Source organism: Shewanella colwelliana ATCC 39565 (assembly GCF_000518705.1).
Classification (GTDB): Bacteria; Pseudomonadota; Gammaproteobacteria; order Enterobacterales; family Shewanellaceae; genus Shewanella; species Shewanella colwelliana.
In genome coordinates this window covers 1-57,671 of sequence record NZ_JAEC01000004.1, presented here as the reverse complement: position 1 = coordinate 57,671, position 57,671 = coordinate 1, and the positions used below count along the sequence as shown (strand labels likewise).

Genomic DNA, 57,671 nt, shown 5'->3' with positions numbered 1-57,671 from the left:
AACACCACCGATTGATAGGGTTGCAAGCTCAATGGTAGCGATGGATTAGTAACTTTAAGGTTTAAGGGATTTTGCTTAGCGCTTATATTGAGCAGATCAATTAATTCGTAGCTGCGCTGACGAAGTTGCCACGTTGCGATAAGCGATTTAGGTAGATGGATATCAAGATTTTGGGGTTCTGCGCTGAAGTTAACCGCGATAATGAGTTGCTGCTGACTATCGTATCGTGAGAAAGCGAACAGCTTGTCATTGGTGTTTTGCTGCGGCGGTGCAAATTGTCCTGGGTCATTATTGGGCTGTGCGCTAACTGGCTTTAGTGGTAGCAGCGCATATTTGCCCCTTAACGCAGAGGCATTATGGGATAGGTTGAGCAAGTTGGCGTAGTACTTTCGCAATTTACGTTCTTTCAACGTGGATTGACCACCGTCGAATTTGCCATCATTCATGTAGCGCTGATGAGCCGGCACACCAACATAATCAAAAATGCTGGTCCTTGAGGGCTGACCAAACCCCGCATTTTCGCTGCCATCTTCACCGACCTCTTGGCCAAAGTAGATTAGGGTGGGGGCGTTACTCAAGGTCGTTGATACCACCATTGCTGGCAGTGCTTTAATAGGATCTCCTGCAAATTCAGGGCTGGCTATGCGCTGTTCATCATGGTTCTCTAAAAAGTGCAGCATATGGGAGGCAATATCGACAACATTCAGGCGATCGGTTTCGATTGCACTGGTTGACTGCTGACCTTGGATAATGGCCTTTAGGGTGTCATAGAGGCCAACTTTGTCATACAGATAGTCCATTTTCCCCAAGTGAATATAATCTCGGTACCGCGATGGGGTGTAGACCTCCGCAAGCAGCAGTGCATTAGGGCTAGTGTGTTTTATCTGACTATTAAGATAGCTCCAAAATTCGACGGGTACCATTTCTGCCATGTCATAGCGAAAGCCGTCTACGCCCTTAGCTAACCAGTATTGGACGATTTGATTGAACTTCTTCCATGAGTCTGGGATTTCGCTTGCGGAAATGTTACTCCAGAATATAAAGTGTTCAGCAGCCGTTTTCGTTTCAAAGCCTTTGGGAAGACGCGGGAAATCGAATGTTCCGTCTGGTCTCACGCCATAATTTATTTTTACTGTTTCATACCAGTCATTGGCATCAGGTTTGGCCAAACGTGAGCCGTTGCCAGTCCATTTGGCTGGCGACTCAACAAACTGGCCATCCACTAAGGGATGGGGTTGGCCACCAAGTGGCGGCTGCTGTAATTTGGGGACGCTAAACGGGGTATCGACAACATAATAGAAGTTGTTGTTTTTATCGTATTGAACCGTGCGATTATCTTGCTCCCCAAAATCGCTCACCCCAGATGGTTTAGCAAGCGATTGGTAGTGGCGAGCGACATGATTGGGCACGATATCGATAATGACTTTCATGTCTGCTTGGTGTGTGCGCGCAATTAAGGCCTCAAACTCAGCTAATCGATTAGCTGGGTTGTCAGCCAAGTCTGGATTAACATTGTAGTAATCTTTAACCGCGTAGGGCGATCCCGCTCTGCCTTTTACTACATCGGGGTCGTCTAGACTGATCCCTATGTCTCTGTAGTCATTGACCACAGCATGATGGGGCACACCTGTATACCAGATATGGCTAACGCCTAAGGCGTGGATACTTTCAAGGGCTAGGGGAGTGAAGTCGCTAAACTTACCCACGCCATTATCTGCAATGGTTCCCCATGGCTTATTGGTGGTATTGGTATTGCCAAAAAGGCGGGGGAACACCTGGTAGATAACGGGTTTTTCAGCGGTAATGTCTGCACTAGGTGCCAAGGCCTGCTTTGGATCAGATTTGGATGCCGCATTTAAGCTACATGGCAGCCAAGCGCCCGCGATGGCTGCTAAGGCTATAAGGGGCGTAAAGCGTTGAAGAGTCATTAGCGCTTTCCTGTTAAGTCAATGAGGGTCACGCCTTTGCCCGCTAACACAATAGCTTGATCTAGAGGCTGTGGTGCTTGGGTAATAATGTTATAACCTGTGGCACTGGTATTGATAAGCTCCCCCAAACGTGCCAGATCCACTTCAGTTGACGTCTCATTTTTGTTGTAAATAACCAGTAGACTAGCGCCCTTAGCGCAGGCTTTATCTTCGCATCTGACTTGTAGATAAACGCCATCTTGTGGCACTAAGTGACGCAGTCCGCCATCGATAATCGCTGCTGACGTTCGACGGTAGTTGAGTAACCGTTTTGTGAACTGCTGCATCGCCAATTGTGATTGCATTAGCCCTTTCCTATCAAATGCTGAGATAGCATCATCCTGCCACCCACCGGGCATATCGGCGCGTACCGCGCCATCATTTCTATCCTTTGTTGGACTTTGCATCAAAATTTCTGTTCCATAAAATAGCTGCGGAATGCGATTACTGGTGAGGACATAAGCCATCGCCATCTGCGTGAGGGCGATATCATCACCCAACAGGCTGTATAGGCGGTTAGTATCGTGGTTACCTTCAAATAACACCAGTTGTGTGGGGTCAGCGTAAACCACATCGTTACCAAGAAACTCGTAAAGTTTAATAAAGCCGGTGTCCCATCCTTCGGGCTCATTCAAGGCACTAATCAGGGTTTCGTATAGGGGGAAGTCCATGAGGCTTGGCAGTTCAGATTGATAGCCATCTTGATTGTGTTTACCCTTTTGCCAGTAAGAGACGGTAATGGGGTTCGCGGTCCACTCCTCTCCGACAATGTTAAAGTTAGGGTATTCATCCATGATTGCCTTAGCCCATTTAATTAAAAAGCCTTTATCTGCGTAGGAGTAAGTGTCTTCACGTATACCGCTAAGCCCAGCGTGTTCTATCCACCAGAGACTATTTTGGATGAGGTAAGTCGCGAGCAGCGGATTTCTTTGATTAAGATCTGGCATGGTGTCGACAAACCAGCCGTCGGTAAACGCTTGTGTGTCGCTGCTCACCGCATAGGGGTCTTGGACTGTGGTGCGGCGATGACTGGTAAATCCAATCTGTTTGTTAGCACTATGGTCATTGGGCTGATAGTTAACCCAATCTTTACTGGGCAGATCAGCCATCCACCAATGATTAGAGCCGATATGATTGACGACTACATCGGCAATGATGCCAATGCCTTTATCACGGGCACGCAGTGACAGTTGGCGATAGTCCTCGTTTGTGCCGTACCTGGGATCAATCTGATAATGGTCGGTGACTGAATAGCCATGGTAGGAATATTGCGCCTGATTATTTTCGGTCAGTGGATTGATCCATAACTGGGTTACACCAAGATTTTCAAGGTAATCAAGATTATCAATCATTCCCTTAATATCGCCGCCATGGCGACCGTCTTTATCAGCGCGATTGGCCAGTTCTAACATTTTTGGATGGTTGTCATTGTTTGGATCGCCATTGGCGAAACGGTCGGGGGTAATGAGATAAATAGCATCCTTGTTGGAAAACCCCTGGCGCTGTTTACTGCCGGGCTCGCGAGCCTTTAGCTGGTATGCCAAGGTATGCTTGGAGCCATCTATATTAGTTAACGTAATAGAGAATGCTTGTGCTGGGGCGTTGGTCGTATCGAGATCAATAAACAGGTAGTTTTTGTTATCGCTGTGCTGCACACCCAACACCTTAATCTGTTTTGCTTCAATGCTAACCTTACTGTCAGCAATGCTCTGACCATGTACCATCAGCTGCAACTGAGGATTCTTCATGCCTGCCCACCAGTTAAGGGGCTCGACTCTTAGCTTGAACGAGTCGTTATTCGAAACAGGGGATAACGGCATAGCATTGGCTGTTAATGGCGTGGTTATTAATACGCCTAATAGCAGCTGTTTTAGGATATTTTGGGGAAAAAGTTTAGCTGTTCTCGGATGGCTTAACATTGCAACTCCTGTGATCCATCAGTTTAATCTAAGAATAAATTAACTATCGCTGCTTTGGGATGATTAAGAAATCATCCATTTCTTGTTATAAAAACGCCTGTTTCAGCTAACTGAAGCAGGCGTTTTTTGACTAATACTTAAGGCTAGGTGGCGATTACATGGTATAGCTTAACCCTAAGAAGTACTGACGCCCGAAGCTCTGAATCGTTCCTGTTTGGTGAGGTTCACCAAAGTAAGTCTTATTAGGCTCATCGGTTAGGTTATTGACTTGGAAAAGGAACTTAAGTCCATTATCCATTGCATAAGATGCTTGGTAGTCAAAGATAGTTTCTGCATCGAAGAAGGCAAGTTGAGATTCAACTGCGACTTGTTCTGATACATATTCACTACGATAACGCATGCTTAGGCGAGTATCGAAGCCATCTAAGGTGTAGAACAGCGTTGTGTTGACTACATGCTCAGATAAGCCTGGTAGTGGAATCGATAACGACTGACCGCTTAAGTCGGTTTCAAACTCTACTTCACTGTCTGAGTATGAGTAACTGCCCGTGAAACCTAATCCATTTAGTGCCCCAGGTAAGAAATCAAATACTTGAGTATAAGCAAGTTCAACACCTTGGATATAACCTCCGTTATCGTTATTGATAGCGGTTTGATATTGACCTTCATCTTTAACCACTGGGAACTCTACGCCGTTGTCGATAATGGTATCGGGAACGATGAATCCTGCTGCCTCAAAGTCAAATGGCTGGATGGTAAAGTTGTTAATAAACGATTTAATATCTTTATAGAACAAGGCAAATACGATCGCGCCTTCAGATTCTTCAAAATAATGCTCATAGGACAGGTCATACTGATCGGCATAGAAAGGGTCGAGCAGCGGACTTGTGTTACCCCAAGCGTTATACTTTTTGTAACCAGGTGTCGATGCGTCATCATACCAAGAACCCATACCAGATTTTAGTTTGTCGATCGGAGGGCGTGCCATGACAGATGCTGCGGCAAAACGGATCTGGTCATTTTGAGTAAGATGGAAGTTCAAGTTAACGGATGGCAAATAATCGGTATAAGATTTACCCACTTCGTTGCGGATATAGTCGGTACTAATAACCCCTTTATCATCCGCAATCGCTTCACCTAGGCCAAAACCAACTTGTTGTAGCCCTTTACTCGACTGGTCGGTATTTACGACGCGAACCCCGATGTTACCTGTTACAGGGACATCACCAATTTCGAAATCAAGGTTAGCTTGAACATAACCTGCCAATACGTCTTCATTGACTGAGCCGCTTTGGATCATGGTCCAGTTGTTGTTCCAGTTAGCGGTAGGTGCAAATGGATCTTGCCCAGTTGCCGCAAGCTGTGCGTTAACAAGATCAACAGCTTTATCAAAATCGATGGCGAGGAAACTAGGGTAGCCAGACAGATCACCGCCGAAATTGACGACATTGGTCATGTCAGTCGTTAATCCTAGCACAGGTTGATTATCTGGGTTGTGGCCGAATTCAAAACCGTAGCCTGCTTGTGAGCGCTGGGCATTAAATTCACGCTGGGAATAACGAACGCCGACATCAATCGATGAAATAAAACTGCTATCGAGCTGATAATTTAGGTCAAGTTTGTAGGCAATAAGATCGTTTTGTTGATCGTATGGCCACATACCAACTTCTTTAAGACCTAAAGTTGATGTATCCGTGTAATCGTTCGAAAAACTAATATCTGCGGCGTTTAAGTTATTGAGTTCATAAGTCATCGACTCGGCTGAACGCACTTCATTGCCAATATCATCGTAAACTACGGCGCGAGTACCGCCATTGACAAATTCACCATCCGCTTTCGAATAGCTAACGTCGGCGGAGATAGTGATATTATCGCCGTTATTCCATTCGACATTAAAGGCGCCAGAGGTGAGCTCTGAAAACTTCGAATCATTATCGTTGACCACAAATATTGCAAAGTTATCGGTGCCATCAGTCGAGATTGTCGCCCCAACCATCGAACCATCCTTGATAATTGGGTCTGTAATTTGACCATTTTTCAGCGATTTAACACGGAAACCGCGGGCAAAGTTTTCAGAGTCGAATTTAGAGTGGAAGATGTCACCTTTAATGCTCCAGTTGTCATTTGGCTGCCAGTGGATGGCTCCCATATAACCATCGCGGGTGTCGGTGCCACCTTTTTGTTGCAGTTCAAGCCCTTCGCTCATTGCCTCTAAGGTACCATTCCCGTCGAGATCTTCGCTTCCATCATTAAATCTGAGACCAATGAATTGACTAGCAACATACGGTTGGTACAGGTGGGCGTAACCTACAGCAACCCCAAGAGTTTCCTCTAAGAATTTACCTTGGTAAGAAAAGCTTAAGCGGTTGCCATACTCTTCAGCATCAGAGACTTCGCCGGCTCTGTCATTGAAGCTTCCACGGGCATTGACGGTAAAGTTGTGTTCATTTGGCGCTTGCAACGGGTCGGCCGTTTTAAGCTCAACCGTGCCAGCTACGCCGCCTTCAATTAAGGACGCCTTTGGCGATTTATAAACTTGAGCTTGGTTGATGAGTTCAGAAGGGTATTGATCAAATTCGATAGAACGCTTGCCGCCAGTAGTGACCTGCTCACGGCCATTTAATGTGGCTGAAACGAAGTCGCCATCGAGACCACGAATATTGAGTCCACTTGCTTGTCCACCGGTACGAACCGCGGTTACGCCGGGTAAGCGAGTCAGTGCATCGGCAATAGACTGATCTGGCAGAGCGCCTAAGTCATCGGCTGAGATAGTTTCTGATACTGTGTCCGAAAACCGCTTGTTATTAAGCGATTTAATAACACTAGTGCGGAAACCACGCACTTCAATTACTTCAATTGATTCTTCTTGTGTTGTAGCATTTGTGTCTGTTTTGACATCTTCTGCATCAGCAGCGTAGACATTCACACTGGCGCCGGCCGCAATCATAGCGAGTGTGAGTAGGCTAGGTTTAAATTGAAACATCCATCTTCCCCTTTTTTCACTCTACCGGTCTGTTTGCAATCGCTGTGCGTTAAGGTCGCATTTAATGGCAAAGTTAAGCAATAGAGTGATTGAGTGTTGCTTGTTATTTTACTTGTTTCTAAGTTGTTATGTAGCAGTGACGATACTACTCCCGCTTCGAAGCACCAAACAATATTATGCATACGTATTCAAAAGGAGCTCGGGGTAATTTTATCCATCAATATTGGCCATTTTCACTGCAATTAGTAACCGGCAATTATAATTTATACCAATGTTTTTATTAGCTATTTATTATCGCTGTTGAGGTGTGTTTTAACAAGAATAGTTATGCATACGTATGCAGGGATATTGAACCCGATTTAGTGGATGCGTATGCTCGTTTCATTCTAATAACATAAGTTATCGACAACTTGTGGGTAACATTGGCGTAACGCAACGCGCTTTAACCAACAGCGAAAGCTACGCGATATGCGCATAGGGGCAATAATGAATCAAGTTTCTTGGTGGCGAGGTGCAGTCATCTACCAGATCTATCCTCGTAGCCTTATGGATTCCAATGGCGATGGCGTAGGTGATCTGCAAGGGATCATCGCCAAACTAGACTATATTGCGAGCCTAAATGTTGATGCGATTTGGATATCTCCATTTTTTAAATCGCCAATGAAAGATTTTGGTTACGACATTAGCGATTACAGAGCGATTGACCCCTTATTTGGCACCATGGCGGATTTCGATGAGCTGATCGCCAAAGCACACAGCCTAGATATTAAAGTCGTTATCGACCAAGTGTTGAGTCACACGTCATCGCAGCATCAGTGGTTTGTGGAAAGTCGCCAAGACAAATTAAATCCTAAGCAGGATTGGTATGTCTGGGCCGATCCCAAAGAAGACGGCACACCGCCGAATAACTGGCTAGCGATATTTGGTGGCTGCGCCTGGGAGTGGGAACCGCGTCGTCAGCAATACTATTTGCATAACTTTTTGACTAGCCAGCCGGATCTGAACTTCCATAATGCCGATGTACGCGCGGCCGTGCTCGACAACGTCAAGTTTTGGTTAGACAAAGGGGTAGATGGCTTCCGACTGGATGCAATCACCTTTTGCTATCATGATGAGCAGCTCAGAGATAACCCCGCAAAACCTGCTGACATGCGTCAAGGGCGAGGTTTTAGCGAAGATAACCCGTATGCATACCAATACCACTTCTATAATAATACTCGTCCGCAGACGGTTAGTTTTATTGAAGATTTGCGCCAGTTGATCGATCAGTATCCTGGTGTTGTTACCTTAGGTGAAGTCTCATCTGAGGATTCACTGGCCACCATGGCTGAATATACTCAAGGCAATGGCCGCTTGCATATGGCCTACAGTTTTGAACTCTTGACTGATGATTTCAGCCCACAATATATTCGCCAAACCGTTGAAGCCTTAGAGCAGAGTATTGGCGATGGCTGGCCCTGTTGGGCGATAGGTAATCATGATGTTCAACGTGTAGCCAGTCGTTGGGGTAAAGGGGCTTTTAATGGTGACATGGCAAAAATGTTGAATGCGCTGCTTTGTTCACTGCGCGGCAGTGTTTGCAGTTATCAAGGTGAAGAACTGGGGTTAACCGAAGTTGAAATAGGGTATGAGCAACTTCAAGATCCCTTTGGCATCGCATTCTGGCCGATGTTTAAAGGGCGAGATGGTTGTCGCACACCTATGCCTTGGACCAACCAAGCTCAATTTGCTGGCTTTAGTGATACGAGCCCTTGGTTGCCAGTGTGTGATAAACACTTGCCGTTAGCCGTTGAGCAGCAGGAGCATGATGCCGACTCAATCTTAAATTGTTATCGTCAGTTATTGGCGTGGCGCCAGCAGCATCCAACATTAATTATTGGTGACATCAAATTTATTGAAGCCAATGACAAGGTGTTGTTGTTTGAGCGCCGTACTGCTGACGATCGCATATTGGTTGGGTTTAACTTCTCTGTGCAACCACAAATATTGACGTTGAAAGAGATCAAGGTTAAAGCTCTGTTGAGTGGGCATGGTTTACCTAAAGCTCGATGGGTTAATAGTGAAGTTCAGTTTGATAGTTATGGCTGTTTTTTTGCCAGTTTAGTGTGAATATAATTAAACGCTGATTTTAATATTTTGGCTGCATCGTTATTAAGAGCGATTGATACGAGTAGAAAAGGTAAGCCTTAGGCTTACCTTTTCTGTTTCTGCTATATTTGCCCACAGTTTATCGCTTCGATCACTTGCGTATTGCAGTGGTTACTCCTATGATCCTCACCGATTTTTCTTAAGTAGGCTCTATCATGCTAAACGCTCCGCTTTCAGCCAGTTCAACCGAATTAGTCATTAACGTGCTCACTATGGTGCTCAACGAAGGGAAACCGCTAGATAGAGCCTACTCGCACCATTTTTCAGGACTTAAATTAGCGCCGGCAGAGCAAGCGCGGATCACGGCTGTGGCGGGTGATATTTTACGTCGACTTAATTTGTACTGCTTTTTGGCAGATATGAAGAGTAGTGAGGTTGAGCGTTTAGGCACTCAGCTGCTTAATGCATGGCATATGTTTCACGGTTTGGAACTGCCTAAAATGCAGTATGCGTTGAAGGTTGAGCAAACTGATTTTGACCAACGTCTCATGGAAGCAAAGCAGCAGGGCGCACTATTTGATGGCTGCCCTGAATGGTTAGATGAATTGGGGCAAACTCAAATTGGCGACAAATGGCCTGCCGAACGAGCCGCACTCGCAACACCACCCAAACGGTATTTGCGGACTAACTTGCTCAAAGGTACGCGAGAAGAACTGATCAAAACGTTAGCCAAAGAAGGCGTGCAAACCAAAGTGGTTGAAACGGTAGATACAGCTGTCGAAGTGATGTCTGATTCAGCCCTATTTAGAACTGAAGCATTTAAAAATGGTTTGTTTGAGCAGCAAGATGCTGGTTCGCAATTGGTTGCAACGGCGGTTGATGCTAAACCGGGAATGCGTGTTGTCGATGCGTGTGCAGGTGCTGGTGGTAAAACATTATCGATAGCGGCGCAGATGCAAGGCAAGGGACGCTTGCTAGCTATGGACGTCGAGCAGTGGAAGTTAGATAGCCTCAAGCAGCGTGCTCGCCGCGCTGCAGCGCATAATATTGAAACTCGAATTATTGCTAGCAGTAAGACCATTAAACGCTTGAAACTTACCGCTGATAGAGTATTACTTGATGTGCCGTGCTCTGGCCTGGGGGTACTTAAACGTAACCCTGATGCCAAATGGCGAGATACCCCAGAACGCTTGCCTGTATTAGTGCAGTTGCAAAAAGATATTTTGCAAAGTTACAGCCGTATGGTGAAAGTAGATGGCATCTTAATTTACGCGACTTGTTCAATTATGCCTCAAGAAAACCGTGAACAAGTCGATCTATTTTTAGCCAATAACCCTCATTTTGTCTTTTTGGATGATGAAAATATTAGCGTGGCAGAATCAGGCTTCGACGGTTTCTATCTGGCTCGGATGCAACGCACTGCTGAAGGATAAGCAAATAGCTGTGAAAAACAGTTTTGTGTAGTAGAGTGAAAGGAAGTTTGCACGCTAGGAGGGTATGATGCATCTAGGCTATGAGTCTATAACGCCGTTGGAGCGCGAAGAGGCGGACCGAGAGATCAGCATAAGGCGCTATAATAAAATCCTTACTATGGTGTTGGATGGTGCGCCCTTATCAAACATCCTATCGGCACTGGTGCGACAGATTGAGTACGAAAAACTCGGTACTCGTGCCTCTGTGCTGTTGCTGAGTGATGATGGCCTCAGCCTACTAAATGGCGCGGCCCCCAATCTGCCTGATGCTTACAATCGAGCTATTCACGGCGTTAACATTGGTGAAGGCGTAGGGTCTTGTGGTGAGGCGGCCTTCAGTGGTAACCGTGTTATTGTTGAAGATATTGCCACCCATCCTAACTGGACTGATTTCAAAGGCCTAGCGCTTTCACATGATCTATTGGCCTGTTGGTCAGAACCTATCAAGGGTATTAGTGGTGATGTGCTTGGCACGTTTGCCATGTATTACGACCAAATTAAATCCCCCAGCACTAGCGATCTGATCCTGATACAGGAAGCTGCACGATTAGCCAGCTTGGCCATTGAACGTAGCCGCGCTTTTCAGTTTCAGCGCCAAGCGAGCGCGATTTTCAACCAATTACCTATTGCGTTAGTGACCACCAATGCGGAAGGTCATATTTTAGATGCTAATGAAACATTTTTTAATACAATGTCTTTCAATGGTGAAGATAAACGTCCGAAGGTTTTTTCTCCAACAAAGCATCTGAGTATCACCGGTCACTCTGATGGCGAGTTGATTGCTGCATCATTAACTGAGCGCGGACATTGGCAAGGCGAGGCCAAAGTTTTTAGGTTTGATGGACAAGATTTTGATGCAGAAATTACAGCCATGGCATTTAACGATAGCAGCGATAACACCATTTTTGCCTGGTTGATTTCAGATGTCAGTGAACGAAAGCAGGCACAAGACCTCATCTATTACCAAGCAAACTATGATCCTTTGACAGAGTTACCTAATCGTACACAACTTTTTGAACGGATCACCGAGTTAACGCTTCGTGCTGATAAGGCCGATGGTTTTACCCTGATGTTGATGGATATAGATAATTTTAAGCAGGTCAATGACAGTTTGGGCCACTATTGTGGTGATCAATTGCTTATCGAAGTTGGCTGTCGGCTAAAAAAATTAGCTGGTGGCACCAGCACTGTCGCAAGGCTCGGAGGGGATGAGTTTGCGCTGTTATTGCCAAATGTTTGCGATATTGACGCTATCCGCACCTTTGCTCAGAAAATCATTAATACAATGGAGCAACGTTATGCATTAAGTGACAGTAAGCGGGTATATAGCAGTATGAGTATTGGTATTGCCCGATTTGGCGAAGATGCACACACCTTAGAGAAGCTGCTAAATTGTGCGGATCAAGCTATGTATGTAGCTAAAGAGGCAGGTAAGGGGCGTTACCAATTTTTTAACCAAGGGATGCAACAGCGAGCAGAGCGTACAGCACTCATGCATACTTGGTTAAAAACGGCGTTAGCGACGAAGCAGTTTGAACTGCTGTACCAACCTATTATAGAAGTCAGTACCGGCAAAGTTGTTCATGCTGAAGCCTTGATTCGTTGGTACCGGGAAGGCGAAACTATCTCGCCGCTTGAGTTTATTCCGGTTGCGGAAACCGATGGCTCTATCGTTGAAATTGGTGAATGGGTGCGGGAGCAGGGAATGCACCTGCTGTATCACTATGGTTCAAGCTATGGTTTTTCATTGTCTGTTAATGTTTCGACTCAAGAGATATGGTCGCACCTACTTCAGGACGGTCTGCTTACCTCTATAGATCGTATTGCCGCGCGCCTTGGTGACGACTTTCCGTTTGATCAACTGACACTGGAGATCACTGAGTCATTGTTGATGGAGGGTCATAGCAATCTTATTAAAGCGTTTGAACAGTTACGTGCCAAAGGCTGTAAGATTGCAGTAGATGACTTTGGTACCGGTTACTCATCACTTTCCTACCTCAACTATTTCCCCATTGATCAGCTGAAGATTGATAAGAGCTTCATTAGAAACTGTCAACAATCGCCCAAACAACAAGCCTTGGTTAATGCGATCACTAAGATGAGCCATGCTTTAAACCTGACGGTTGTTGCTGAAGGGGTTGAAGATCAATGGCAATTAGAATTTGTTAAATCTGTGGGAATCGATTTTGTCCAAGGGTATTTTTACGCTAAGCCGCTTAATAAAAAAGATTTTATTGCGTTACTTGAAGCCAGTAAGTCACGCTAACTCGCTTGTCATACACCACGAATGAGACCTTGCTCTCGCCTTGTTGCACATCCCCACATGTAGGTTTGGGGATCGAGCTAAGTGGTGGTATGCTTTCGCCTTTCGCCAAAAAGCATTATGACCAAGTTACTTGGCTACGGAATAACGCATTGCTAGTATTATCTGACAGTTTTTCCCATCAAGAAATTTTCGCTGGACTACAGGCGTTACTTAGCCGACAACTCGTCCACTTTAGTCAAAGCGTAAGCCGTGTAGAGGGGCGCTTTACTCATGGGCGGGGAGAAATTAGCGCTCATCTTTTATTAGGGGCTGCGGCGTACACAGGGGAATGCAGTTGTAAGCAAAAAAAGTGCATCCATTTGGCAGCCTTAGCCATAGAACATTTGGCACAACCTGAGTCTGAATTCTCAGCGCGCAGCAGGCGGAATGACACTGCCATCAGGCTTTTTAGAAGCGAATTTAGCCAGTATTACGATCCGTTTCCGGCAATGGCGCGCCATCGTGTTATCTATCTGCTTAAGGTCATCGATGACGGCATTGAACTCAGTGTCTACAAAGGCTATTTAACCAAAGAAGGTCGATATCAACTGCGAGGTGAGTTGGGTCTTGATGTTGTCCAAAGCCAGCCAACACCTAAATATATTAGCCTCGCCGATAGACAAATTTTTGCCTTGCTCGCCGCAAGTTTAAACAGCTATGACCTAGAAACTCAACGTGGTCAGATATGTACCTTGTTGCCAAAGTCTCTCGGACAAGCGTTTTATCAGCTTATTACTGCCACACAACGTTGCTTCTTTGAAGAGGTCGGTGCAATACCGCTAAAGCTAGAGCGATTTTATGATGAAGACTACTTCGATAGGCAATTAATGGTAGCGGTCAGTCATGATGTGTATATCGACGAGTGCAGTCATAGCCTGCTTTTTGATTGTGCTGATGACGCAAGGATCAATCATCACCTACTTGATGATATTGACAGGGATGGTGAATGGTCACCACGATTGATGATAAAACGGCAGATGATGGATTTTCCTTGGTTATCTGACCCCATTGAGCCGGTTGAATTTGCAAAGTTTTATCTCGTTCACGGTAAACGTGCCTACACCTTAGATGAGTTACTCTATATTAGTGCAGACCATACAGCACTCATGGCACTTGTGGCGAAAAGTCAGCTGCAACTGCATCAATTTCCGCTTGTTTCCCATCGTCATGAATCGCCAATTAGTTTGGCGTTAGATTCCAGCGCTAGGCTGTTACCTGAGGCTATTGATTTACAAGCGGTAGCGCTGCGAAAATTGTCATTAGCGGGCTGGCAGATAGATTTTGAAGCAAAAAATCGGTTTGTTAAGGTGCAGAGCCACACTTGGTTTGCCGACGTAGAGGCCCAACCCGATCAAGATTGGTTTGAGCTAGGTATAGGTGTAGATATTGATGGCAAAAAGGTGAATTTGCTACCATTACTGCTTAATTTAATTCGCCAAGGCAAAATCTCTGCAGAGATTGGTGGCAAGCCAGTGACTGTTGAACTGGATTCCGGTGAACTGCTCACTTTGCCCGCTGATCGCGTTAAACGTATTTTGTCTGTCTTAGGAGAGCTTTACGAGAAGCAGCCTCTCAATGATAGCCAACGACTCAGACTGTCTCGCCATCAGTTGTCGCGGTTATCAGAACTAGATAAGGCAATCCTTGGTTCATCGTCGAGTAAGACCGAGGTATTGCGTTGGCAAGGCGCCTCGTGGCTAAGGGAGCAAGCGCAGGCGCTAAATCGTTTTTTAGAAACCAGCTCTGATGACACAGACTTTGTCGCGCCAAAGGGATTAAATGCAGTATTAAGAAGCTATCAATGCCAAGGCGTAAAATGGTTACAGTTTCTAAAAAAGCACAAATTTGCGGGTATATTAGCCGATGATATGGGCCTGGGGAAAACGATTCAAACCCTTACCAGCATAGCGTTAGATAAAGAGGCGGGAAAACTAAGTCAACCAATACTGGTTATTGCGCCCACTACGTTACTGAGTAACTGGCAGCATGAAGCCAAGACTTTTACACCAGATTTGACGACCTTAGTTTGGAGCGGACGTGCCCGCCACATTAATGCCAACCAGCTTAATCAGGTCGATATCGTGATCATCAGTTATGGCACCTTATTACAAGATGAAGCGCTGTTTATGGCGCAGCAATGGTATCAAGTGATACTAGATGAAGCACAAACTATTAAAAATAGTCGCAGTCGGGTGACTAAATTAGTTAATAAACTCAATACCAAGCATCGTCTCTGCCTAACAGGGACACCGATGGAGAATCACTTAGGTGAACTGTGGTCGCTGTTTCATTTTCTTATGCCCGGCTTTCTTGGCAGTGCAAGTCAATATCAGCGTCAGTTTAAGCTGCCGATAGAGAAAGAAGCCAGTGTGACGGCGCGTCAGCGCTTAGCCAGTCGTATCGCTCCTTTTATGCTAAGGCGGACGAAATCAAAAGTGGCTAAGGAATTGCCAGAAAAAACAGTGATTAACACTGTTATTCCATTGAGTCAGACACAAACAGATCTCTATGAAACAATCCGACTCACTGTGGCTGAGCAGTTACAGCTGGCGCTGTTAGAAACCGGAGCTAAAGCTAATCGCCTAGCCATTAGTAATGCGCTGCTGAAATTGCGTCAGGTATGTTGTCATCCTAGTATGCTTGCTAAATTAGCCGTTACGGAAACTGATACAGAGGCTGAAGCGTTAACCCTTAAGGCGGAAAACACAACAAGTGTTAATGAATCATCAAAATTGACCTGGTTAGCGGACAAGCTGCCTAATATGATTGAGGAGGGCCGTAATATATTGATCTTCTCCTCTTTCACGACCATGTTAGATCTTATCGCTGCGCAACTAGATCACTTAGCGATAGGCTACGAGATGCTGACAGGTAAGAGCCGTCACCGGGATAAGATTATCAGCCGTTTCAGAAGTGGCGAGGTTAATGTATTTCTTATTAGCCTCAAGGCGGGAGGATCGGGTTTAAACCTAACCGAAGCGGATATCGTTATTCACGTCGATCCCTGGTGGAATCCGGCAGCTGAAGAGCAGGCAAGCGATAGGGCTTATCGTATCGGCCAGCAAAAGCCTGTGTTCGTCTACAAACTGATCTGCAAAAACACGGTTGAGGAACGTATTCAACAGCTACAACAGAGCAAACATGCATTGGCGCAGAGCATGTATCAGACCGATGCGCTTTCTGTTGCAGAGATGGACCGAGATGACTGGCTAGCGCTGTTGCAGCCGATCACAGATCAAACAAACGATGCTTAACAATAGCGGTTATTGTTTATTGTCCCTGTATGGTCACAATGAGTGTACGACGACTGGCGTAGTCCCTAGCTTCACACAGGTAGATACCTTGCCAAGTCCCCAAGTTAAATTGACCTTGAGTGATGGGTAGCGACAGTGTTGCACCCAGTAGAGATGACTTTAAATGCGCTGGCATGTCATCGGGTCCTTCATAGGTATGGGTGTAGTAGGGGGCGTTGTCGGGGGCTAGTCGATTAAAAAACTGCTCGAAATCTTGTCTAACGCTGGGGTCGGCATTTTCATTTAGCGTGAGCCCTGCAGAGGTGTGTTGCAATAGCAGGTGCGCGACACCTATCTCTAGCTGCTTCAACTCGGGAATCGCACGGATGATCTCATCGGTGATCAAATGAAACCCCCGTGGTCGTGCATTAAGGGTTATCTGTTTTTGTATCCACATCTGTTTATCCATTTGTTATCTTAATTTGTTTCATCCAGTCCAATCAATACAATAGCTAATAGCATTCCTGTATTGAACCTATAACCGAACTTGTTAACTTAATCATTTCATCCACTAATTTTGCCATAAAGTAATGAGATTAAATAAGATTATATTAGCTGGGTAGGCTATCTTTTTCATTGTTCACTTTATAAGATAACCCCATCTTGGGGGCCTATGTTTGTAGAGGGCTTGTTTGGCAAAGGAGAACGCTGATGTGTACAAAGTTACCTAGGCTTGAGGGTGAAATTAGCAGGAGGTCTGCGTTGTTTACTATGAATGTTAATCATCATTCTCACTCATTTTCCGTCCCCCTTTTCCGCGTGGTGCTTAGGACTGTGGGTTTGGTTTGGTTATTATTGACGTCAATGATAGTAAATAGTGCTCCAAGCCTCGACCATAGCGCCTTAGATGATAACAACCAAAGTGTTAAGCTCAGCGAATTTGCTGGCAAAGTGGTTTATGTGGATTTTTGGGCATCTTGGTGCGCGCCCTGCCTTAAGTCATTTCCTTGGATGCAAAGTATGCAACGCAAGTATGCTGACCAAGGACTTGAGATTATTGCGATTAATTTAGATGAAGACAGTGGTTCGGCAAAACAGTTTCTTAGCCAGTTTGATGTCGACTTTAAAGTACTTTTCAATTCCAGTGGTGATATTGCTGCGCAATTTGGTCTGGTTGGTATGCCAAGCAGCTACCTGTTTAATCGAGACGGGGTTTTGGTGAGCAGCCATGTGGGCTTTTTCAATGAGGAGTTGGCGCAATTAGAACAAGCTATTCTAACGCAATTAGCCATTGAACCCGTTAAGGAACCCAAGAATGATTAAGAGAATGAGTTTGTTGCTGATTGTAATGACAACAGGCTGTGCGCAGTTAGGCGTAGAGCCATGGCAGCGTGCTGAATTTGCCCGAGAAGATATGCAGCTCGACAGTGATGGAATGGACTTGTCTATCGACGATCATATCTATTTCAGCAAAGAGGCCAGTAGTGGGGGCCGAGCGATGTCTGGGGGGGGGCTGTGGCTGCAACTAGTTATCAAGGCAAAGAGGCGTGCAGCAAAGTAACCTCTGTGAGTCAACTGTTAATCGTTGCAGCTGCCAGCCTGCTAAGTCAATCAAGCTTGGCCAATCCAAGTAGCGAAGTTTCGCCTGTTGTTGACACAGGTGCTACCCCTACTGATACTGCGCTCGATGCTGATGCCTATACCAATCAAGTCTCTCCTAAGGTGGATGTGGCTATGGTGTATTATCAAGAGCGTGATCGGGTCACGGTTGCTGAGGGGATTTTTAAACTCAGCCAAAACTTCGGTGACAAAGATAAGCTAGTAACAAAGTTAGCGCTTGATACCATTACTGGTGCATCGGCCAATGGCGCTGTGACGCAGCAACAAGTACAAACCTTCACCCGGCCTTCTGGTACTGGGGTGTATCAGGCTCGTCCCGGCGAAACCCCGCTTGATGACACCTTTAAAGATACTCGGTTACAGTTAAGCTCGACGTGGGTACATACTCCCTCAGCGGGTACGCTCACCACTTTGGGGGGGTATCTTTCAAGGGAATATGACTACACCTCTATTGGCCTTAATGGCGGTGGGCAGTGGTCGTTTAATAAAGGGAATACTCAAGCTAATCTAGTTGGCGGCTATTTTTATGATATTGCCAATCCCGTTGGTGGTCGTCCCGCTCCCATGAGCGAAATGGTGTTTCGGCAAGACTTTGATAGTGAAGCCGCTTTTAAAGCTGAATTTGATAAAACGCGTCAGTCTGGCAGTGAGAGCAAGCAGACTTTAGATATTAGCCTTGGCCTGACTCAGACTGTTAATAAGTATTGGTTAATGCAGATCAATTATGGTGTATCTTACGTCAGCGGTTATATGACCGATCCCTATAAAGTGCTGAGTCGCATTAACAGCGATGGTCATGCAGTAGGATATCATTATGAACATCGCCCCGATAAACGCCTCAAGCAAAGTCTCTATGTGATGGGCAAATGTGCTCTGACTTATGGAGTATTTGATCTCTCATATCGCTATAGCATTGATGATTGGTCAATTGACTCACATACCTTGGAGTCGCGCTATCGTGTCAACTTAACGACAAGGAGTTTTGTCCAGTTGCATCTTCGTGCTTACCAACAAACAGCTGCTAAATTTTATCGGCTGTATTTACGCGATGATCAAGCACTGCCGCAGTATGGCAGCGCAGATTATCGTTTAGGGGCTATCGACAGTTATACCATAGGGCTTAAATATGGTCAGCGATTAAAAGATGGTACCTTGGCGACTTTTCGGCTGGAATATTATCAGCAACGACCACAGAATTCGGGATTTGATTTAGTGGGGCAGTTGCGGCGGTTCGATCAGTTCCCAAATAATGACGCCATCATCGCGCAGTTGGGTTTTTCGTTCTAGAGGTAACTATGCGTGCAGATCCACCCAGTCAGATAACGTCACAATCCTTAGCAACAAAGTTTATTACTCCAAGCGGTCACTGCGGCAAGCTTACGTTTGATAAGCCTTACTACAGGATTACCTTCAGTGCGATGGCCAGCCAATGTGAATGTCTCATTGAAAGCACCAGTGATGGCGATGATTCAGCCGAGATAACGTGTTTGGCAATGGCGGCAATCGACGAAGTCAAACGCATAGAAAGTAAATACAACCGTTTCGATGTTAACAGTCAACTGAGCATTATTAATGCACAGGCGGGGAAGTGGCAACAAATTGATGAGGAAACCATCGCGCTCATGGATTTTGCCGCGCAGTGTTATCAACTAAGCCAAGGGCGTTTTGATGTCACGGCTGGTAGCTTAATGGCATTGTGGAAATTTGAATTAGACGGCACCTCAATACCAAATGCGAGCGATATCGGTAACGCCATTAAACGCGTGGGTTTTGATCGCATTCAAATTTGTGATGGTCGATTATTGCTTCCTCAGGAAATGATGTTAGATTTTGGCGGTCTTGCTAAGGAGTACGCCGCCGATCGTGCCGCACTTGTGCTATTGGCCGCACAGGCTGAACAAACAAGTACTGCGCCATGGCAGAGCAAAGCCTGTTTAATTAACCTTGGCGGCGATCTGGTTGTCACAGGCACACCAACGCAGCCATGGCAGGTTGGCATTGAAGACCCCTCCGCATTAAATCGTACCGCAGACAAAATCACCATCAGCAGTGGCGCCATTGCAACCAGTGGTCATTCGCGGCGTTTTATCGAGGATAAGGGTGAGCGTTTTGGCCATATTATTGATCCAACCACAGGCATGCCAGTGTTACATGCGCCACTGTCGGTGACGGTTTGTGCGCCGCAGTGCATTAGCGCGGGTATGCTAGCGACCATGGCGATGTTGCAAGGGAAAGATGCAGAGCAGTTTCTCAGCGAGCAGGGGCTAGTGTACAAAGTGATTCGTTAGCCAATTAAAAAATGCGAAAAAAAACGCCCCCTATCTGGGAGCGTTTCTAAGTCAACGACTAACGAATTAGAAGTTAGCTGATTTAGGTGCGCGTGGGAACGGAATCACGTCACGAATATTTGAAACTCCCGTTACATAAGAGACCAAACGCTCGAAACCTAAACCAAAGCCAGCGTGTGGCACTGTGCCATAACGACGTAGATCACGGTACCACCAGTAATCTTCTTGGCTCAACTCCATCTCTTCGAGGCGCATATCTAATACGTCTAAACGCTCTTCACGTTGAGCACCACCGATGATCTCACCAATGCCAGGTGCAAGTACGTCCATCGCTGCAACGGTCTTACCGTCGTCGTTTAGGCGCATGTAAAATGCTTTGATATCTTTTGGATAGTTCTTAACGACTACCGGTGCTTTGAAGTGTTCCTCAGCTAGGTAACGCTCATGCTCTGATTGTAGATCGATACCCCATTCAACATCATACTCAAACGTTTTACCGCAGGTTTTCAAGATCTCAACTGCGTCAGTGTAATCAACTTGTGCAAAGTCGCTGGTAACGAAGTTTTCTAGACGTTCAATAACGGTTTTGTCGACACGTTGTGCAAAGAAAGCTAAGTCATCACGGCGCTCTTCTAGTACGGCTTTAAAGCAGAACTTAAGCATACGTTCAGCGAGGCCTGCAACGTCATCTAAGTCAGCAAAGGCAACTTCTGGCTCAACCATCCAGAATTCAGCAAGGTGACGACTGGTGTTTGAATTTTCTGCACGGAACGTCGGTCCAAACGTATACACCTTAGACAGCGCACTGGCGTAGGTTTCAGCATTAAGCTGACCTGATACGGTGAGGAAGGATTCTTTACCGAAGAAATCTTCCTTATAATCGACTTTGCCATCATCGGTGCGAGGGAGATTTTCCATATCAAGGGTTGATACGCGGAACATCTCACCAGCGCCTTCACAATCAGAAGCGGTGATAAGTGGGGTAGATACCCAGATAAATCCCTCTTCATGATAGAAACGATGGATCGCTTGAGATAGACAGTTACGTACGCGAGCAACAGCACCAATGATGTTGGTGCGTGGGCGTAGGTGAGCCAATTCACGAAGGTGTTCAATAGAGTGACGTTTAGCTGCCATTGGGTAGGTATCTGGATCATCAACCCAACCTGTCACTTCTACGCTAACCACTTGTAGCTCAAATGCTTGGCCTTGACCTGGAGATTCAACGACTTCACCTGTCATGATCACAGAACATCCTGCAGTCAACTTTAGAATTTCATCGTTATAATTTTCTAAGCTATTTGGCACAACGCCCTGAATTGGATCAAAACAGGAACCATCATATACGGCAAGAAAAGAGATGCCGGCCTTGGAATCTCGGCGAGTTCTCACCCAACCGCGCACGGTGACTTGCGAACCAACCGCAAACTCACCTTTAAATACAGAAGCGACAGATGCAATGCTCATTGTTGCTTAGTTCTCCACGAATCGTTTTATTAAAAATTTTGGAGGTTTATCTTACCTTGCTGGTGGCTTTTCTCAAGGGGAAAACACCACAATAGCGGCGGATAGGTTAAATAATTCGGATTAATTGGAAGGTTAACGCTATAGATTGGGTCAATATCAATACAATTGGTGGCGCTAACCGTTTTTACACGGCCGCAATGGTGTATCAGTATAAAAGTTGTTATGCTTAAAATACGCTCAAAAGTCAGAGGCTAACGTGAAAAAACTGAAAGTATTTCAATTGCTATTAAGCCTGCTCTCTATCGGTGGTTGGGCGTTGGCTGTTTATGCATTATTGATTTTTGACCAAGCAAGACCGGATAGAGCGGTTGGTTACTATTTAAGCAAGGGCGCGAGCGTACGCTTAAGTTGGGACCCAACCATGACACTGAGACTTGAGTATGTCATTTGGACCTGTGCAGCCATAAGCTTGCTCAGCTTAGCGCTGAACTACTATGCTGCACATCATAGTCGTTTGGGCTATTGGTTTAATATTCCATTGCTACTGCTGTCATCATTGGCTGCTGGGCTCTATATCAGCTTTCTGGTTTAATCCTCTAACCGTTATAGGATATTTGGCGGCAGATCCTATCTATCATGGCTGCTGTTGCGCCCCAGATAAAATACTCTTGGTATTGGATGAAATAGACGGGGTATTGGATACCGCGGCGCATGAAGTGTTTGACGACCCGATTGGCTGGATCCAATAAAAATGACAGTGGCACGGTAAATAATTCGTCGACTTCACCAGGATCCAGTATCGGATTAAAACCTTGCTTAACCACACCGATAATGGGGGCGATGGCAAAGCCCGTAAAGGTGTTAAACATTGGGTATTGGCCTAACACCTCGACATTAGAGATGGCTAGTGCGATCTCTTCATGGGCCTCTCGTAGCGCCGTTGCCTCTAAGTTCTTATCACTTTTTTCTACCTTGCCCCCCGGGAAGCTAATTTGCCCAGGGTGGGCGCGTAAGTGGCTCGCTCGTCGGGTTAAGATTAGATGCAGCTCTTGTTTTTGTTCAATAAAAGCGACCAATACCGCAGCTTGACGAAGTCGGTGACTGATCACTGGGCCTGTATCGTCCGGCAGTATCATTAAATTGTAGCGGTGTTTAAACTCCTCTAGGGTCATCGACACTCCTACCTCTATTTCGACAGAATGGGTAATATTCTGCTTACCTTATCATAGCTTTCTTGGTATTCAGCATCGACGTTTGAATCGGCTACGATACCGCCACCAGCCCAACAGTAGATATGCTGATCCTCAGTGACTAAGGTTCTGATGGTGATATTGGTGTCCATTTTGCCATCTTGGCTGATGTAGCCGATAGTGCCACAGTATATTGAGCGTCTTGAAGGCTCAAGTTCCTCAATAATCTCCATGGCCCGAATTTTTGGGGCACCGGTGATTGAGCCACCAGGAAATGCTGCCCTGAGTAGATCACAGCCGCTGTAGCGGCTATCGAGTTTGGCGGTCACAGTGCTGACTAAATGGTGCACGGCAGGAAAACTTTCAATATCGAAAAGGTGTGGCACGCCGACACTACCGGCTTGAGCGACCTTGCCGATATCATTACGCAGCAGATCGACAATCATGACGTTTTCAGCGCGATCTTTTTCTGATGTTGCTAGGGTTGCAGCAGCCAGTTTATCCAACACTGGATCGCTGGACCTGGGGAGGGTACCTTTTATTGGTTTAGTCTCTATATCACTGCCGTTGAGTTGGATAAAGCGCTCTGGGGATATCGACAATATGGAGTGTTGTGGCAGACGAATAAACGCGGAAAATGGGGCTTTATTACTGGCTCTCAACTTGAGGTAGGCTTGCCATTCGTCACCTTGATATTGTGCGTCGAAACGTTGGGTGAGGTTTATTTGGTAGCAATCACCGCTATGCAAGTATCTCTGCACCGTGTCAAACTTTTCACTGTAATCGTGTTGGCTGATCTGTGGCTGCCAGTCGTGGGTCAGAGAGAAATGAGTATGAGTTGGTGCAACGGACAGCTGAGATTCAATTTCTGCTAAGGTCGATTCTAGAGCAGCACTGCCATGATAGTGCACCAGAGACCATTGTGTTTCGCATCGGTCATAAATCAATGCCCAAGTGTAGAGGCCGACATTCATTTCGGGTAACGCAATATCTTGCTGTGCAATGTGCGGTAAGGATTCCACCCTTCGCCCCAGATCATAACTAAAAGATCCCAGTGCGCCACCACTAAAGGGCAAGTTTACTGACTGGCTAATAGGGAAATAATGCTTAATGGTGCGCGCTAATAAGCTAAAGGGATCCTCACGACTGCAAAGCAGGTTTTTTTCGCCCGTGGCATTAATGTGGGTTATCTCGGTCAACTCACCACGGGTCACTAATGTCGCGACGGGGCTGTAACTCATAATGTCGTAACGGGCGTTAGGGTGCTCAGCATTCGCTGAGTCAAGTAACACTGCCCATTTGTGTTCGGCAAAATGGCCGAAAACCTCAGTTGTTGAAAAATTCCAGTCCAAGGTTTTCACTGCAACATCTTGAGTTGATGAATAATCCATCAAATAACCTTATCTAAAATGTGATGTTCCCCTAAAAGTCGCGAAAGAGTATCATATTGTGAACGGATTAAAAAAAAATACGCGACCCTGCAAAAGGGCGGTGAATCACCAAACTGTGAGTAAGGAAATGTCTGTGAGTATAGAACAGCCCATCATTAAGCAAGCCGACCTAATCGAAAGTGTTGCTGATGCACTTCAATATATCTCTTATTACCACCCAAAAGACTTCGTTGATGCTATGGCAGAGGCGTACGAGAAAGAGGAGAGTGTTGCAGCAAAAGATGCGATTGCTCAAATCCTGATTAACTCTCGTATGTCAGCCGAAGGCAAACGTCCTTTGTGCCAAGACACTGGTATTGTCACCTGTTTTGTTAAGGTTGGAATGGGGGTTAAGTGGGACAAAACCGATATGACGGTACAGGAGATGGTAGATGAAGGCGTCAGGCGCGCTTACACCAATCCTGATAACCCGCTGCGTGCATCGATCGTGGCTGACCCAGCCGGAAGTCGCAAGAACACCCGTGATAACACCCCATCTGTGGTGCATATCGATATGGTGCCAGGTGATCATGTTGAAGTGGCTATTGCCGCGAAAGGTGGCGGGTCGGAAAACAAATCTAAGATGGTGATGCTTAACCCGTCTGACGATATCGCTGCATGGGTAGAAAAAACCTTGCCAACTATGGGCGCGGGTTGGTGCCCACCAGGTATGTTAGGTATAGGGATCGGCGGCACTGCGGAGAAAGCGGCTGTGATGGCCAAAGAGTCACTGATGGACCCTGTCGATATTCACGAGCTGCAAGCGCGTGGTGCTGAGACTACAGAAGAGAAGCTACGTCTTGAGATCTTTGAGCGAGCCAATAAGCTAGGTATTGGTGCTCAAGGCTTGGGCGGCTTGACGACCGTATTGGATATCAAAATCAAATCGGCGCCAACTCATGCTGCATCAAAACCTGTGGTCATGATCCCAAATTGTGCGGCCACCCGCCATGTTCATTTTCATCTTGATGGTTCAGGTCCTGCCGACCTGACTCCTCCATCATTAGCGGATTGGCCAGAGATCACTCGTGAAGCGGGTGAAGATGTACGCCGTGTAAACCTTGATACCGTGACGCAAGCTGATATTGAACAGTGGAAGAGTGGTGATGTGTTACTGCTAAACGGTAAGATGCTTACCGGACGCGATGCGGCCCACAAGCGTATTCAGACGCTTATCGAGAGCGGTGAAGGCTTACCAGAAGGCGTAGACTTTACTGGCAAGTTTATCTATTACGTGGGTCCTGTTGATCCGGTTGGCAGTGAGGTAGTCGGTCCAGCCGGTCCTACCACGGCTACTCGTATGGATAAGTTTACCGATCTGATGCTCGATAAAACTGGGTTAATGGGCATGATAGGAAAAGCTGAACGTGGCCCTGCGACAGTCGAGTCGATTAAGAAGCATAAAGCTGTGTATCTGATGGCGGTTGGGGGCGCTGCGTATCTTGTCTCTAAAGCGATTAAGAAGTCTCGCGTGGTGGCGTTTGAAGACTTGGGTATGGAAGCTATCTACGAGTTTGATGTTCAAGACATGCCTGTAACCGTTGCCGTTGACAGTGACGGCGTTAATGCTCATGAAACCGGTCCAGCAATGTGGAAGGTAAAACTTAGCTAACATGGCGTTACAAAGTGGCTAAAACCATGGGGATAGGCGGCTTGCCTAATCCCCAATTTTTGTTTAGTGTGCTTGCGCATAAAATTTTTAAGATCAGCATGGGTCTGGTCTTCACTTCAATAAGATGACAATAACAATGAAAAAAACTGCAATCATACTTGCCTTGGCAACTGCTGGCTTAGCATTTGGCGCTAATGCTGCAGAACCACAGCCTTTTAAAGTGCAAGACTTAGTCAAAATCAACAAGCTGCATTCGTCTGTATTGTCTAATGATGGCAATAAAGTCGTTTATGCTGTTAAAAATATTGATGACAAAGGTGTCGCTTCGTCTGATCTTTATCTTCAAACAATAGGTAGTGATCAAGCGGCCAAACGCCTGACTACTGCAACAGGCACAGAGCACAGTGTTGCTTTTAGTGCTGATGATAAAAAAGTCTATTTTTTAGCGGCGCGTAATGGCAGTTCACAACTATTTGAACTGGCTCTTGATGGTGGTGAAGCGCAACAGATCTCTGAGCTACCACTGGATGTTGAGGGTTTTAAGCTGTCTCAAGATGGCAAGCAAGTGGTCATTAATATTCGTGTATTCCCAGCTTGCGAAGATTTAACCTGCTCTGCAGATAAGTTTGCCGCAGAAGCTGAACGCAGCTCTACTGGCCGTGAGTACAAGCAATTAATGGTGCGTCATTGGGATACTTGGGGCGATCATAGCCGCAGCCATCTGTTTGTAGCCCAGTTGAACGGTGAAACCATCACAGCGCCAGTTGACGTTACCAAAGGTCTCGACACCGAAACCCCAGCGCTACCCTTTTCTGGTATGGAAGAGGTGACCTTTACCCCAGATGGTAAGTATGTCGTCTACAGTGCAAAAGCACCGAGTACTCAACAAGCGTGGGAAACCAATTACGATTTGTGGCAGGTACCAGTTACAGGTGGAACCGCTAAAAACCTGACTGAAGATAATAAGGCGTGGGATGCACTGCCAACGTTCTCAGTAGACGGTCGTTATATGGCATATCTTGCGATGACCAAGCCAGGTTTTGAAGCCGATCGTTACCGCATCATGTTACGTGACACGGTTACAGGCCAAGAAAAGGAGGTCGCTCCGCTGTGGGATCGCAGTGCCAGTTCATTGATGTTTGGCAAAGATAACCGCACCCTTTATGTGACCGCGCAAGATGTGGGTCAAGTGAGCATTTTTGAGGTAAACACCCAGTTTGGTGATGTTAAGACTATCTATAACGAAGGTAGCAACAGCATTGTTGGTGTAACCGCTGATAAGATTGTTTTCAATCACAAGAGCTTAGTACAGCCTGGCGATCTTTATACCATGGCGCTAGATGGTCAAAATAGAACCCGCTTGACTGACGTCAATAAAGATAAGCTCGCCAAAATCAAATTTGGTGAGTATGAGCAGTTCAGTTTTAAGGGGTGGAACAACGAGGAAGTCTTCGGCTACTGGATAAAGCCGGTGGGTTATAAAGCGGGTAAGAAGTATCCTATCGCCTTTTTAGTACATGGTGGGCCACAAGGCTCATTCGGTAACTCGTTTAGTAGCCGTTGGAACGCACAACTGTGGGCCGGTGCAGGTTACGGTGTGGTGATGATCGATTTCCACGGCTCAACTGGTTATGGCCAAGCCTTTACCGATTCAATCTCACAAGATTGGGGCGGCAAGCCATTAGAAGACTTACAGAAAGGTTTAGCCGCTGTGACAGCACAGCAAAAATGGTTAGATAGCACGCGTGCCTGTGCCTTGGGTGGATCGTACGGCGGTTACATGATGAACTGGATCCAGGGTAACTGGAATGACGGTTTCAAGTGTTTGGTTAACCATGCTGGACTGTTTGATATGCGATCTATGTACTATGTGACAGAGGAGCTGTGGTTCCCTGAGTATGAGTTTGGTGGTACCTATCAAGACAATAAGGCGCTGTACGAGAAGTTTAATCCAGTTAACTATGTCGAAAACTGGCAAACACCTATGTTGGTTATTCATGGTGAAAAGGATTTCCGAGTTCCTTATGGTCAAGGTCTTGCCGCATTCAGCTTTATGCAGCGTAAGGGCATTCCATCTGAACTATTGATCTACCCAGATGAAAATCACTGGATCTTAAACCCTGATAATTTAGAGCAGTGGTACGCTAATGTATTAGGTTGGATGGATCGCTGGACTGCTAAATAGTCTTATTTATTAAACCCGATCACAATAAAGGCCAGAACTTATGTTCTGGCCTTTTTTATATCATCGATTTCACTAGGCTAATGGTGTCCCTTCATTAACGCGATACCAGCCCGTTAAGCTATAACGGTCACAGTTAGACTGAGTGACTTCATGGGGAAACATTTCACTGAGAAAGATAACCATGGTACCAAACCTCGGCTCAACCGTTTGAAATGGGACAGACTGACCATGTTGATACATAAGCAACTCGCCGCCGTCACTGGGTTGCCATGCCTCATTTAAATAGAGTATAGAGGTAAGTTTACGATTAGATTGCCCTTTAAAGGCGTCAACATGCCGTTTATAGAAGGCCCCTTTAGCGTAGTAGGCAAACATGGTTTCATAGTCAAACAAGCCCAAGAACAGGTAACGATTAATTGCGAGTCGCAGTTGTTCCGACCAATCAAAATAGGGCTGGGCAAAGGTGTTGCTGTGATCAATCCAAAGAATTTTATCCCGTCTAATCTCTTCAATGACAGCTTGATCGGCATGTCGACCTATAGCTGCTGGTTTGAATTCAGTGAGTTCCATTTTGGCCAGTTCATCACGCAATGTATTAAGCGTTTGTATGGGGAGTATGTTGTGAACCACGATATAGCCTTTGTCAGCAATGGCTTCGCAAATATCACTAAAAATGGTTGTTGAAACAGGAAATTCAGGTGGATTGTTCAATTAATAAAGACTCAGGATTAACGGTGAGTTCTTATAACGGATCTTACTCTATTCAACCATTCAATAATTTTTGTCGTGTAGATAGTAAATAGCAATCGTAGTATTAAGCGCAAAATACAAAAAAAGGTGCCACAAAGGCACCTTTTGTTATCTGTCACACTCTAGCAGTTATCAGCTAGCGTGGTTTAATCAAAAGACTACACGTTGTCCGAGTAGTTCTTGCCGTAGTAACTGGCAAGGAGTACGGCCTTGAGCTCCGCGATCAGTGGGTAACGTGGATTAGCACCAGTACATTGATCATCGAACGCATCTTCTGCTAACTCGTCGAGTTTGGCGAGGAAATCGGCTTCGTTGACGCCGGCTTCTTGGATCGAAGCCGGAATGCCAATCGTCTTCTTGAGTTGATCGATTTTTTCGAGCAATGCTTCAACTTTTTCTTCATCACTAATGCCTTCGCCTGTAGCGCCTTCAAGTTTCAAATATTCTGCGATTTTTGCATATCGACATAGCGCTTTTGGACGATCATATTGGCTAAATGCCGCTTGTTTAGTTGGCATATCCGTGGCGTTAAAACGGATCACATTACTGATAAGTAGTGCGTTGGCTAAGCCATGAGCCAAGTGGAATTCAGCCCCCAACTTATGGGCCATTGAGTGACAAATTCCCAAGAAGGCATTAGCAAAAGCAATACCTGCTATGGTTGCACCATTGTGGACTTTTTCTCTTGCTACTGGCGCTTTAGCACCTAGCTCATAAGCATCGGGGAGATGTTTAAATAGTAGGTCTAACGCTTGCAGTGCTTGACCATCTGAGTATTCATTAGCCATAACACTGACGTAAGCTTCTAATGCGTGAGTGACCGCATCAATTCCACCAAAGGCAGTCAGTGATTTTGGCATATCCATCACTAGGTTAGGGTCGACAATGGCCATGTTAGGAGTAAGCTCATAATCGGCAATAGGGTACTTCATGCCAGTTTTTTCGTCGGTGACCACTGCGAAAGGGGTCACTTCAGAGCCAGTACCTGATGTGGTTGGGATGGCAACCATGGTGGCTTTTTTACCTAGTTTTGGAAACTTATAGATACGTTTACGGATATCCATAAAGCGTAGTGCTAAGTCAGCAAAATCTACATCTGGGTGTTCATACATGACCCAGATAATTTTAGCTGCATCCATTGGCGAACCACCACCTAGTGCGATAATGACATCTGGTTGGAAACTTTGTGCCATCTTCGCGCCTTGGTTAACAATGGCCAAGGTTGGATCGGCTTCTACATCATAAAAAACATCCGTCTCTAGGCCTTGGGCCTTTAGGATCTTGATGGTTTCATCACAGTAGCCATTATTGAACAGATATTTATCGGTGACGATTAAGGCTCGGCGCTTATCGCTAAGCTCCTCAAGCGCAATTGGCAAACTGCCACGGCGGAAATAGATAGAGGAGGGAAGTTTATGCCACAACATATTTTCAGCCCTTTTAGCGACAGTCTTTTTGTTTATCAGGTGGCTTGGGCCAACGTTTTCTGAAATAGAGTTTCCTCCCCAAGAGCCACAACCTAAGGTAAGTGATGGAGCCAGCTTAAAGTTATAAAGATCGCCAATACCACCTTGAGACGCAGGCGTATTAATTAAAATACGTGCCGTTTTCATTCTAAACCCAAAGGTTTTTACTCGTTCCACTTGGGTATCTTGATCGGTATACAGCCCAGAGGTATGGCCGATACCACCAAGAGTCACGAGTGCTTCAGCCTTATCAAGCGCCTGCTCAAAATTGGTGGCGCGATACATGGCTAGTAAGGGAGACAGCTTCTCATGGGCGAAGGCTTCCGCCTCATTAATTGCAGTGGCTTCGCCTATCAATACTTTCGTTGATGCTGGTACTTTAATATTGGCCATCGCAGCAATGGTAGCGGCGCTTTGCCCAACGATGTCAGCATTAAGTCCACCATTTTTAAGGATCACCTTCTGCATCGCTTTGGTTTCTTTGGCCGACAGAATATAACCACCGTGGCTAGCAAAACGCTCTTTAACAGCGTCATAGATCTCATCGACCACGACTACAGCTTGCTCTGATGCACACACGACTCCGTTATCGAAAGTCTTAGACATCAATATTGAACTGACTGCGCGTTTAATATCAGCCGTTTCATCGATAACAATCGGTGTATTACCTGCACCAACACCAATTGCTGGCTTACCAGACGAGTAGGCTGCTTTAACCATACCTGGTCCACCGGTTGCCAAGATTAAATTAATTTTTTCGTGGGTCATAAGTTGGTTCGAGAGTGCAACGCTTGGCTCATCAATCCAACCTATAATATCTTTAGGTGCACCAGCCGCGATGGCAGCATCTAGCACGAGTTTGGCAGCCGTTGTTGTTGATGCTTTGGCACGAGGATGGGGAGAAAAGATAATACCATTACGAGTTTTCAGGCTGATAAGTGCTTTAAAGATGGCAGTAGATGTTGGGTTAGTCGTTGGTACAATGCCGCAAATAAGCCCAACAGGCTCTGCAATGGTTATAGTGCCAAAAGTGGGGTCTTCGGCAAGGATGCCGCAAGTTTTTTCATCTTTATACTTGTTATAAATGTACTCAGATGCGAAGTGGTTTTTGATCACCTTATCTTCGATTACGCCCATAGAGGTCTCGGTCGCCGCCATTTTGGCCAAAGAAATTCTGGCATCTGCTGCGGCAAGGGCTGCGGCGCGGAATATCACATCAACTTGCTCTTGGCTGAAGTTAGCATATTGTGCTTGAGCTTTTGCTACCCGCTCGACCAGTTGGTCGAGTTCCTTTTCGTTTGTAACTGTCATGATTTAGGTCCTTAAAAAAATTTAGCAAAAAACAGTTTTGGCTAAATTCTCTCTATGAAGGAAAATTACACTCAAAACTACTGACTAACCGTGATCATACCCGCATATTTGACTGTAAATGTAATTAAATAACGATGTTAACGACTTGTTTGGTTATTGATTACTCATTTTAGTGGTTAAAAGTGATGTGTTGAACAATTTTTAAACCATTTTTACTCTTACTCGTTTAAGGTGAGACTGGCACAAGCGATAACTCAGCTCAATTAGCGGACCTCGTGTGTTCAATATTTACTCATGACAATAGAATATTTAAGTCAAAGTTGTGAAATATGATAGAAAATCTCATTTTTCGAAATCTGGTTGATAATGTACAGTAGCCTTCTTTAAAAACTGCACTTTTAAACAGAGTTAAAAGTCACTTGAGGATATGACATTGGATTTAACACTTTATGTTAAATTTTTTCTTGGATTGGTCGCCATCATTAACCCTATAGGCCTGCTGCCTGTGTTTGTGAGTTTAACCAGCCATCAAACGGAACTAGAACGCAACCAGACAGGTAAGGTAGCAAACTTCGCCGTGGTGGTGATCTTGTTGGTTACCATCGTCGCGGGAGAGCATATCCTCAATATGTTCAGTATTTCTTTGTCAGCGTTTAGGATTGCCGGCGGCTCACTTATTGCCATCATCGCGATGTCGATGCTTCAAGGTAAGCTTGGTGAAGTCAAACGAAACCAAGAGGAAGACCGTGAGGCATCTGGGATGGAGTCGGTAGCGGTTGTGCCACTAGCGCTGCCATTAATGGCTGGGCCTGGAGCGATCAGTTCGGTTATTGTCTCAGCGGCGCAACATGACACTTTAGTCAATCACATCGGTATGGCTATTACGGTTATTATTTTTGGCTTGACCAGCTTTGCGCTCTTTAGAATGGCCCCTGTGATTTTTAAAGTGTTGGGGAAAACAGGTATTAACGTTATTACTCGTTTGATGGGATTGTTGATGTTGTCAATTGGTATTGAGGTTATCGCTGCTGGCTTTAAAGGACTATTTCCAACCTTAATTGGCTAGGCTTGTTGTTCTTTGGAGCGGGACGCTATTCAACATGGCGTTGTCGGTTTATCGATAATGAGGCGTGACCTAGATAGCCAATCAGCAGTGGCAAAAGTGAGGGTAAAAGATAAGCGCTATAGATAACCGATTGAGAAAAACGCGCATGATGCGCGTTTTTTATTTGGACATTATTGTAAGTCGATAAGCGAACCCGCTTTGGCACTGAATAGATGTTGATGTAAGCGTGCAGCAAACTCATCCGTCATGCCGGATATATAATCAGCGATGACTCGATGGCTGTTTTGACCCTCGTTAACAGCAATTTGCCAGCGTTCTTGAGTATTTAGGGGCAGCAGACGTTGGGGATCTGAGGCAAAGGCTTCAAATAACTCCATCACGATTTGCTGGCCCTTGTATTCCAACATCTGGATCTCTGGTTTACGAATAACATGGGTATAGACAAACTGCTTTAATATATCGAGCGCTTTATGGAATGGGGGTTCCAATACTGCATTAAACCTCAGTAGTGGCTCGGTAAAATGGCTGTTTTCATCGATCATTATCGCGGTGACAAAACCATTAACTAAAGTGCCAATCGCATCTTTACGTTGATGATGTTCAAGCGCAAAGAGTTTGTCACCTATGGTCGAGAACTCTTGACGTATCCAGGCGTCTTCGCTGTTAATTAAGGCTTGTTCTACATCTTTTTTCCACATTGCTTGGGTTACGATCCCCATCACTATCGCGTCTTCAAGGTCATGGATAGCGTAGGCGGTATCGTCGGCTAGCTCCATAATTGAGCAGTCAAAGGATTTATATAGCGTGCGCTTGTGTTCGTTATCGCCCAAAGTTTTGGTTGCCAGGAAAAGCGCTTTATCTTCGGGGCAGAGCGGATTGAGTACCCACTCTAAAATTGCCTTATCTTCATCGAATATCCCTTTAACGGGACGCCACTGAGATGGTTTTAATTGGCGATAACTCACCACTTCAGGTTTAGGGTGAGATTGATACAGTTGTGCGTGACAAGCTGGGTACTTTAATATTCCCAGTAGGGTTCGTCGGCATAGATTCATACCAAAATGTTCGGTGTAGGGTTCCAGCGCGGTGAGAATACGAAACGTCTGGCCATTGCCTTCAAAGCCCCCGTCATTGCGCATCATGTAATTAAGTGCCACTTCACCGCCATGACCGAAAGGAGGATGGCCAATATCGTGAGCTAAGCAGAGCGACTCTATCAAACTCATAGAATCCAAAAGATAGTTGAGCGCAGGGTACTTCTGTTTAAGCTGAGCACAAATCCCTGTTCCAATTTGCGATACTTCAAGTGAATGGGTGAGCCGAGTTCGATAGAAATCATTCATGCCAACACCCAATACCTGAGTTTTAGCTTGCAGTCGTCTAAATGCCGCTGAGTGCAAAATGCGAGCTCTGTCTCGTTGGTACGGGCTACGATGATCGTTACGACGTTGTTTGTGTTCGCCTAAACGTCGATCGTGCCAAACCGCTGAGGTCATAACGTGTCTCCATTGCCTGGTTTACAATAAACGATTGATATCGTCGAGGTTAAGCTCAAAACTTGGAATAAAAGTATCTATAAAATATTTCACAGCAGGATCAGGATTTTGCGATAATGCTTGGGCTAATCGTTTTTTTGCGGTGTTGAACTCATGATTGCCTGCACCTTGTTCTTCTAAACATTTTAAGTAGGCACAAAGCGTGTCTGCTGACTTAACTATTTGTTTATATGTAGCTTCCGTGTTGTCGCTGGTAAGCAGTGAACGATAATCATCTTTGAATTCATCGGGTACCATTTCCAATAGTCGATGTTCGGCGATGGCTTCAATTTTTTTGTATTCAGCTTCTATTTCTTTGTTAAAATACTTCACTGGTGTGGGTAAATCACCGGTCAAAATTTCGCTGGCATCGTGAAAGATCGCGATGGTTGCGGCACGTTCTGCACTGAGTTGTGTGGAAAATTTCTTATTACTAATCACCACCAGTGCATGGGCAACCATGGCCACCTGAAGGGAGTGTTCCTGAACGTTCTCGGGTCTAACGTTATACATGAGCGGCCAACGTTGGATAAGTTTCATTCTGGCCAAATGCGCAAATAGGTGACTCATATCGACTACTAATAATTGTGATAGTTGGCAATACCTTAACACAGGCTACTAGCAGATAAATAGCCGCTTAGTCATAAAAAAAGGCACTCCAGCTGAGTGCCTTTTTTATGACGAGAACATGTTGAGCTATTGACAATAAGTGTCTAAAAAATCACCAAAATCACCGAGTGCTTTCTCTAAGTCCTCCTTGTGAGGCAAGAATACGACGCGCAAATGATCGGGTTCTGGCCAATTAAATGCAGAACCTTGAACTAACAGAATTTTCTTCTCTTTGAGCAAATCCAGCACTAAACGCTCATCATCCCTGAGGTTAAATTTCTTAGCATCCAATTTGGGAAAGGCATAAAGTGCACCTTTGGGCTTTTTAACGCTAACACCAGGAATTTGGTTAAGTAACTCGTAACAAGTATCACGCTGAATCGTCAAACGCCCATCAGGCGCAACCAGTTCGTTAATGCTTTGGTATCCACCCAGGGCTGTTTGAATGGCATGTTGATTGGGTACATTGGAGCACAGTCGCATAGAGGCCAGCATATCTAAGCCTTCAATATAGCTTTTGGCTGCTTTGAGGTTGCCCGATAGCATCATCCAACCAACGCGAAAACCGGCCGCACGATAGGATTTAGATAGGCCGTTAAAGGTGACGGTTAAGATATCATCTGAGAGAGTAGACGCTGGGATGTGCACTGCACCATCGTAAAGGATCTTGTCGTAGATCTCGTCGGCAAACAAAATGATGTCATGTTGGCGACACAACTCAATCACTTCCAATAGCAATTCTTTTGAGTAAACTGCGCCTGTAGGGTTATTTGGATTGATCAGCACAATACCGCGGGTACGGTGGGTTATTTTTGACTTGATATCATCAAGATCTGGAAACCAATCTGATTCTTCGTCACAGCGATAATGTTGTGCTTTTCCGCCAGATAGATGTACCGCAGCGGTCCACAATGGGTAATCAGGTGAGGGCACCAGCACCTCATCATCGCTATTAAGCAAGCCTTGCATCGCCATAACGATCAATTCTGACACACCGTTGCCGATATAGATATCTTCGATATCAACGCCAAATAGGCCTTGTGACTGGTAATGTTGCACAATCGCCTTACGGGCGGAGAACAAACCTTTAGATTCGCTATACCCTTGAGCGCTCGGCAGATTCAAAATAACGTCTCGGACGATCTCTTCAGGCGCCTCAAAGCCAAATGGTGCAGGATTACCGATATTGAGCTTCAATATTCGGTGTCCCTCATCTTCAAGTCGACGAGCCTCTTTATGAACGGGGCCTCTGATATCGTAGCAAACCGTATCGAGCTTATTGGACTTAATGATTGGGCGCATTTTTACCTCAAGTAATGCAAAAAAGTGGCTATTGGCCATAAGTCTTCGAACAATAACGAAAAACACTGTTAGATGAAAGCGGTAAATCTAAAGTTTTAGCCTGAGATTTAGTTTAATATTCTGACGTAATGTATTTGTTAATGCAAAAATGGTGTTTAACGCTGCTTTTAGACGCGACTGCAGAGTGAATGTGTCGTTAAGGCAGATAAAGAGGCAATAAAAAGCCAGCGTAGTCGCTGGCTTTAACAAGGCGTTAAACAGTAAAAAGTTTACGCGCGTTTTTTGAATTCGTTGGTACGAGTGTCGATTTCAATTAAATCGCCAGTCTTAACAAAATCTGCAACGCTTAAAGTAGCGCCACCAGCGATAGTTGCTGGCTTCATGACCTTACCAGAGGTATCGCCACGTGCTGAAGGCTCAGTGTAAGTGACTTCACGTACAATCGTGGTTGGCAATTCAACAGAGATAGCCTTACCTTCGTAGAAAGTTACTTGGCAAGTATCTTCCATTCCGTCAACGATATACGCTACTGCATCGCCAAGGTTTTCAGCTTCTACATCATACTGATTATATTCTGCGTCCATGAATACATACATAGGATCAGCATAATAAGAGTAAGTACAATCAAGACGATCAAGAATGATATCGTCCATCTTGTCTTCACCTTTAAAGGTGGTCTCAGTAGTAGAATCTTGAAGTACGTTCTTCAACTTCATCTTTACGATAGCCGCGTTACGACCAGAACGAGTTGTTTCGGTTTTCTGTACAACCCATGGGCTGCCATCTAACATGATCACGTTACCAGGACGGATTTCATGAGCAGTTTTCATTACACTATTTCCTATTTTAGGTTTTTTCTATTTCAACGCAGTATCTTAGCGATTTTTAACGAACTGAACTAGTCGTCTCGCTAGATCTGCATCAATTAATGCATCAATTGGCCACTGTTTCGCATGTTGCTGTAGCGGCAAATCAACTAAATTGAGTCGTTCCCAGTGCGTTATCACACGCTTGGTGTCACCTTGGTTAAACGCTAAGTTTAACGCTTGCCATGTCGATGCGATTTCTGGCGACAGATTATTACAGTAAACCTGCATAAAGGCATCTAATTTTATTAGGTGATAGTCCTCTTCTTGAGGATAAATGTGCCAAATGAAGGGTTTTGCTGCCCATTGTGCCCTGAGAAAGGAATCTTCACCGCGGACAATGTTAAAATCACAGCTCCAAAGTAACCGATCGTATCCATCTTGATCTGTCATTGGTAAAATATGGATGGTTAACGCGCCGTATTGAATTGCTTGACCTGCTTGGACTGCCTCTAATTCAGCTCCCATAATAGACGCTAAACAGTTTAGGCTCCGGCCCTTAGGAATCAATGCGTGGATGTTTAATTCACTTTGGCTCCATTGTTGGCACAAGGATGCTAATGCTTGGGTTTCATAACTGAATACACTGATGACTTTATCTGCATCAGAAATTCCCTCTAACCCTAATTGTGCAAACAGCTGCTGACGATACTGTGGCTCACTCTGCCATTGGTCGCGTTCGCTTGCTAAGGCCTTTTCACAGATTAGGCCTCCGGTTTTTTTGGTAAAACCAGGAAAATAAAAGTACTTTTTTAAGCCACTGTTTTGCAATGAAGGTAGCCCATGGCAACCTTCAACCCAAGGTTCAGCACTCAGGTATTCAAGATTTAGCCACAAGGGGGGGATGAAAGTATCCCGTTGGCGGCAGTTCTCAATTTGCTCAAAGACTTCTCTGGGTAAATCGCAAGCAAAGGCTTCGATTAATACCGTTCCGGGTTTATAGCCAATGCTCAGTGGTTGATCCCACTTCAAAATGGTCACACCGTTAAACATTTGTTGAGGCAAGGAGGGGTCAAGCGCTGGTAAAATATGGGAGAAGCTGGCCAAATCGTCGACCCAAAGATGGATCGTTAGCTGGTATTCTGCCGACAATTGTTTTGCAAGGCGCCATGTAACACCAATATCGCCATAGTTATCGACTACTGCGCAAAAGATATCCCAATGTTGAGCCTGTGTGTTTGTCGTCATGGTGATTGTTGTCGTCACGCCATCAAAAAAGCGGCTTTTCGCCGCTTTTATCGTTTATCTTTTTGCTTTGAAAGATTAATCTTCCAACTCAGCTAGACACATTTCTTCGTAAATTTGCTTAACCCAAGCATCAACGCGCTCTTCGGTTAGCTCAGGTTGACGATCTTCATCGATACCTAGGCCAACAAAGTGTTTGTCATCGACTAAACCCTTTGAAGCTTCGAAGTCATAACCATCAGTTGGCCAGTGTCCGATAACGACTGCGCCACGTGCTTCAACTATTTCGTTAACCATGCCCATAGCGTCAAGGAAGTATTCAGCATAATCCTCTTGGTCACCGCAACCGAAGATAGCCACTAATTTGCCATCAAAATCGATCTGCTCTAAATCTGGGAAGAAGTCATCCCAATCGCATTGTGCTTCGCCATAATACCAAGTTGGGATACCAAACAGTAATAGATCGTATTCAGCGATCTGCTCTTTGGTGCTTTTGGCGATATCTTTAACGTCTACCATTTTTTTACCCAGTTTTTTCTGGATCATCTTGGCGACGGCTTCGGTGTTACCTGTATCACTGCCGAAAAAAAGACCTACAGTTGCCATTGTCTTTCCTTTATTTAGTTCACTGACTTGTTGTGTCATTTTGCTATAGGTTATTGATCAACCTGTGCTAGCAAAATTGACTCGATTAATTGGCTGCGGCTGATGTTACTGGCCAATGCCTTTTGATTCAAGGCGTCATATAAATCTTGTGACACCTTTAACTCTATTCGCTTTAATCCATTGGCTCTATCGCGCTGGATCTGATTGCGTTTGTTGACCTTTAGCTGTTGCTCTCTTGATAACGGATTGCTGCGAGGACGTCCTCGACGCGCTTCAGTAGCAAACAGGTCTATCGTTGTTCTGTCTGATGATTCTTTTGCCATTGAATAGTCATTTAACCAATGCCTGAGCCTTCCCAAGACATCTGTATTAACCCTTTAGCTATAAACCCGGCACAGCCGAGAAACAATACCAACCATACGATGTAACGACCAAATTTTGGCACTTGGCCTTGTTTGAGCACATCATGTATGGCCATACCAATAAAGAAAAATATCGCTGCAAAGAACAGATTAAGCCCTAAGGTTTCAATCTGTTCCATGTACTGAGATAACATAGCTTCGTTCCCTCAGGCCAAAAAAAGAGGCGCGAATATACCATATATCAAGCGTGCCTGCTATATCCTTTATGTGGTCAAATTCGATAAGTTTGAGTCATATTCAGCGATAAATTCACCGACGATACGGTTAAATACCGCGGGTTTTTGTGCATGCAGCCAATGACCCGTCGCGGCGATGGTTTTCGCTTGTACATTAGGGAATTGGTTTAGGTAAGATTGCCTGTGTGCCGCTAATACATAGTCGGAGTCGGCACCACGAATACACAGGGCAGGTCCTTTATATTGTTTATCGGTAATATCCCAACCAATTAACGCATCGTAATCCTGTTTTATGCCGTCAAGATTCATCTTCCAATGATAACCGGCAGAGGTTTTACTGAGGTTTTTCAATAAAAACTGTGCCGTCGCCTCATCGATGCCTGAGTTGATTAATTGTTTTAATGCATCCGCACGGCCAGTTATTTGCGTCAAATTGAGTTGATCCAATGCTGCAAATACGTTTTGGTGCCGCGGGGAATAACTGACGGGCGCTATGTCTGCTGCAATGAGGCTTTTAACGCGGTTTGGGTAACAAAGGGCCACTGCCATAGCGATTTTGCCACCCATTGAGTGCCCGACTATATGTGCTGCATCAATCGCCAATTCATCCATTAATTGGATAACGGCGTCAGCAATAGATTGGTAATTCATGTTACTGCAATGTGGGCTGAGTCCATGATTTGGCACATCCAATCTAATAATTGTATGGTCAATCAGGCTTGTGCCAAGCGCTTTCAAATTGTCTAAATTTCCAAAAAGACCATGAATAAGAATAACGGTACTTCCGTTACCTGTGATGGTGTGATTGAGCTTTGACATGGATGATTCGTCATTAAAAATTTGTTCAAATTGTGCCTGTAAACTTGAGCAAATAACAGTACTATGAAATCGATACGAAGAAGTTTGAGTAGTTTTTCATCAAACGCACGGCCTTTTTTTGATCGAATAGGGATCTAGGACACTTTTATGTCAATGCCTCTTTATTATGGGGGGATAGATGACATACACTTGCTAAGATCATTTTGCTGATCCACAAACAATAATAATGCGTTAACTTTCACTATTTAAGGAAGATTTTGGTCATGAAATATATTGAGGTTGATGAAGAATTGTATCGCCATATCGCAGGGAAAACCGAACGCATAGGGGAGAGTGCTTCTGAGATCCTGCGTCGACTGCTTGGCTTAGATGTGGAAGCAGTACCTGTTGCTACGCCTAAACAGATTAGTCAGCCTAGCATGGATAAAGTGACGCCGAGTGAACAGGTCAACGATACCGCGCCTAGCGAATCATCAACCCCCTTGGCGATTGCTATCGACAGCGAACAACTTGCCGAACAAAAAGGGGCCGTAGGTCGATTTTTATTTTCATTAGAGACTATTTATAGCGCAGCGCCAAACCAGTTTGATCAAGTGTTGCAGATCCAAGGGCGCGATCGCCTCTATTTCGCTACCTCAAAAGAACAGCTACTTAAGGCAAGCAAATCTGCCAACCCTAAAGAGATTGGCAACAGTGGTTTTTGGGTCACGACTAATAATAATACCGCAAAGAAGCGTACTATCCTCAGTGAGGTGTTGGCTCAATTTAGTGTGCCAGAGAGTGATATCAAAACGATTATTGGTAACATTTAGGCCGTAGCATCGTAGGGTCTTTGTCATACTTTCTAGGAGTCCATTTTGGCGATACATGAGCGCGCCGGTCAGGCAGCGAAACAAACGGATTTGGTCAATATCCCCAAGTTAATGAGTCATTATTATCGACTAATGCCTGATGTGGACGTTGAGGCGCAGCGGGTCACATTTGGCACCTCCGGCCATCGAGGTTGTGCATTTAACAAAAGTTTTAATGAGGCCCATATTCTTGCCATCGTGCAGGCAACTGTCGACTATCGTCGTGATGCTGGTATTACAGGCGCACTGTATCTCGGCATTGATACCCATGCGCTATCCCAAGCTGCCTATTTATCCGCTTTGGAAGTACTCACGGGCAATGGCGTTAATGTCCGCGTCGCGCAAGACGACGAGTTCACCCCGACGCCAGTGGTGTCGCACAGTATTGTCGGCGCAAACCGTCAAAGTGGTCAGCCCTTGTGTGATGGGCTCATCCTCACGCCGTCTCATAACCCGCCACAAGACGGTGGCATTAAATATAATCCGCCACACGGTGGGCCAGCAGAAGGGACTATCACCCATTGGATTGAGCAGCGTGCTAACCATTATTTAAGCCAACGTCTTGAAGGGGTAAAGCGTCTCAGTTATGACGTAGCGCTCAAAACATCACTGATTGAACCCGTGGATTTAATGAGTGCCTATGTTGACGAACTCGACAGTGTTATTGATATGGCGGCTATCGCCAAAGCGGGTGTGCGTATTGGCGTTGATCCACTAGGTGGTTCAGGTATTCATTATTGGGAAAAGATCGCCCAGCGCTATGGCGTTAATGTCGAATTGGTGAATGACCGTGTCGACCCGACCTTCGGCTTTATGACTTTAGATAAAGATGGCAAGATCCGCATGGACTGTTCATCGCCGTATGCAATGGCAGGACTGCTCGCCCATCAAGATAGGTTTGATCTCTGTGTTGGTAACGACCCTGATTATGATCGGCATGGTATTGTGTGTCCGTCAACGGGTTTAATGAATCCCAATCACTTCCTTGCCGTGGCGATTGAATATCTATTGACACATAGGCCTCAATGGGACAAGGGATTGTTAATTGGCAAAACCTTAGTATCTAGCACCATGATAGATAAAGTCTGTTGCGAACAGCAGCGTACCTTATGTGAGGTGCCAGTGGGCTTTAAATGGTTTGTGGATGGCTTAGCCACAGGCGAGTTTGGTTTTGGCGGAGAAGAGAGTGCTGGCGCTGCGTTTTTACGTCGTGATGGCCAAACCTGGTGTACCGATAAAGATGGCTTTATTTTAGCCCTGCTGGCAGCAGAAATACTTGCTGTGACCGGGCAGACACCTGCAGAGCGTTATCAGCAAATGGTCGAGCGCCATGGCGAAAGCTATTATCGTCGTATTGATAATCCGGTCACACAGAAACGAAAGCAGAAATTTAATCAACTCATCGCGAACACTGTTTCAACTGCGCAGCTTGGAAGTGATACTCTGGCAGGCGATTCAATTAAACAGGTGTTAACTCATGCGCCTGGAAATAAAGCGGCCATCGGTGGAATTAAAGTTATTACCGATCGTGCTTGGTTTGCGGCAAGACCATCGGGCACTGAAGCCTTGTTTAAGGTTTATGGTGAGAGTTTTGTCGACGAAGCGCATTTAGAATCTGTGCTGGGTGAAGCACAAACTATGATAGCGGCTATGCTGAGTGACTAGTGCTTAGGTATGCGCATTCGAAGAAACTAAAAAGCCAGTTTAGATTAAACTGGCTTTTTTAATGCTATTTGTCGTCCTCTAATAGGTAAGGTGACAACTTGGTAGTTCATTCTTTTCGAGATAATTTTGGTGATAGTCTTCGGCTTGGTGGAAGGTCAGCACAGGTACGATTTCAGTGACGATATGTCTGAGTCCCCATTTTCCGCTGCGTGTTAACGCCAACTTTGATGCTTCAGCTTGCGCTTTCTGTTCGCTATTGTGGAAAAATATGCAGCTTCGGTACTGGTTTCCAATATCGCCGCCCTGCATATTCAGCTGGGTGGGGTTATGGTTAGACCAAAATACGGCTAATAGCTCGTCGAAACTAACGGCTTGTTCGTCAAACTCTACTTGTACCACTTCAGCGTGGCCAGTCGCGCCCGCTTTGACCTCTTCGTACGTTGTCGTAGCGTCGTTGCCGCCCATATAGCCACAAGTTGCTGAGTCGACGCCTTCAATTTGCTTAAAAAAGTACTCAACACCCCAAAAACACCCTGCACCAAATGTTGCGATGGCCATAATTTACTCCACTTTCTGATCCACTATTTACAATTACTGCCAGCCTAAATAGATGTTTAAACGTTTAGATGGCTAGACGGCTTTATGTTGTGGTAATTTTTCATAAATTGCAACTGTTAAATTTCGCATTTATCCTTTTCCATTGAGTGGATAAATGGCTGATTAACACGTTAAGTGGTACTATTCAGGCAGAAAAAAAAGTCGAAAATAAATTCAAGGAGTCATTTCTAGCTAAGGCACACCAGAATAAGTGTCAGAAATGATTTAAATTAAGGAGCTTTACTTGTTACAAGCACAGATTAAGAATCAAAACTTTTTACAGTTCACCCTTGATAATCCCAAAGCAATCTCTGAGCCATTCGCTTTTGAACTTGGCAAGCATACTCAGGTAGAGGTATGGGACACTGGTGTGATTGTTTTTACCCCAAAAGATTGTGACCAAATAGCGGCTAAAGATATTGTGTTGTCATCGGCGGTTCACGGTAATGAAACGGCACCGATAGAACTATGTAATACACTGATTAGTCAGCTTCTTAAGCAGACACTGATCGCTAAACATCGCATTATGTTTTTAATAGGCAATCCTCCTGCAATTCATAACGGCACCCGATTCATTGAAGAGAATTTAAATCGCTTATTCAGTGGTGCTCACTCAGAAGGAGAGGGATTAACTAATGGAGAACGGGTCAGGGCCAAGAAATTAGAGCAGTACGTAGATCGATTCTTTGCTGGAGGAAACGCCGACTCAGAGCGCTTACACTATGATCTGCATACAGCCATTAGGGGATCTAAGCATGAAAAATTTGCCATTTACCCCTTTAGACAAGGCAAAGCATATAGCGCAAAACAGATCATGTTCTTGGCTGCGTCAGGTATCGATACCGTGTTGTTTCATCACGAGCCAACGACTACATTCAGTTATTTTTCCTCTAACAATTACCAAGCTCACGCATTTACTATTGAACTGGGTAAAGTGATGCCAATGGGGCAAAATGATATGACGCGATTTATCGCGTTAAAAGAGATGCTAACGCGTTTAATGACTGCACAAGCGTTAGATTGTGATGAGTTTGATGCCTCTAAGGTTAATCTTTATCAAGTAAACCGTGCCATCAACAAGCAGACCGAGCACTTTGAGTTTACCTTTGCCAATAATGTTGAGAATTTTACCGCATTTCCAAAAGGATACATATTAGCCAAAGATGGCGATATGGACATTCAAGTGGAAGCCGCGACCGAATCTATCGTATTTCCAAATGCGAATGTCCCAGTAGGTCAGCGAACTGTGTTGTGCCTGATCCCAGCCGATCCAAGCAATATCGACTAGTACGGTCATGGCATTAAGCATCATGTAAAGCTAGATATACAACAAGTATCTAGCCTAGTTAGTCGCATTAGGTGTCTTTGGCTTGATAGGTAGTTTACGTTAACGTAAGTTTAAGGCCGCGTAGAAATAAATGAGTGGCGAGCGAGTGTCATCGTTCGTATCGGATAACAAGAATACTCAGCTGATAAGAGAATGGTATGAGCAACGCAAACAGCACGACAGAGACTGTCCACAGAGTCAGTTTTCTTGATAAGGATTCGCTTTCAATCCCTATTTCAAAGATCCTTCAAGCCGATGGTACTGCTTACGAGAGCGCAGTATTGCCCGTTATTGACCAAGCTTTGGCTGAAAAAATCCATGATACTTGCGTGTTCACGCGAGTCTTAGATGAAAGGATGCTTGGCGCGCAGCGTCAAGGTCGCATCAGCTTCTATATGACCTGTACAGGTGAAGAAGCCTCAATTGTTGGCAGTGTTGCGGCACTCGATGATGGTGATGTTATTTTGGCCCAGTATCGCGAGCATGCAGCCATTCGCTATCGTGGCTTTACCACTGAACAGTTTATGAATCAGATGTTCAGCAATGAGAAAGATCTGGGTAAAGGCCGCCAGATGCCGATTCATTATGGTAGTCAGGCGTTAAATTATCAGACTATCTCATCACCACTGGCAACACAGATCCCACAAGCTACTGGTGTTGGCTACAGCTTAAAAATGCAAGGTAAGCGTAATGTCGCTATCTGTTATTTCGGTGAGGGCGCAGCCTCTGAAGGCGATTTTCATGCTGGCTTAAACATGGCTGCTGTACTGAAGTCACCCACTATCTTCTTCTGTCGTAACAACGGCTATGCGATTTCAACCCCAACCAGTGAGCAGTTCGTTGGTAATGGCATTGCGAGTCGTGGCGTTGGTTACGGAATGCATACTATACGTGTTGACGGCAATGATATGTTGGCCGTGCTGGCAGCAACGCAGCAAGCCAGAGCTTATGCCTTAGAACACAACGCACCGGTACTAATTGAAGCGATGACTTATCGTCTTGGCGCTCACTCTTCGTCAGATGACCCGTCTGGTTACCGGTCTAAAGAGGAAGAAGCTAAATGGCAACAGCACGATCCTGTTAAACGATTTAAGTTATGGATGATGAACAAAGGCTGGCTTGCTGAAGAAACCGATGTGGCTTTGTATGAAAAGTACCGCCAAGAGGTGCTTGCAGCGGTTAAAGTGGCTGAAAAACTACCAGTTCCTAGCCTTGATGGCATTATTGAGGATGTTTATGACGAACCCACCCCTCGTCTTAAGGCTCAGTTAACGTCATTAAAACAGCATATCAAGAAATATCCTGATTCTTATCCAAACAGTGCAGGGAGAGTGTAAGCCGTGGCACAGATTAATATGTTACAAGCGATCAATGATGCATTACGAATCGCAATGGAAACAGACGAAAAAGCCGTTCTGTTTGGTGAGGATGTTGGTCATTTTGGCGGAGTATTTCGCGCAACATCGGGTTTGCAGGACAAGTTTGGCCGAGATCGCTGTTTTAATACCCCGTTAACTGAGCAAGGTATCGCTGGATTTGCCAACGGCTTAGCCTCAAATGGTATGACGGCGATTGCTGAGATTCAGTTTGCAGATTATATCTTCCCAGCAATTGACCAAATTGTTAATGAGTCGGCCAAGTTTAGATACCGCAGCGGTAACGAATTTGATGTTGGGGGCATTACCTATCGTACCCCTTATGGTGGTGGTATTGCCGGTGGTCATTATCACTCTCAGTCGCCAGAAGCATACTTTACTCAAACTGCGGGTTTAAAAGTCGTTGTGCCGCGTAATGCCTATCAAGCTAAGGGACTTTTGCTCGCCTCGATTAAAGACAAAAACCCAGTAATTTTCTTCGAGCCTAAGCGCCTTTATCGTGCCAATGTTGGCGAAGTCCCTGATGAAGCCTATGAAATCGAGTTAGGTAAAGCAGAAGTGGTTAAAGAGGGTAAAGATATTACCCTACTAGCTTGGGGCGCGCAGATGGAGATTATTGAAGAAGCGGCTCAAATGGCGGCTAAGAAAGGGATCTCATGTGAAATTATTGACTTAAGAACCTTAGCACCTTGGGATGTTGAAACCGTTGCCACCTCAGTAAAGAAAACAGGCCGTCTGCTCATTAACCATGAAGCACCGCTCACGGGTGGGTTTGCGGGGGAAATTGCCGCAACAATACAAGAAGAGTGTTTTCTTTATTTAGAGTCACCCATTAGCCGAGTGTGCGGACTGGACACGCCTTATCCATTAGTTCATGAAAAAGAATATATGCCTGATGCGCTCAAAACTTTTGAAGCGATTAAAGCATCAATGAAATTTTAGGGAGTTAAAGGCATGATTAAAGATTTTATTTTGCCCGATATTGGGGAAGGGGTCGTAGAGTGCGAGCTTGTTGAATGGCTCGTGAGCGAGGGTGATGTTGTCACCGAAGATCAGCCTATCGCTGACGTTATGACCGATAAAGCCTTAGTCCAGATCCCTGCTCCCCATGGCGGTGTGATCACTAAGCTGTATTACAAAAAAGGGGAAATTGCCAAAGTGCACGCCCCTCTTTACTCTGTTGAGCTTGATGGCGAAACCAGCAACGTAGTAAGCGAACCTGAAGTCGGAGTTGAAAGCGCGCCTGCAGCAGACGTTGTAACTCATGGCACCGCTATTGAAGAATTCTTGCTACCAGATATCGGCGAAGGCATTGTCGAATGTGAATTGGTTGAATGGCTCGTGGAAGAGGGCGATGTCGTCGTTGAAGATCAGCCCATTGCCGATGTAATGACTGATAAAGCCTTGGTGCAAATCCCTGCCATCAAGAGCGGTAAAGTTGTTAAGCTACATTATCGTAAAGGTCAGTTGGCCCGTGTCCACTCGCCGCTATTTGCCATTGAAGTGGAAAGCGAAAATGCCCCATTGGTAACTAAGGTGGTTGAACAGCAGCCGCTTGCTGATAGCGAGCCTCAAGCAACAGCTGAGCCTGCGTCGCAGGGTAAAGCACTTGCCAGCCCTGCTGTGAGACGTTTAGCACGCAGTTACGATATTGACTTGGGAGCTGTCCCTGGCAGTGGCAAACACGGCCGCGTTTATAAAGAAGATGTTGAACGCTATCGCGGCGGTAACGCTAACAAAGCCATTACTGAGGCAGAACCTGTTAAACCAGTCACCTCAACATTGAGTGTCTCAACAGGAGACCGAGTCGAACCCATTCGTGGCGTCAAGGCGGTGATGGCTAAGTTGATGATGGAATCAGTATCATCTATTCCACACTTTACCTATTGTGAAGAGTTAGATTTAACTGAATTAGTGGCACTGCGTGAAAGCATGAAACAGCGCTACTCAACTGATGAGTTAAAGCTAACCATGATGCCATTTTTCATGAAAGCAATGTCATTAGCATTGACTGAGTTCCCCGTGATAAACAGTCGTGTTAACGCTGATTGCAGCGAGCTAACCTATGTTGGTTCTCACAATATTGGCATGGCCGTTGACTCAAAAGTGGGATTGTTAGTGCCCAATGTTAAAGACGTGCAGCAAAAGTCGATTTTAGATGTGGCCAGTGAAATTACCCGTCTAACTAAAGATGCCCGCAGCGGTAGAGTCGCACCACAAGATTTGAAGGGGGGAAGCATCTCTATCTCGAATATTGGCGCACTAGGCGGTACCGTCGCAACACCTATTATCAATAAGCCAGAGGTTGCCATTGTTGCGTTAGGCAAATTGCAAACCTTACCCAGGTTTAATGAAAAAGGTGAAGTCGAGGCACGTAAGATCATGCAGATCAGTTGGTCTGGCGACCATCGTGTTATTGATGGTGGCACCATCGCGCGATTCTGTAATCTATGGAAGCACTATCTAGAGCAACCTCAAGAGATGTTGTTAGCGATGCGCTAAACAACGGATGTGATAAAAAGAGCGCTATGCGCTCTTTTTTGTTTCTATGGTTAATCTTTCTAATTAGATTAAGTATAATGCCGCTAATTAGTCCCACTCTTTGGTTTGAGCATGAGTCAGATAGCCCCAAGTATTGAAAATATCCAATATCCTTTTCCACCAAAGCCCGTGCCATTAAGCGATGCTGATAAGCAGGCGTATAAAGCACGAATTAAACAGCTGCTGGTTGAAAAAGAAGCAGTGTTGGTCGCCCACTATTATACCGACCCTGAAATTCAAGCTTTAGCCGAAGAGACTGGCGGCTGCGTGTCTGATTCGCTCGAGATGGCCCGTTTTGGCCGTGACCACCCAGCTAAAACCCTTATTGTCGCTGGTGTTAAATTTATGGGAGAAACCTCAAAAATTTTGAGCCCAGAAAAAACGGTATTGATGCCAACGCTAGAGGCTACTTGTTCATTAGACGTCGGTTGCCCAATTGAAAGCTTCTCGGCGTTTTGCGATGCTCACCCCGATCATACCGTGGTGGTTTATGCTAATACTTCAGCGGCTGTTAAAGCCCGTGCAGATTGGGTGGTGACATCGAGTATTGCACTTGAAATCGTTGAGCACTTAGACAGTGAAGGGAAAAAGATTATTTGGGGGCCAGATCGCCATTTAGGTAGCTATATTGCCAAAGAAACCGGCGCTGATATGCTGATGTGGCAAGGCGAGTGTATCGTCCATGATGAATTTAAAGCTAAAGCACTGCGAGAGCTCAAGCTGCTACACCCCAATGCCGCAGTGTTAGTTCACCCTGAATCGCCCGCTAGTGTGGTAGAGCTGGCCGATGCTGTGGGCTCTACCAGTCAGCTGATTAAAGCAGCGCAAACCATGGACAACGATATGTTTATTGTTGCCACCGACCGCGGCATTTTTTACAAGATGCAGCAAGCTGCGCCAAATAAAACGCTGATTGAAGCACCAACTGGTGGTAACGGTGCAACCTGTCGAAGTTGTGCACATTGTCCGTGGATGGCAATGAATGGACTCAAAGCCATTGAATCGGCATTAATCAACAATACCCCTTCTGATCATGAGATTTTTGTTGACGATTCGCTAAGAGAGAAAGCCTTAATACCGCTAGATCGTATGCTGAACTTTGCTAAAACGCTCAACATGAAAGTCAAAGGTAACGCTTAAACAGCTTGATTAATGTGGCATCGTCACGATGTAAACCTTATAAAAAATGCCTAATCGCTAACTGCGAATTAGGCATTTTTTTCGCCAGCATTTTTTCACTTGTTTGTCGCAAACAGCTAATAATTTAGTGTCGAAATAACCTAGTGTATAGGCTTAGCGTATTTTGCCTACCAGGGCATAATTGCCTGTTGAGCGAATACGACTTTATTCCGTTGAGTCTTATACTAGACTTAATACCAATTGCTAGGTATCGCACTTAGTGATAAAACCTTATAAACTTAGTAAAACTCAATTATTTTCAGTTATTAACGAATTAACCACTGCGCTAAATGGTAGCTCAAGTTTCGCAGTTACATTGATTTAGGGTTTGATTAGCACACATTGTGGCCACGTACAGAAAACAGATATGTTAGGGACGACAAATGATTAATATGCAATGGATTAGCAATCTTAAAATTAAAAACAAGCTCCTATTGGTGATTGTTCCACCAATCGTTGGTGCGCTGATGTTCGGCTTATATGTTGTGTACAGCCAATACCTGTTAAGCGTTGGTTTAGCACAAGTGGAAGTGCTGTCTAAGCTTGCTGTCGTTAACGGCAATTTAGTACACGAGTTACAAAAAGAACGCGGTATGAGTGCTGGGTTCTTAGGTTCCAGTGGTAGAAATTTTGGCGATAAATTACCACAGCAACGTCGCGCTACAGATACGCAGCATGATGCATATACTCAGTTTATTAAAAACAACCCATTGCCAGATGATTTTGCTAGTCAATTAGCCAAGGTCAATAATCAGTTGAGCCAATTGGCGACTATGCGAAGTCGTGTCGACTCATTGTCCATATCGGTCGCTGACGAAGTTGGCTATTACAGCCAGTTAAACGCAAGTTTGCTGTCTATCGTCGATAGCACAGCACAAGCTGGCGCGAATCAGGCTATTGCAATTCAAGCGGCGGCATTCAGTGCCTATTTACAGATGAAAGAGCGAGCAGGCATTGAGCGAGCCGTGCTGAGCTCTACCTTTGGTAATTCAAGTTTTAAACCCAACATGTTTTTAAAGTTTGCTAACTTAGTGTCAGAACAAAATACTTACCAAGAGCGTTTTATTGCGTTGTCACAACCTAATGTGCAAAACGATTACAAACAGCTTACGGCGGGCAGCGCGTTTTCTTCGGTTAACGCTTTAAGACTCGTTGCCTTCAAGCAAGACGCTACAGAGCTTAAGGCGCAAAGTGCAACTGAGTGGTTCGCCAAATCTACTGCTCGTATCGATAATATTCGCCAATTTGAGCAAAAGTTATCGACATCGTTGATTGAAAAAACGCAAATCGCTTATGATCAGGCCAACAGCTTGGTTTGGTTTATTATTGCTGTGATGGTGGGTTCCGGTTTGACGGTCATATGGTTGTCATTGGCTATTGGTCGATATTTGCACCGTTCTTTGCACCACCTTCATAATAAAGTTACGCAATCGCAAAAGCACTACGATTTAAGTGTCAGAGTCGATCTGTTAGGTGAAGATGAAATCGGTCAGCTAGGCATAGCGTTTAACCACATGATGGAAGATTTTGAAGTGGTTATTGGCCACGTACGCACTAATACTGAACGACTCGTTACAGCGTCCCAAGAGATGGAAGGCTACGCAAAAGAGATGCGAAACGACGTGGCGTTAGGCCATAGCGAGGTCGATCAGGTTGCTTCAGCAATGACAGAAATGAGCGCTACGGTGCAGGAGATTGCACAAAATGCGGTGCAGGCCTCAGAAGCTTCTGCTTTGGCCAATAAAGAAGCGAAAGAGGGCAGTATTGAGGTTGAGCGGACTGCTGAGTCGATAAATATTCTGGCAGTAGAAATTGAAGAGGCATCTCAAGCGATTCATCATCTAGATGAAGACATTAAAGGTATTGTTAATGTGCTAGGTGTCATTAGTGGTATCGCAGAGCAGACTAACTTATTAGCTTTGAATGCCGCCATTGAAGCGGCAAGAGCAGGAGAGATGGGGAGAGGCTTTGCGGTGGTTGCAGATGAAGTTAGAAGCCTTGCTCAACGTGCTCAAGCGTCAACAGAAGACATACGTAGCATGACAGAGCGGCTCGAGCGCGGTGCACAACTAGCCGTGAAAGCCATGGCGACGGGTAAAACTCGCGCAGAAAGCAGCGTAATGGAGTCTAAGAAAGCTGGTGAGGAGTTAGTTAGAATTGTCAGTGAAGTCAGTATTATTGATAGCATGAATGAGCAGATCGCTGCTGCCACCCATGAACAGTCAGCGGTGTCTGAAGAAGTACATCAAAACGCAATGAAAATCAGTGATATATATAGAAACACCCAAGAAGTATCTGACAAGCTCAGCGTGTTAAATGAAGCTCTGTTGACGGATGTCAGCGCAATGTCTCAACTTGTGGCGAAGTTTAAACAGTAGTGTCAGCACTTGGCGTTTAGCTGCAATTGGCGATCAATTACGCAAACGCTTGACGCAGCAGTTATTTAACTTGACCAACTTTGGCCTTTTGCGTAAAGTACCGCCCCGTTAGCAAGCAAAAGTAGTGTTTACACCTACTGCTAACAAAAATTGGTGAGGTGTCCGAGTGGCCGAAGGAGCACGCCTGGAAAGTGTGTATACGGTAACGTATCGAGGGTTCGACTCCCTCTCTCACCGCCAAATTTTAAAGGGAATCAGTTAATTACTGATTCCCTTTATTGTTTTTACAACTTTCCCTTGGTTGCTTTTACTTTTTATTCTTCCAATAATCCCTTTAATTACCCTGTTAATGACATATTGTTACAGGCGTTAAATAGCGATGTTATAACGCTTCATAACATGTCTTACCGTTTGGTGCCGGTGATTAAAGTTATTGTGCAATCGACCAAAGCATTGTCGCTTAACATATCTTTCAATACGCAGTGGTTATGCTTCTTGCCACTTCACAGCTTGAATGTGTCGCTTCATTACTCATGGTTTGCCTGCCATAGCAGGATAAGCAGAAAAGACCCAAGATTGTGGGTCTTTTAATACTCTCTACAGCACCAAGAAAATTTAGAAGCGATAGCCGAAGTTAATTGTAAATGAGCTTCTTGTTTCGCCTTTATTAAACAGGGCGGTAATGTTGTAGTTTTTACCTATTTGCTTATTAAATCCCACTAAGTAAGCCCACTCTTCAAGTTCGACCCCAACATCATAGGTAAAGTCGCGACCCAGAGCATCGATGTAACCTAAGTTTCCTGTCATTTTCGGCTTTAAGCCTTGGTATTCGGCGCCAATAAAAACCTGAGCTCGGTAATCGAGAAATTGGTAACCTAGCATAGGTTGAATGGATAGGACTCCATCACCCCAATCATCTTGGCCTTCTAATCGAGTTTGTGAATATGTTGCCGTCACAGAGGCAAAAAACTCTTTGTAACCCACTGATAAGGTTGTTCCTAGACCTACAACATCATAATTTAGGTGAAGAGGGACACTGACTTCAGCTGGAGAGCATAGATCAACCCCTTGACTGGCCACCGCTTTACAAGCCAGTTTGCCACCTACAACACCTAGCTTGTCTTCGAAAACATCTTTCATCTTACCTGTATATTGCGCATCGACTACCGCATCAACATTGACCTTTCCTAGTACACCATACACGTTCCAAAAGGGCAGGATATTGACATCAGCTCGCAGGGTATAGCTTTCAGCATTAACAGTGCCGATTGAACTCGATGGGTCAAAAAATTCGTCAACCAAATTGACAGTACAAATGTGACGGTAATTGATGGTAAAGGAAAAACCTTGATACCTGGCCTTATCGATGCTCATTGGCATACTAATTACGCAAATACGCCAGCAAACACTCTCATTGTTGGTGATATGTCAGAAGTTGCCATTAGAGGTTTTTTAGGTGCTGAAGATACCTTAATGCGAGGTTTTACATCGGTGCGAGATATGGGGGCAATCCTTTTAGTATTAAGAAAATGACCGATACTGGGCAATATCCAGGACCTCGTATTTTTGCTTCAGGACCACCAATCAGTCAAACATCTGGCCATTTCGACTTATATGGACCTATCCGGTTTGCAAGATATTTAATATCGACTTTGAGAAGAGTTCATTGCACCCATATATTCGGCCTGTTATTGAGGTACTCCTCTGGCCCTGATGGATATTTGCTTCTACTTTCCTTATCATCCTTACGGCTTCTTTAGAGCCAATGTCGGGCTAAGGTTTTAAGTAGAACAGTCTGACTGTCTCATCATCAATTCAATTATCTTGGCAATTTGGTGGTTGGTGAAACTAATTGTTAGCGCGTTAATGATTACTTTTATGCAGCGATACGATATTCATCTTCTCTTGCTGCTATAACCCACGCTATCCGTGCAAGCTTGTTAGCGACCGCAACGCAAGCTCTGTTAAAACCACGTCTTTCTGCAAGTGCGGTAGCCCAACGACTAAATTAATCTCCTTTAGCCTCACTATGATAAAGAACCGCTCTTGCACCGTGGATAAATAGCGTTCTCAAATAAGCATTTCCTCGCTTACTAATACCAAGCAAGTTATTTTTTCCGCCACTGCTATGCTGCTTGGGGACTAGACCGCACCATGCTGAAAAATGTCTGCCGTTGGTAAAATCTTCACCCTCTCCAACAGCGGCATAAAATGCCGTTGCGGTGACTGGACCAATGCCTGGCATACTTTCTAAACGTTGGCACACTTGATTGTTCTTCATCTCTTGTTGAACTTGAACATCACAGCTTTTAAGCCTTCGCTCAATATCATTAAACTCTTCGTACAGTTGATGGAAAATACTTCGGCCTTTGGCTGTTAATTCGTTATCAGCACTTTCTAAAATATCAGGTAATTTTGCCCTAAAAGACGCTTTTCCTTTTGTGATAATAATGCCGTATTCAGCAAGCATCCCTCTAACTTGATTAATCAGTGCAGTAGATTGTTTGTTTAGTCTTTCTCTCATTCGATGCAGCATCTGAATATCTTGCTGCTCTACTGGCTTAGGCTCTACAAAGCGCATGTTGGGGCGTTGTGCTGCTTCTGCTATCGCAAGCGCATCATTGTAATCATTTTTATTTCCCTGCCTGTAGGGAACGACATACTGGGGCGCTATGAGCTTGACTCGGTGGCCAATTTTCTCGAACTCCCTAGCCCAATAGTTGGCACCACCACAGGCTTCCATCACAACAAGACAAGGTTCTATTTGAGCAAGAAAAAGCACTAACTCTTTGCGCTTAACCATCTTCTTTTTGACAAGCTTTCCAGCTTTATTCACGCCAACAAAATGAAAAACAGACTTTGCGATATCAAGACCAATTGTAGTAATGTTCATAGTGGACCCGTCCTCTTTCTGATGAGTTTAAGCAACTACATCGTGGCCCATTGCGAGGCCGATTAAAAGTGGATGGGTCCATTCCATTATCCATGGAAAAAATGATCACCCTGCAAATAAAACTGACCCACTAACATACTGGGAACGCAACTCTCAGATCATGACAGCCGACGGCGTGGATGATGTTATTAAGCGTACGCGAGAGAACTTACGTATGGGCGCCACTCAAATAAAGATTTCAGGTGGTGGGGGTGTATCATCGGCTTATGATGATATAGATGTTCAGCAATATACTTATGAAGAGATGAAGGCGGCTGTCGATGTTGCTAAAACATGGAATACCTATGTGGCAGCGCATATCTTTACTGATGACGCCGTACAAACGGCACTTAAAGCAGGCGTTAAGTCAATTGAGCACGGTATGCTTATTCTTAGCAAGAAAACTTGGAAGATGATGAAAAAGCAAGATGCATGGTTAAGTATTCAACCTTTGCTGAATGATGAGGATGCTTTGGTCTTCGATAATGCTTATAGCACTGAAAAGTTCGAAAGAGTTACAAGTGGTACTGACAACGCCTATAAAACCGCGAAAAAAATGTGTATTAATATGGCTTTTGGTACCGATGCCTTGTTTGATCCTAAGGCTGCTGCTGCTCAAGTGAAAATGTTAGCTAAGTTGAAGAACTGGTTTACACACTACGAAGCGTTAAAAATTGCCACGTCTGAAAATGCTCGTTTACTTGCGCTAAGTGGCCCTCGTAACCCTTATCGCGATGGCCCACTAGGTGTCGTGAAAGAGGGCGCCTATGCAGACTTAATTCTTGTTGACGGAAATCCGCTTAAAGACCTGGATTTAGTTGCTGATCCTGCAAAAAACTTCGTTGTGATCATGAAAGATGGAAAGATATATAAAAATCAATTGTAATTAGTCTACTCGTTTGATTTAGTAATGCTGTTTCTTATTGAAGCAGCATTATTCGTTTAATAGACTAGAATGTTCTCTCTAATATAGGCAATACGTCTGCCGTCTCAGGTATGATTAATATGGGACCATTTCTTCAGCAGTTACTTTTGAAGGTCAATCTGCATTATTTGGTCAAACTATGAATATTAAGCAGCTACAAGTTTTTTGTGCCATTGCAGATGTTGGGTCGGTAACCGCAGCAGCAAAGCATCGCACTCAATTGAGCATGGCGATAAAAGCGCTTGAGTCGAGTTGGTAAGCCCCTGGTTCTCTAGATACGTCATGATTTTCAATGTTTAGGTTGTGTTTTGCCGAGAAGCTGTATCATAAGATTCAGACAAACCGGATTTGAAATCCTCTAGAGTTAAATTATTCTATTCAATAAAAAAGGCCACCAAATTGGCGACCTTTTTATTACTTTTACTATCGTTAAAATTACTCTTAAACGTTAAAAGTAAACCTTATAGTTAAACCAAACACGTGTTTCGTCTATATCTACATTTAAACTATCTGATTGCATGCTTCCTTGAGTATTTTCAAACTTTATCTGTCCCCAACGTGTCTTATCTGCGCTAAGCGGTGTCGCTGCCATTAAGGTTGTTTTCACCGTTGAAGATTCAATATCACCGCTTAAGTAAGTGAATTCAGGATAAAGCGCTAAGAATGTACCATCTTGCCCAACCTTCCATACGGCATAACCTGCGGCCATCCCCCCAACCAGACTGCTGTCTGATACATTAAAGTTACGCATTGATTCATCGGAATATTCACCTGTTAAGACCCCCACACGAGCGAAGAATGTCAAAGATTCGATTGGCGTACGGAAGATTGAAATAGCCCCTAGCGCAGCAGTGGTGGCAGTCTGATTGTCGATAATATCAAGTGATACCGCTACTCGTGGTGTGACTGCACTGTCGACATTAAATACATGGAAGTACTGCATGCGGCTGTCACTGTATTCGCCATCTTTATTCATTGTGCCTTCAAGCGATACCATAGACTCCATGCCATTTTCGTATTTGTACGAAACCGACCCGGATGCCTTAACATCACCATTATTACTCGCACCGACATAGAAGTTTGACGTGGCACGCGTCATGTCCGATGCGTCTAACGCTTGTTCTGGCTGATTATCAGCGGCTTAAAACGCTTGAGATTAGTGTGCTGCTGATAAGTGCTGTAAGTGCTGCTTTTTTGAAGTTGTTCATTGTTAATTCCACATGTTGTTTTGAATGAGGCCATTCTATGAGGAAAAAATACGGTGAGTTAATCCCATTTGAAGGGTGAAACCCATCAAAATAAACCAACCTGTTTTATTGTGGCAGTAAAAGTCACTATTAAATAAATGGATCGGCTTAAAGGTGCAGTGAATTAAGCTCTATGTGACTTAACCACTTAACTGTAATCAAAGGCGGCTAAGAGGCTTTGGAACATGCAACTTATTAAATAGGGCAGCGCTAATGCCGAGATGCTGAATATCACGCCACTCTGGAAGTAAGACGACCATCGGTGTGGTAAGCCCCTAGAACAATAGACACTTCATAGAGTTATAATGAACCAAAAATATGAGGTGTTACATGCGCGGAAAACGTTATCCCGATGAGTTCAAAATTGAAGCCGTCAAACAAGTCACTGAACGTGGTTATAAAATCGCTGATGTGGCAGAAAGGTTAGGTATCACAACTAAAAGCTTGCACAACTGGATTAACAAGTTCGATAAACCAGAGAAGCAACACATCACCATCGATAATCAGCAAGACGAAATTCGTAAACTTAAAGCGGAGCTTCGGCGAGTTACTGAAGAGCGAAATATACTAAAGGAGGCCGCCGTGTACTTTGCAAGCGAGTCAAAGAAAAGTACACGTTCATAAAGTCTCGACTCGACCAATATCCCATAGCCGTACTATGCCGAGTGCTCAATGTTCACCGTAGTGGTTTTTATGCTTGGCTAAAGCAACCCTGTAGTAATCGTACCATTGAAGATAGGCGACTTCTGGGCAAGATTAAGCAATTTTGGCTGGAGAGCGG

The 57,671-nt window shown here is 44.9% G+C and carries 43 protein-coding genes, 1 tRNA gene and 3 pseudogenes (1 of these 47 running past the window's edge); 25 read left to right on the top strand and 22 right to left on the bottom strand.

The window, feature by feature from the left end; genetic code table 11:
* The 3 genes from L876_RS20795 to L876_RS0100225 all read right to left on the bottom strand — a co-directional run.
* Positions 1-1,928: the 5' portion of an alpha-amylase family glycosyl hydrolase gene (locus L876_RS20795; RefSeq protein WP_051412813.1), read on the bottom strand. Its footprint begins 16 nt before the window's first position; 1,928 of the gene's 1,944 nt are visible here — the first part of the coding sequence; its start codon is at positions 1,926-1,928; its stop codon lies off the left edge, out of view.
* A complete protein-coding gene (locus tag L876_RS0100230) occupies positions 1,928-3,886 on the bottom strand; it encodes a glycoside hydrolase family 13 protein (protein WP_051412811.1) in 1,959 nt (652 codons plus the stop codon). Before L876_RS0100230 ends, L876_RS20795 begins: the two co-directional genes overlap by 1 nt.
* A 154-nt stretch (positions 3,887-4,040) precedes the next feature.
* On the bottom strand, positions 4,041-6,869 hold the full coding sequence (locus tag L876_RS0100225; RefSeq protein WP_028761929.1) for a TonB-dependent receptor: 2,829 nt from the start codon (positions 6,867-6,869) through the stop codon (positions 4,041-4,043).
* 486 nt (positions 6,870-7,355) lie between these two features.
* Between L876_RS0100225 and L876_RS0100220 the strand changes: the two genes are divergently transcribed.
* From L876_RS0100220 to L876_RS0100205, 4 genes are all read left to right on the top strand, one after another.
* Positions 7,356-8,978, top strand: coding sequence for an alpha-glucosidase family protein (locus L876_RS0100220; protein WP_028761928.1), 1,623 nt, complete (start codon positions 7,356-7,358; stop codon positions 8,976-8,978).
* Between the two features lie 194 nt (positions 8,979-9,172).
* Entirely contained in the window at positions 9,173-10,390 is a 1,218-nt protein-coding gene (locus L876_RS0100215) for an RsmB/NOP family class I SAM-dependent RNA methyltransferase (protein WP_028761927.1), read from the top strand.
* Between the two features lie 67 nt (positions 10,391-10,457).
* Positions 10,458-12,695, top strand: a complete 2,238-nt coding sequence (locus L876_RS0100210; RefSeq protein ID WP_051412809.1) for a bifunctional diguanylate cyclase/phosphodiesterase — start codon at positions 10,458-10,460, stop codon at positions 12,693-12,695.
* Between the two features lie 149 nt (positions 12,696-12,844).
* Positions 12,845-15,988, top strand: coding sequence for a DEAD/DEAH box helicase (locus L876_RS0100205; protein WP_028761925.1), 3,144 nt, complete (start codon positions 12,845-12,847; stop codon positions 15,986-15,988).
* A gap of 16 nt (positions 15,989-16,004) precedes the next feature.
* Here the strand turns inward: L876_RS0100205 and L876_RS0100200 are convergent, their stop codons facing one another.
* Positions 16,005-16,424 (bottom strand): secondary thiamine-phosphate synthase enzyme YjbQ, encoded by a 420-nt coding sequence (locus L876_RS0100200; RefSeq protein ID WP_028761924.1) that lies wholly within the window; start codon positions 16,422-16,424, stop codon positions 16,005-16,007.
* A 407-nt stretch (positions 16,425-16,831) separates the two neighbouring features.
* On the opposite strand from L876_RS0100200, the gene L876_RS20790 reads away from it, so the two are divergent.
* The 4 genes and pseudogenes from L876_RS20790 (at position 16,832) to L876_RS0100180 (ending at position 19,875) form a co-directional block, all read left to right on the top strand.
* Positions 16,832-17,290, top strand: a complete 459-nt coding sequence (locus L876_RS20790) for a TlpA disulfide reductase family protein (RefSeq protein ID WP_037427672.1) — start codon at positions 16,832-16,834, stop codon at positions 17,288-17,290.
* A pseudogene (locus L876_RS20785) lies at positions 17,283-17,496 on the top strand (DUF4266 domain-containing protein). Before L876_RS20790 ends, L876_RS20785 begins: the two are co-directional and overlap by 8 nt.
* Positions 17,483-18,874: a DUF3570 domain-containing protein gene (locus L876_RS0100185; RefSeq protein WP_051412805.1), complete on the top strand. Its 1,392-nt coding sequence runs from the start codon at positions 17,483-17,485 to the stop codon at positions 18,872-18,874. Before L876_RS20785 ends, L876_RS0100185 begins: the two are co-directional and overlap by 14 nt.
* A gap of 8 nt (positions 18,875-18,882) precedes the next feature.
* Positions 18,883-19,875 (top strand): FAD:protein FMN transferase, encoded by a 993-nt coding sequence (locus L876_RS0100180; protein ID WP_248674423.1) that lies wholly within the window; start codon positions 18,883-18,885, stop codon positions 19,873-19,875.
* 66 nt (positions 19,876-19,941) lie between these two features.
* On the opposite strand, the gene asnS is transcribed toward L876_RS0100180, so the two are convergent.
* A complete protein-coding gene (gene asnS / locus L876_RS0100175; RefSeq protein WP_028761921.1) occupies positions 19,942-21,342 on the bottom strand; it encodes an asparagine--tRNA ligase in 1,401 nt (466 codons plus the stop codon).
* 256 nt (positions 21,343-21,598) lie between these two features.
* Between asnS and L876_RS0100170 the strand changes: the two genes are divergently transcribed.
* The gene (locus tag L876_RS0100170; protein ID WP_028761920.1) at positions 21,599-21,934 is read left to right on the top strand and encodes a hypothetical protein; all 336 of its coding nucleotides are present in this window, start codon (positions 21,599-21,601) and stop codon (positions 21,932-21,934) included.
* Between the two features lie 4 nt (positions 21,935-21,938).
* On the opposite strand, the gene L876_RS0100165 is transcribed toward L876_RS0100170, so the two are convergent.
* Together L876_RS0100165 and pabB are read right to left on the bottom strand one after the other, a co-directional pair.
* On the bottom strand, positions 21,939-22,514 hold the full coding sequence (locus tag L876_RS0100165) for a CoA pyrophosphatase (RefSeq protein ID WP_028761919.1): 576 nt from the start codon (positions 22,512-22,514) through the stop codon (positions 21,939-21,941).
* A 14-nt stretch (positions 22,515-22,528) separates the two neighbouring features.
* On the bottom strand, positions 22,529-23,923 hold the full coding sequence (gene pabB, locus L876_RS0100160; RefSeq protein WP_028761918.1) for an aminodeoxychorismate synthase component I: 1,395 nt from the start codon (positions 23,921-23,923) through the stop codon (positions 22,529-22,531).
* 127 nt (positions 23,924-24,050) lie between these two features.
* On the opposite strand from pabB, the gene L876_RS0100155 reads away from it, so the two are divergent.
* Both L876_RS0100155 and L876_RS0100150 read left to right on the top strand, forming a co-directional pair.
* Positions 24,051-25,574, top strand: coding sequence for a fumarate hydratase (locus L876_RS0100155; protein WP_028761917.1), 1,524 nt, complete (start codon positions 24,051-24,053; stop codon positions 25,572-25,574).
* 124 nt (positions 25,575-25,698) lie between these two features.
* On the top strand, positions 25,699-27,759 hold the full coding sequence (locus L876_RS0100150) for a S9 family peptidase (RefSeq protein ID WP_428829712.1): 2,061 nt from the start codon (positions 25,699-25,701) through the stop codon (positions 27,757-27,759).
* A gap of 72 nt (positions 27,760-27,831) precedes the next feature.
* On the opposite strand, the gene L876_RS0100145 is transcribed toward L876_RS0100150, so the two are convergent.
* Positions 27,832-28,470 (bottom strand): 2OG-Fe(II) oxygenase, encoded by a 639-nt coding sequence (locus L876_RS0100145; RefSeq protein WP_028761915.1) that lies wholly within the window; start codon positions 28,468-28,470, stop codon positions 27,832-27,834.
* 197 nt (positions 28,471-28,667) lie between these two features.
* On the bottom strand, positions 28,668-31,286 hold the full coding sequence (gene adhE / locus L876_RS0100140; protein WP_028761914.1) for a bifunctional acetaldehyde-CoA/alcohol dehydrogenase: 2,619 nt from the start codon (positions 31,284-31,286) through the stop codon (positions 28,668-28,670).
* Between the two features lie 433 nt (positions 31,287-31,719).
* Here adhE and L876_RS0100135 point away from each other — a divergent pair, with 433 nt between their 5' ends.
* Complete coding sequence (locus L876_RS0100135) at positions 31,720-32,352, top strand: YchE family NAAT transporter (protein ID WP_028761913.1); 633 nt, start codon at positions 31,720-31,722, stop codon at positions 32,350-32,352.
* A 170-nt stretch (positions 32,353-32,522) separates the two neighbouring features.
* Here the strand turns inward: L876_RS0100135 and L876_RS0100130 are convergent, their stop codons facing one another.
* The 9 genes from L876_RS0100130 to L876_RS0100090 all read right to left on the bottom strand — a co-directional run bounded on the left by L876_RS0100130 (position 32,523) and on the right by L876_RS0100090 (position 39,872).
* On the bottom strand, positions 32,523-33,848 hold the full coding sequence (locus L876_RS0100130) for an anti-phage deoxyguanosine triphosphatase (RefSeq protein ID WP_028761912.1): 1,326 nt from the start codon (positions 33,846-33,848) through the stop codon (positions 32,523-32,525).
* Between the two features lie 21 nt (positions 33,849-33,869).
* Positions 33,870-34,457 carry a 5'-deoxynucleotidase gene (gene yfbR, locus L876_RS0100125; protein WP_028761911.1) on the bottom strand — a complete coding sequence of 196 codons (588 nt, stop codon included), beginning with the start codon at positions 34,455-34,457 and terminating at the stop codon, positions 33,870-33,872.
* A gap of 126 nt (positions 34,458-34,583) precedes the next feature.
* The gene (locus L876_RS0100120) at positions 34,584-35,798 is read right to left on the bottom strand and encodes a pyridoxal phosphate-dependent aminotransferase (RefSeq protein WP_028761910.1); all 1,215 of its coding nucleotides are present in this window, start codon (positions 35,796-35,798) and stop codon (positions 34,584-34,586) included.
* Between the two features lie 269 nt (positions 35,799-36,067).
* Entirely contained in the window at positions 36,068-36,628 is a 561-nt protein-coding gene (efp, locus tag L876_RS0100115; RefSeq protein ID WP_028761909.1) for an elongation factor P, read from the bottom strand.
* Positions 36,629-36,673: 45 nt separating this feature from the next.
* Entirely contained in the window at positions 36,674-37,852 is a 1,179-nt protein-coding gene (gene earP, locus L876_RS0100110; RefSeq protein WP_028761908.1) for an elongation factor P maturation arginine rhamnosyltransferase EarP, read from the bottom strand.
* Between the two features lie 75 nt (positions 37,853-37,927).
* Positions 37,928-38,455 carry a flavodoxin FldA gene (gene fldA / locus L876_RS0100105; RefSeq protein WP_028761907.1) on the bottom strand — a complete coding sequence of 176 codons (528 nt, stop codon included), beginning with the start codon at positions 38,453-38,455 and terminating at the stop codon, positions 37,928-37,930.
* A gap of 50 nt (positions 38,456-38,505) precedes the next feature.
* Positions 38,506-38,778: a LexA regulated protein gene (gene ybfE / locus L876_RS0100100; RefSeq protein ID WP_028761906.1), complete on the bottom strand. Its 273-nt coding sequence runs from the start codon at positions 38,776-38,778 to the stop codon at positions 38,506-38,508.
* A gap of 11 nt (positions 38,779-38,789) precedes the next feature.
* Positions 38,790-39,011 carry a DUF2788 domain-containing protein gene (locus L876_RS0100095; protein ID WP_028761905.1) on the bottom strand — a complete coding sequence of 74 codons (222 nt, stop codon included), beginning with the start codon at positions 39,009-39,011 and terminating at the stop codon, positions 38,790-38,792.
* A gap of 69 nt (positions 39,012-39,080) precedes the next feature.
* The gene (locus L876_RS0100090; protein WP_028761904.1) at positions 39,081-39,872 is read right to left on the bottom strand and encodes an alpha/beta fold hydrolase; all 792 of its coding nucleotides are present in this window, start codon (positions 39,870-39,872) and stop codon (positions 39,081-39,083) included.
* Between the two features lie 263 nt (positions 39,873-40,135).
* On the opposite strand from L876_RS0100090, the gene seqA reads away from it, so the two are divergent.
* Positions 40,136-40,684: a replication initiation negative regulator SeqA gene (gene seqA / locus L876_RS0100085; RefSeq protein ID WP_028761903.1), complete on the top strand. Its 549-nt coding sequence runs from the start codon at positions 40,136-40,138 to the stop codon at positions 40,682-40,684.
* A 45-nt stretch (positions 40,685-40,729) separates the two neighbouring features.
* Complete coding sequence (gene pgm, locus L876_RS0100080; protein WP_028761902.1) at positions 40,730-42,388, top strand: phosphoglucomutase (alpha-D-glucose-1,6-bisphosphate-dependent); 1,659 nt, start codon at positions 40,730-40,732, stop codon at positions 42,386-42,388.
* 78 nt (positions 42,389-42,466) lie between these two features.
* Here pgm and msrA read toward each other — a convergent pair whose 3' ends face one another.
* The gene (gene msrA, locus L876_RS0100075) at positions 42,467-42,946 is read right to left on the bottom strand and encodes a peptide-methionine (S)-S-oxide reductase MsrA (protein WP_028761901.1); all 480 of its coding nucleotides are present in this window, start codon (positions 42,944-42,946) and stop codon (positions 42,467-42,469) included.
* Between the two features lie 283 nt (positions 42,947-43,229).
* Here msrA and astE point away from each other — a divergent pair, with 283 nt between their 5' ends.
* The 7 genes from astE (at position 43,230) to L876_RS0100040 (ending at position 52,026) form a co-directional block, all read left to right on the top strand.
* Positions 43,230-44,273: a succinylglutamate desuccinylase gene (astE, locus tag L876_RS0100070; RefSeq protein WP_028761900.1), complete on the top strand. Its 1,044-nt coding sequence runs from the start codon at positions 43,230-43,232 to the stop codon at positions 44,271-44,273.
* A gap of 197 nt (positions 44,274-44,470) precedes the next feature.
* A complete protein-coding gene (locus L876_RS0100065; protein WP_028761899.1) occupies positions 44,471-45,649 on the top strand; it encodes a thiamine pyrophosphate-dependent dehydrogenase E1 component subunit alpha in 1,179 nt (392 codons plus the stop codon).
* Between the two features lie 3 nt (positions 45,650-45,652).
* Entirely contained in the window at positions 45,653-46,630 is a 978-nt protein-coding gene (locus tag L876_RS0100060; RefSeq protein WP_028761898.1) for an alpha-ketoacid dehydrogenase subunit beta, read from the top strand.
* 12 nt (positions 46,631-46,642) lie between these two features.
* A complete protein-coding gene (locus L876_RS0100055; RefSeq protein WP_028761897.1) occupies positions 46,643-48,190 on the top strand; it encodes a dihydrolipoyllysine-residue acetyltransferase in 1,548 nt (515 codons plus the stop codon).
* A 111-nt stretch (positions 48,191-48,301) separates the two neighbouring features.
* Positions 48,302-49,369 carry a quinolinate synthase NadA gene (nadA, locus tag L876_RS0100050; RefSeq protein ID WP_028761896.1) on the top strand — a complete coding sequence of 356 codons (1,068 nt, stop codon included), beginning with the start codon at positions 48,302-48,304 and terminating at the stop codon, positions 49,367-49,369.
* 425 nt (positions 49,370-49,794) lie between these two features.
* The gene (locus L876_RS0100045; RefSeq protein WP_028761895.1) at positions 49,795-51,786 is read left to right on the top strand and encodes a methyl-accepting chemotaxis protein; all 1,992 of its coding nucleotides are present in this window, start codon (positions 49,795-49,797) and stop codon (positions 51,784-51,786) included.
* Positions 51,787-51,938: 152 nt separating this feature from the next.
* Positions 51,939-52,026: transfer RNA gene (locus L876_RS0100040), tRNA-Ser, on the top strand.
* Between the two features lie 375 nt (positions 52,027-52,401).
* On the opposite strand, the gene L876_RS20780 is transcribed toward L876_RS0100040, so the two are convergent.
* Positions 52,402-53,160, bottom strand: a complete 759-nt coding sequence (locus L876_RS20780) for a hypothetical protein (RefSeq protein ID WP_156029351.1) — start codon at positions 53,158-53,160, stop codon at positions 52,402-52,404.
* Between L876_RS20780 and L876_RS23270 the strand changes: the two genes are divergently transcribed.
* Entirely contained in the window at positions 53,104-53,319 is a 216-nt protein-coding gene (locus L876_RS23270; protein WP_211237637.1) for an amidohydrolase family protein, read from the top strand. The two genes, L876_RS20780 and L876_RS23270, sit on opposite strands and share 57 nt — an antisense overlap.
* 343 nt (positions 53,320-53,662) lie before the next feature.
* Here the strand turns inward: L876_RS23270 and L876_RS20775 are convergent.
* Positions 53,663-54,679, bottom strand: a pseudogene (locus L876_RS20775) (IS110 family RNA-guided transposase).
* A gap of 160 nt (positions 54,680-54,839) precedes the next feature.
* Between L876_RS20775 and L876_RS20770 the strand changes: the two are divergent.
* Both L876_RS20770 and L876_RS23135 read left to right on the top strand, forming a co-directional pair.
* On the top strand, positions 54,840-55,604 hold the full coding sequence (locus tag L876_RS20770; protein WP_051412801.1) for an amidohydrolase family protein: 765 nt from the start codon (positions 54,840-54,842) through the stop codon (positions 55,602-55,604).
* A 178-nt stretch (positions 55,605-55,782) separates the two neighbouring features.
* Positions 55,783-55,902 carry a LysR family transcriptional regulator gene (locus L876_RS23135; protein WP_162148989.1) on the top strand — a complete coding sequence of 40 codons (120 nt, stop codon included), beginning with the start codon at positions 55,783-55,785 and terminating at the stop codon, positions 55,900-55,902.
* 189 nt (positions 55,903-56,091) lie between these two features.
* Here L876_RS23135 and L876_RS20765 read toward each other — a convergent pair whose 3' ends face one another.
* Entirely contained in the window at positions 56,092-56,742 is a 651-nt protein-coding gene (locus L876_RS20765) for a hypothetical protein (RefSeq protein WP_211237636.1), read from the bottom strand.
* A gap of 478 nt (positions 56,743-57,220) precedes the next feature.
* Between L876_RS20765 and L876_RS0100010 the strand changes: the two are divergent.
* A pseudogene (locus L876_RS0100010) lies at positions 57,221-57,671 on the top strand (transposase); the annotation flags it as partial.

Coding starts and splice junctions, on each gene's coding strand:
- L876_RS0100230 (WP_051412811.1), bottom strand. CDS start 3,886: ATGTTAAGCCATCCGAGAACAGCTAAACTTTTTCCCCAAAATATCCTA.
- L876_RS0100225 (WP_028761929.1), bottom strand. CDS start 6,869: ATGTTTCAATTTAAACCTAGCCTACTCACACTCGCTATGATTGCGGCC.
- L876_RS0100220 (WP_028761928.1), top strand. CDS start 7,356: ATGAATCAAGTTTCTTGGTGGCGAGGTGCAGTCATCTACCAGATCTAT.
- L876_RS0100215 (WP_028761927.1), top strand. CDS start 9,173: ATGCTAAACGCTCCGCTTTCAGCCAGTTCAACCGAATTAGTCATTAAC.
- L876_RS0100210 (WP_051412809.1), top strand. CDS start 10,458: ATGCATCTAGGCTATGAGTCTATAACGCCGTTGGAGCGCGAAGAGGCG.
- L876_RS0100200 (WP_028761924.1), bottom strand. CDS start 16,424: ATGTGGATACAAAAACAGATAACCCTTAATGCACGACCACGGGGGTTT.
- L876_RS20790 (WP_037427672.1), top strand. CDS start 16,832: ATGATAGTAAATAGTGCTCCAAGCCTCGACCATAGCGCCTTAGATGAT.
- L876_RS0100180 (WP_248674423.1), top strand. CDS start 18,883: ATGCGTGCAGATCCACCCAGTCAGATAACGTCACAATCCTTAGCAACA.
- asnS (WP_028761921.1), bottom strand. CDS start 21,342: ATGAGCATTGCATCTGTCGCTTCTGTATTTAAAGGTGAGTTTGCGGTT.
- L876_RS0100165 (WP_028761919.1), bottom strand. CDS start 22,514: ATGACCCTAGAGGAGTTTAAACACCGCTACAATTTAATGATACTGCCG.
- pabB (WP_028761918.1), bottom strand. CDS start 23,923: ATGGATTATTCATCAACTCAAGATGTTGCAGTGAAAACCTTGGACTGG.
- L876_RS0100155 (WP_028761917.1), top strand. CDS start 24,051: ATGTCTGTGAGTATAGAACAGCCCATCATTAAGCAAGCCGACCTAATC.
- L876_RS0100150 (WP_428829712.1), top strand. CDS start 25,699: ATGACAATAACAATGAAAAAAACTGCAATCATACTTGCCTTGGCAACT.
- adhE (WP_028761914.1), bottom strand. CDS start 31,286: ATGACAGTTACAAACGAAAAGGAACTCGACCAACTGGTCGAGCGGGTA.
- L876_RS0100130 (WP_028761912.1), bottom strand. CDS start 33,848: ATGACCTCAGCGGTTTGGCACGATCGACGTTTAGGCGAACACAAACAA.
- yfbR (WP_028761911.1), bottom strand. CDS start 34,457: ATGAGTCACCTATTTGCGCATTTGGCCAGAATGAAACTTATCCAACGT.
- L876_RS0100120 (WP_028761910.1), bottom strand. CDS start 35,798: ATGCGCCCAATCATTAAGTCCAATAAGCTCGATACGGTTTGCTACGAT.
- efp (WP_028761909.1), bottom strand. CDS start 36,628: ATGAAAACTGCTCATGAAATCCGTCCTGGTAACGTGATCATGTTAGAT.
- earP (WP_028761908.1), bottom strand. CDS start 37,852: ATGACGACAAACACACAGGCTCAACATTGGGATATCTTTTGCGCAGTA.
- fldA (WP_028761907.1), bottom strand. CDS start 38,455: ATGGCAACTGTAGGTCTTTTTTTCGGCAGTGATACAGGTAACACCGAA.
- ybfE (WP_028761906.1), bottom strand. CDS start 38,778: ATGGCAAAAGAATCATCAGACAGAACAACGATAGACCTGTTTGCTACT.
- L876_RS0100095 (WP_028761905.1), bottom strand. CDS start 39,011: ATGTTATCTCAGTACATGGAACAGATTGAAACCTTAGGGCTTAATCTG.
- L876_RS0100090 (WP_028761904.1), bottom strand. CDS start 39,872: ATGTCAAAGCTCAATCACACCATCACAGGTAACGGAAGTACCGTTATT.
- seqA (WP_028761903.1), top strand. CDS start 40,136: ATGAAATATATTGAGGTTGATGAAGAATTGTATCGCCATATCGCAGGG.
- msrA (WP_028761901.1), bottom strand. CDS start 42,946: ATGGCCATCGCAACATTTGGTGCAGGGTGTTTTTGGGGTGTTGAGTAC.
- L876_RS0100065 (WP_028761899.1), top strand. CDS start 44,471: ATGAGCAACGCAAACAGCACGACAGAGACTGTCCACAGAGTCAGTTTT.
- L876_RS0100055 (WP_028761897.1), top strand. CDS start 46,643: ATGATTAAAGATTTTATTTTGCCCGATATTGGGGAAGGGGTCGTAGAG.
- nadA (WP_028761896.1), top strand. CDS start 48,302: ATGAGTCAGATAGCCCCAAGTATTGAAAATATCCAATATCCTTTTCCA.
- L876_RS20780 (WP_156029351.1), bottom strand. CDS start 53,160: ATGAGCATCGATAAGGCCAGGTATCAAGGTTTTTCCTTTACCATCAAT.
- L876_RS20770 (WP_051412801.1), top strand. CDS start 54,840: ATGACAGCCGACGGCGTGGATGATGTTATTAAGCGTACGCGAGAGAAC.
- L876_RS23135 (WP_162148989.1), top strand. CDS start 55,783: ATGAATATTAAGCAGCTACAAGTTTTTTGTGCCATTGCAGATGTTGGG.
- L876_RS20765 (WP_211237636.1), bottom strand. CDS start 56,742: ATGACGCGTGCCACGTCAAACTTCTATGTCGGTGCGAGTAATAATGGT.